52 protein-coding genes and 1 tRNA gene (1 of these 53 only partly in view) are annotated in these 57,046 nt (G+C 58.4%); 16 read left to right on the forward strand and 37 right to left on the reverse strand.

All coding sequences use genetic code 11. The features are described from left to right. The first annotated feature begins 180 nt into the window (after positions 1 to 180). A complete protein-coding gene (locus RBB82_RS11820) occupies positions 181 to 660 on the forward strand; it encodes a hypothetical protein (RefSeq protein ID WP_433970647.1) in 480 nt (159 codons plus the stop codon). 18 nt (positions 661 to 678) lie between these two features. Here the strand turns inward: RBB82_RS11820 and amaB are convergent, their stop codons facing one another. The 4 genes from amaB to RBB82_RS11840 all read right to left on the reverse strand — a co-directional run bounded on the left by amaB (position 679) and on the right by RBB82_RS11840 (position 5,442). Then, complete coding sequence (gene amaB, locus RBB82_RS11825; protein WP_433970648.1) at positions 679 to 2,208, reverse strand: L-piperidine-6-carboxylate dehydrogenase; 1,530 nt, start codon at positions 2,206 to 2,208, stop codon at positions 679 to 681. 361 nt (positions 2,209 to 2,569) lie between these two features. Beyond that, a complete protein-coding gene (locus RBB82_RS11830; protein WP_433970650.1) occupies positions 2,570 to 3,712 on the reverse strand; it encodes a hypothetical protein in 1,143 nt (380 codons plus the stop codon). 77 nt (positions 3,713 to 3,789) lie between these two features. Further along, entirely contained in the window at positions 3,790 to 4,695 is a 906-nt protein-coding gene (locus tag RBB82_RS11835; RefSeq protein WP_433970651.1) for an intradiol ring-cleavage dioxygenase, read from the reverse strand. Positions 4,696 to 4,794: 99 nt separating this feature from the next. Continuing rightward, on the reverse strand, positions 4,795 to 5,442 hold the full coding sequence (locus RBB82_RS11840; RefSeq protein ID WP_433970652.1) for a hypothetical protein: 648 nt from the start codon (positions 5,440 to 5,442) through the stop codon (positions 4,795 to 4,797). Positions 5,443 to 5,738: 296 nt separating this feature from the next. Here RBB82_RS11840 and RBB82_RS11845 point away from each other — a divergent pair, with 296 nt between their 5' ends. Next, positions 5,739 to 6,221 (forward strand): hypothetical protein, encoded by a 483-nt coding sequence (locus RBB82_RS11845; protein WP_433970653.1) that lies wholly within the window; start codon positions 5,739 to 5,741, stop codon positions 6,219 to 6,221. On the opposite strand, the gene RBB82_RS11850 is transcribed toward RBB82_RS11845, so the two are convergent. From RBB82_RS11850 to RBB82_RS11910, 13 genes are all read right to left on the reverse strand, one after another. Continuing rightward, the gene (locus RBB82_RS11850) at positions 6,207 to 9,152 is read right to left on the reverse strand and encodes an FAD-binding and (Fe-S)-binding domain-containing protein (RefSeq protein WP_433970655.1); all 2,946 of its coding nucleotides are present in this window, start codon (positions 9,150 to 9,152) and stop codon (positions 6,207 to 6,209) included. The genes RBB82_RS11845 and RBB82_RS11850 overlap by 15 nt on opposite strands. A 282-nt stretch (positions 9,153 to 9,434) precedes the next feature. Then, positions 9,435 to 10,463: a DUF1338 domain-containing protein gene (locus tag RBB82_RS11855; RefSeq protein ID WP_433970656.1), complete on the reverse strand. Its 1,029-nt coding sequence runs from the start codon at positions 10,461 to 10,463 to the stop codon at positions 9,435 to 9,437. 95 nt (positions 10,464 to 10,558) lie between these two features. After that, a complete protein-coding gene (locus tag RBB82_RS11860) occupies positions 10,559 to 11,383 on the reverse strand; it encodes a DUF3891 family protein (RefSeq protein WP_433970658.1) in 825 nt (274 codons plus the stop codon). Positions 11,384 to 11,477: 94 nt separating this feature from the next. Then, a complete protein-coding gene (locus tag RBB82_RS11865; RefSeq protein WP_433970660.1) occupies positions 11,478 to 12,269 on the reverse strand; it encodes an ABC transporter permease in 792 nt (263 codons plus the stop codon). Positions 12,270 to 12,375: 106 nt separating this feature from the next. Continuing rightward, the gene (locus RBB82_RS11870) at positions 12,376 to 13,170 is read right to left on the reverse strand and encodes an ABC transporter ATP-binding protein (RefSeq protein WP_433970661.1); all 795 of its coding nucleotides are present in this window, start codon (positions 13,168 to 13,170) and stop codon (positions 12,376 to 12,378) included. Then, on the reverse strand, positions 13,167 to 14,879 hold the full coding sequence (locus RBB82_RS11875; protein ID WP_433970663.1) for a CocE/NonD family hydrolase: 1,713 nt from the start codon (positions 14,877 to 14,879) through the stop codon (positions 13,167 to 13,169). The genes RBB82_RS11870 and RBB82_RS11875 overlap by 4 nt, the downstream gene beginning before the upstream one ends. A 101-nt stretch (positions 14,880 to 14,980) precedes the next feature. Continuing rightward, the gene (locus tag RBB82_RS11880; protein ID WP_433970664.1) at positions 14,981 to 15,775 is read right to left on the reverse strand and encodes a creatininase family protein; all 795 of its coding nucleotides are present in this window, start codon (positions 15,773 to 15,775) and stop codon (positions 14,981 to 14,983) included. A gap of 278 nt (positions 15,776 to 16,053) precedes the next feature. Beyond that, positions 16,054 to 17,415 (reverse strand): FAD-binding oxidoreductase, encoded by a 1,362-nt coding sequence (locus RBB82_RS11885; protein WP_433970665.1) that lies wholly within the window; start codon positions 17,413 to 17,415, stop codon positions 16,054 to 16,056. Then, entirely contained in the window at positions 17,412 to 17,984 is a 573-nt protein-coding gene (locus tag RBB82_RS11890; RefSeq protein ID WP_433970666.1) for a nucleoside deaminase, read from the reverse strand. The genes RBB82_RS11885 and RBB82_RS11890 overlap by 4 nt, the downstream gene beginning before the upstream one ends. A 41-nt stretch (positions 17,985 to 18,025) precedes the next feature. Continuing rightward, entirely contained in the window at positions 18,026 to 19,003 is a 978-nt protein-coding gene (locus RBB82_RS11895) for an ABC transporter substrate-binding protein (protein WP_433970667.1), read from the reverse strand. A 52-nt stretch (positions 19,004 to 19,055) separates the two neighbouring features. Then, positions 19,056 to 20,366: an amidase gene (locus RBB82_RS11900; RefSeq protein ID WP_433970668.1), complete on the reverse strand. Its 1,311-nt coding sequence runs from the start codon at positions 20,364 to 20,366 to the stop codon at positions 19,056 to 19,058. A gap of 77 nt (positions 20,367 to 20,443) precedes the next feature. After that, positions 20,444 to 20,947, reverse strand: coding sequence for a DUF2165 family protein (locus RBB82_RS11905; protein WP_433970669.1), 504 nt, complete (start codon positions 20,945 to 20,947; stop codon positions 20,444 to 20,446). Beyond that, positions 20,947 to 21,828 (reverse strand): hypothetical protein, encoded by an 882-nt coding sequence (locus RBB82_RS11910; RefSeq protein ID WP_433970670.1) that lies wholly within the window; start codon positions 21,826 to 21,828, stop codon positions 20,947 to 20,949. The genes RBB82_RS11905 and RBB82_RS11910 overlap by 1 nt, the downstream gene beginning before the upstream one ends. A 99-nt stretch (positions 21,829 to 21,927) precedes the next feature. Between RBB82_RS11910 and RBB82_RS11915 the strand changes: the two genes are divergently transcribed. Genes RBB82_RS11915 through hpxZ form a run of 3 tightly spaced genes read left to right on the forward strand, consistent with a single transcriptional unit; the run spans position 21,928 to position 23,736 of the window. Next, positions 21,928 to 22,383 (forward strand): RidA family protein, encoded by a 456-nt coding sequence (locus tag RBB82_RS11915; RefSeq protein WP_433970672.1) that lies wholly within the window; start codon positions 21,928 to 21,930, stop codon positions 22,381 to 22,383. Positions 22,384 to 22,385: 2 nt separating this feature from the next. Further along, a complete protein-coding gene (locus RBB82_RS11920) occupies positions 22,386 to 23,324 on the forward strand; it encodes an acetamidase/formamidase family protein (protein ID WP_433970673.1) in 939 nt (312 codons plus the stop codon). A gap of 13 nt (positions 23,325 to 23,337) precedes the next feature. After that, positions 23,338 to 23,736 (forward strand): oxalurate catabolism protein HpxZ, encoded by a 399-nt coding sequence (hpxZ, locus tag RBB82_RS11925; RefSeq protein ID WP_433970675.1) that lies wholly within the window; start codon positions 23,338 to 23,340, stop codon positions 23,734 to 23,736. A gap of 16 nt (positions 23,737 to 23,752) precedes the next feature. On the opposite strand, the gene treS is transcribed toward hpxZ, so the two are convergent. From treS to RBB82_RS11945, 4 genes are all read right to left on the reverse strand, one after another. Then, a complete protein-coding gene (gene treS / locus RBB82_RS11930) occupies positions 23,753 to 27,067 on the reverse strand; it encodes a maltose alpha-D-glucosyltransferase (RefSeq protein WP_433970676.1) in 3,315 nt (1,104 codons plus the stop codon). 26 nt (positions 27,068 to 27,093) lie between these two features. Next, on the reverse strand, positions 27,094 to 29,106 hold the full coding sequence (locus RBB82_RS11935; protein WP_433970677.1) for an alpha-1,4-glucan--maltose-1-phosphate maltosyltransferase: 2,013 nt from the start codon (positions 29,104 to 29,106) through the stop codon (positions 27,094 to 27,096). Positions 29,107 to 29,260: 154 nt separating this feature from the next. Continuing rightward, positions 29,261 to 30,040 carry a beta-galactosidase gene (locus RBB82_RS11940; RefSeq protein ID WP_433970679.1) on the reverse strand — a complete coding sequence of 260 codons (780 nt, stop codon included), beginning with the start codon at positions 30,038 to 30,040 and terminating at the stop codon, positions 29,261 to 29,263. Then, positions 29,983 to 31,305: a beta-galactosidase gene (locus tag RBB82_RS11945; protein WP_433970680.1), complete on the reverse strand. Its 1,323-nt coding sequence runs from the start codon at positions 31,303 to 31,305 to the stop codon at positions 29,983 to 29,985. Before RBB82_RS11945 ends, RBB82_RS11940 begins: the two co-directional genes overlap by 58 nt. Before the next feature lie 250 nt (positions 31,306 to 31,555). On the opposite strand from RBB82_RS11945, the gene RBB82_RS11950 reads away from it, so the two are divergent. The 3 genes from RBB82_RS11950 to RBB82_RS11960 all read left to right on the forward strand — a co-directional run bounded on the left by RBB82_RS11950 (position 31,556) and on the right by RBB82_RS11960 (position 36,061). Continuing rightward, a complete protein-coding gene (locus RBB82_RS11950; protein ID WP_433970681.1) occupies positions 31,556 to 33,949 on the forward strand; it encodes a TIM-barrel domain-containing protein in 2,394 nt (797 codons plus the stop codon). Positions 33,950 to 33,962: 13 nt separating this feature from the next. After that, on the forward strand, positions 33,963 to 34,682 hold the full coding sequence (locus tag RBB82_RS11955; RefSeq protein ID WP_433970683.1) for an SDR family NAD(P)-dependent oxidoreductase: 720 nt from the start codon (positions 33,963 to 33,965) through the stop codon (positions 34,680 to 34,682). Between the two features lie 104 nt (positions 34,683 to 34,786). Continuing rightward, positions 34,787 to 36,061 (forward strand): ABC transporter permease, encoded by a 1,275-nt coding sequence (locus RBB82_RS11960; protein ID WP_433970685.1) that lies wholly within the window; start codon positions 34,787 to 34,789, stop codon positions 36,059 to 36,061. Between the two features lie 106 nt (positions 36,062 to 36,167). Here RBB82_RS11960 and rplI read toward each other — a convergent pair whose 3' ends face one another. The 9 genes from rplI to RBB82_RS12005 form a co-directional block, all read right to left on the reverse strand. Next, positions 36,168 to 36,641: a 50S ribosomal protein L9 gene (rplI, locus tag RBB82_RS11965; RefSeq protein ID WP_433970686.1), complete on the reverse strand. Its 474-nt coding sequence runs from the start codon at positions 36,639 to 36,641 to the stop codon at positions 36,168 to 36,170. A gap of 76 nt (positions 36,642 to 36,717) precedes the next feature. Beyond that, positions 36,718 to 37,068, reverse strand: coding sequence for a 30S ribosomal protein S18 (gene rpsR, locus RBB82_RS11970; protein ID WP_183973469.1), 351 nt, complete (start codon positions 37,066 to 37,068; stop codon positions 36,718 to 36,720). A gap of 165 nt (positions 37,069 to 37,233) precedes the next feature. Beyond that, positions 37,234 to 37,698, reverse strand: coding sequence for a 30S ribosomal protein S6 (rpsF, locus tag RBB82_RS11975; RefSeq protein WP_433970687.1), 465 nt, complete (start codon positions 37,696 to 37,698; stop codon positions 37,234 to 37,236). Positions 37,699 to 37,808: 110 nt separating this feature from the next. Next, on the reverse strand, positions 37,809 to 38,438 hold the full coding sequence (pth, locus tag RBB82_RS11980; RefSeq protein ID WP_433970689.1) for an aminoacyl-tRNA hydrolase: 630 nt from the start codon (positions 38,436 to 38,438) through the stop codon (positions 37,809 to 37,811). 68 nt (positions 38,439 to 38,506) lie between these two features. Then, complete coding sequence (locus RBB82_RS11985; RefSeq protein WP_433970690.1) at positions 38,507 to 39,202, reverse strand: 50S ribosomal protein L25; 696 nt, start codon at positions 39,200 to 39,202, stop codon at positions 38,507 to 38,509. A gap of 95 nt (positions 39,203 to 39,297) precedes the next feature. After that, positions 39,298 to 40,407: a ribose-phosphate diphosphokinase gene (locus RBB82_RS11990; RefSeq protein WP_433970691.1), complete on the reverse strand. Its 1,110-nt coding sequence runs from the start codon at positions 40,405 to 40,407 to the stop codon at positions 39,298 to 39,300. 253 nt (positions 40,408 to 40,660) lie between these two features. Further along, positions 40,661 to 40,734 (reverse strand) — tRNA-Gln (locus RBB82_RS11995). Between the two features lie 44 nt (positions 40,735 to 40,778). After that, a complete protein-coding gene (locus tag RBB82_RS12000) occupies positions 40,779 to 41,966 on the reverse strand; it encodes a 4-(cytidine 5'-diphospho)-2-C-methyl-D-erythritol kinase (RefSeq protein ID WP_433970692.1) in 1,188 nt (395 codons plus the stop codon). A gap of 48 nt (positions 41,967 to 42,014) precedes the next feature. Then, positions 42,015 to 42,719, reverse strand: coding sequence for an endonuclease/exonuclease/phosphatase family protein (locus tag RBB82_RS12005; RefSeq protein ID WP_433970694.1), 705 nt, complete (start codon positions 42,717 to 42,719; stop codon positions 42,015 to 42,017). Between the two features lie 191 nt (positions 42,720 to 42,910). On the opposite strand from RBB82_RS12005, the gene ggt reads away from it, so the two are divergent. After that, the gene (ggt, locus tag RBB82_RS12010; protein ID WP_433970695.1) at positions 42,911 to 44,683 is read left to right on the forward strand and encodes a gamma-glutamyltransferase; all 1,773 of its coding nucleotides are present in this window, start codon (positions 42,911 to 42,913) and stop codon (positions 44,681 to 44,683) included. 18 nt (positions 44,684 to 44,701) lie between these two features. On the opposite strand, the gene RBB82_RS12015 is transcribed toward ggt, so the two are convergent. After that, positions 44,702 to 45,046 (reverse strand): EthD domain-containing protein, encoded by a 345-nt coding sequence (locus RBB82_RS12015; protein ID WP_433970696.1) that lies wholly within the window; start codon positions 45,044 to 45,046, stop codon positions 44,702 to 44,704. A gap of 118 nt (positions 45,047 to 45,164) precedes the next feature. Further along, entirely contained in the window at positions 45,165 to 46,277 is a 1,113-nt protein-coding gene (locus RBB82_RS12020) for a Gfo/Idh/MocA family protein (RefSeq protein ID WP_433970698.1), read from the reverse strand. A gap of 232 nt (positions 46,278 to 46,509) precedes the next feature. Here RBB82_RS12020 and RBB82_RS12025 point away from each other — a divergent pair, with 232 nt between their 5' ends. Further along, a complete protein-coding gene (locus RBB82_RS12025; protein WP_433970700.1) occupies positions 46,510 to 46,860 on the forward strand; it encodes a hypothetical protein in 351 nt (116 codons plus the stop codon). 42 nt (positions 46,861 to 46,902) lie between these two features. Next, positions 46,903 to 47,625, forward strand: a complete 723-nt coding sequence (locus tag RBB82_RS12030; RefSeq protein WP_433970701.1) for a DUF72 domain-containing protein — start codon at positions 46,903 to 46,905, stop codon at positions 47,623 to 47,625. An 18-nt stretch (positions 47,626 to 47,643) separates the two neighbouring features. On the opposite strand, the gene RBB82_RS12035 is transcribed toward RBB82_RS12030, so the two are convergent. Next, positions 47,644 to 48,474 (reverse strand): SGNH/GDSL hydrolase family protein, encoded by an 831-nt coding sequence (locus RBB82_RS12035; protein WP_433970702.1) that lies wholly within the window; start codon positions 48,472 to 48,474, stop codon positions 47,644 to 47,646. 94 nt (positions 48,475 to 48,568) lie between these two features. Between RBB82_RS12035 and RBB82_RS12040 the strand changes: the two genes are divergently transcribed. From RBB82_RS12040 to RBB82_RS12050, 3 genes are all read left to right on the forward strand, one after another. Continuing rightward, positions 48,569 to 49,441 (forward strand): sugar phosphate isomerase/epimerase family protein, encoded by an 873-nt coding sequence (locus tag RBB82_RS12040; RefSeq protein ID WP_433970703.1) that lies wholly within the window; start codon positions 48,569 to 48,571, stop codon positions 49,439 to 49,441. Between the two features lie 414 nt (positions 49,442 to 49,855). Continuing rightward, positions 49,856 to 50,674 carry a hypothetical protein gene (locus tag RBB82_RS12045; protein ID WP_433970704.1) on the forward strand — a complete coding sequence of 273 codons (819 nt, stop codon included), beginning with the start codon at positions 49,856 to 49,858 and terminating at the stop codon, positions 50,672 to 50,674. A gap of 160 nt (positions 50,675 to 50,834) precedes the next feature. Beyond that, on the forward strand, positions 50,835 to 52,346 hold the full coding sequence (locus RBB82_RS12050; protein WP_433970705.1) for an asparagine--tRNA ligase: 1,512 nt from the start codon (positions 50,835 to 50,837) through the stop codon (positions 52,344 to 52,346). Between the two features lie 29 nt (positions 52,347 to 52,375). Here the strand turns inward: RBB82_RS12050 and RBB82_RS12055 are convergent, their stop codons facing one another. From RBB82_RS12055 to RBB82_RS12065, 3 genes are all read right to left on the reverse strand, one after another. Continuing rightward, entirely contained in the window at positions 52,376 to 53,233 is an 858-nt protein-coding gene (locus RBB82_RS12055; protein WP_433970706.1) for a hypothetical protein, read from the reverse strand. Positions 53,234 to 53,441: 208 nt separating this feature from the next. Beyond that, positions 53,442 to 53,807: a type II toxin-antitoxin system VapC family toxin gene (locus tag RBB82_RS12060; protein WP_433970708.1), complete on the reverse strand. Its 366-nt coding sequence runs from the start codon at positions 53,805 to 53,807 to the stop codon at positions 53,442 to 53,444. Beyond that, a complete protein-coding gene (locus tag RBB82_RS12065) occupies positions 53,804 to 54,022 on the reverse strand; it encodes a CopG family transcriptional regulator (RefSeq protein ID WP_433970710.1) in 219 nt (72 codons plus the stop codon). Before RBB82_RS12065 ends, RBB82_RS12060 begins: the two co-directional genes overlap by 4 nt. A 221-nt stretch (positions 54,023 to 54,243) precedes the next feature. On the opposite strand from RBB82_RS12065, the gene RBB82_RS12070 reads away from it, so the two are divergent. After that, a complete protein-coding gene (locus RBB82_RS12070; RefSeq protein WP_433970712.1) occupies positions 54,244 to 55,086 on the forward strand; it encodes an SDR family oxidoreductase in 843 nt (280 codons plus the stop codon). 30 nt (positions 55,087 to 55,116) lie between these two features. On the opposite strand, the gene RBB82_RS12075 is transcribed toward RBB82_RS12070, so the two are convergent. Beyond that, positions 55,117 to 55,854, reverse strand: a complete 738-nt coding sequence (locus tag RBB82_RS12075) for a hypothetical protein (protein ID WP_433970714.1) — start codon at positions 55,852 to 55,854, stop codon at positions 55,117 to 55,119. 205 nt (positions 55,855 to 56,059) lie between these two features. On the opposite strand from RBB82_RS12075, the gene RBB82_RS12080 reads away from it, so the two are divergent. Beyond that, positions 56,060 to 57,046: the 5' portion of a hypothetical protein gene (locus RBB82_RS12080; protein ID WP_433970716.1), read on the forward strand. Its footprint extends 435 nt past the window's final position; 987 of the gene's 1,422 nt are visible here — the first part of the coding sequence; its start codon is at positions 56,060 to 56,062; its stop codon lies beyond the right edge, outside the window.

The following is a 57,046-nucleotide window of genomic DNA, read 5'->3' on the forward strand; positions in this document are numbered from 1 at the left end:
TGTGGTTGGAGCGGCGGATGTTCTCTTGAAATTCACGCCGCTCCAATTGACAGGGCACGTTGCTCTCGGTAGCCTCGAAGTCCGGCGGCGATTGGTGGGCCAATCTCTCTGCTGTCCGAATCCCAAGAGCCCTTGTCGGCGGCGCACGTGATGCGGATGAGGCGGAAGGCTGGACTTTCTATGAGCACACGAGCAGATTTCAGCGTTGATGAGTGGGACCTTCTGCGTTCCTCGCCGTTTATGGCCAGCATTCTGGTGGTGGCGGCCAGTCCCAGCGGTCCTGTTGGACTGGTTCAGGAGTCAACTGCGGCGGGCAAGATGATCCTGCAGGCGGCTGGATCGGCGCAGACTCCGCTGCTGAAGGATCTCGCGGGAGATCTGACGCAGAAGATGTCGATTCCTAAGCCGCCGGCCGGTGCTACGCCCGGACAGGTGCAGGGAGCTGCAACCGAGATCCTGAAGCGGACATCGGATCTGCTTGCGCAGAAGGCGACGCCTGAAGAGGCGACCGAGGTGAAGCAGTGGCTCGCGGGCGTTGCAAAAGCGACCGCTGAAGCCACAAAAGAGGGCGGCTTCCTTGGCTTCGGTGGCACTCTGGTCTCGGATGAAGAGAAGGCCGCGCTGGCTACGGTGAACTCTACTCTGGGGCTTGCAGCGTAGTCAGCGGGCTGTTCTCGATCAGTCGATGTCGAAGCTGACGCCTTGGGCGAGCGGCAGGTCGGTACCGTAGTTGATGGTGTTGGTGGCGCGGCGCATGTACTGCTTCCATGCGTCGGAGCCGGACTCGCGTCCGCCGCCGGTCTCTTTTTCGCCGCCGAATGCTCCGCCGATCTCTGCGCCGGAGGTGCCGATGTTGACGTTGGCGATGCCGCAGTCTGAACCGATGGCGGAGAGGAAGAGTTCAGCTTCGCGGAGGTTCATGGTGAAGATGGATGAGGAGAGACCCTGGGGGACGTCGTTGTGGAGGCGCAGGGCGTCGTTGAGGTCGGTGTACTTCATGACGTAGAGGATGGGGGCGAAGGTCTCGCGCTTGACTACATCAGGTTGGGGGTCAGCCTGGTTGGAGATTTCGACCAGAGCGGGACGAACGTAGAAGGCTTCGGGGTTTTGCTGATTGGTGACGCGATCGCCTCCGGTGATGGTGGCGCCATTGCTGCGAGCTTCGTTGAGGGAGTGCTGCATGGCGTTGAAGGAGCGCTCGTCGATGAGCGGGCCAACGAGGGTGCTGCCTTCGCGTGGGTCGCCGATGACGACGGAGCCGTAGACCTTTTTGAGTTGGGCGACGAGCTTGTCGTAGACGTCAGTGTGGACGATGAGGCGGCGGAGGGTGGTGCAGCGCTGACCTGCTGTGCCCATGGCCGAGAAGGCGATGGCGCGGAGGGTGAGGTCGAGGTCGGCGGTGGGGGTGACGATGGCGGCGTTGTTTCCGCCGAGTTCGAGGATGGCTTTGGCGAAGCGCGCGGCGAGTTTAGGTGCGACGGCGCGGCCCATGGCGGTCGATCCGGTGGCGGAGACCAGAGGGATGATGGGGGATTCGACGAGCTGCTGGCCGACGGTGGCGTCGCCAATGAGGAGGGTTGCGAGGCCTGCGGGGATGGTTCCGAATTTGGCTTCGAACTTCTTTGCGGCGCGGTCGAAGATGGCTTGTGTGGCGAGCGCGGTGAGGGGAGTTTTTTCGCTGGGCTTCCAGACGACGGAGTCGCCGCAGACGAGGGCGAGGGCGGCGTTCCAGCTCCAGACGGCGACGGGGAAGTTGAAGGCGGAGATGACGCCGACGACGCCGAGGGAGTGCCATGTCTCCATCATGCGGTGCTTGGAGCGCTCGGATGGGACGGTGAGGCCGGCGAGCTGGCGGGAGAGGCCCGCTGCGAAGGTGCAGATGTCGATCATCTCCTGGACTTCGCCGTAGCCCTCGGAGAGGAGCTTGCCGGTCTCGATGGTGACGAGGCGGCCGAGGGAGTCGATCTCGGCGCGGAGCTCTTCGCCGAGGAGACGGACGAGTTCGCCGCGCTTGGGGGCGGGGACGTTGCGCCATTCGAGGTAGGCGGTGTGGGCCTGGGCGATGGCTTTGCGGGCGTCTTCGGCGGTGATGGTGGAGATCTGCGCGATCACTTCGCCGGTGATGGGGGTGCGGACGGTGAGGTTGCCGGTGGTGGTGGACACGCCGAGATGGGCGAGGATGTCTGCGACTTCTTGTTTGATCGTCATGATTTGTCTGGATTGTTCTCGAGGCTAAGCGTAGATGGTTGATGTAACGGGTGGCAAGTCAGCGGCAGGGGGCCACCCCCCCGGGGTTGGTATTCGTAAGATTCACTGAATCAACGACTTAGATAGTGACCCCTCCTGCAAATATGTCCAATCAAAGGGGTTACAAGTAAATATGTCCAACCAAAGGAGTTACGGTTCGCAATAAAAAAAGCCCCAGTCTGGTGGGGGCTTTTTTCTTGATCTACTAACAGTATAGCGGTTGGAGGGTAACTGATACGCCACGCGAATGTGCAGGACTGGCGCGGGTTTTCGCTGTTTGGGGGCTTGACAACCGTTTGGCCGGCTCAATGGCTCATGAAAATCACGGCTTTGGCAGCAGCACCTTCCGACTACCGAACTCTGGCGCTCGCGACGGGTCTGCTTGAATGGTCTTCCTGCTTTCTTTTTCGTCCTCACTCGCAATCGGAACAGTGATTCCCGTGGCCGTGATATAGAGATTGCTCTTCTTCTTGTAAGACACCGCGATTATGTGGACACCTGGCTTTTCGTTTGGCACACGCGGGTACTCGAGGATGTAGCGCTCCCGCAACATCTGCGTGAACTCCTTGAGTCGGAGAATGGTAGTGTGCTCGTTGGCTTGCAACTCAATTCCACCGCTGTTCACGCATATCTGTTTGAACTTGTCCTCGGGGCTATCGAAGGATATTTTGGTCGTCGACATTAGACCGAAGACAGTCTCGGAGCGGATCTGTGCATGGAACATGACGTCTTTCCAGAGGGTCTTGCTGCCGTCGTCTACGCCATCGGTGATGGCCAGGAGTATGCGTCTGCCTGGTTGCTGGTCAAGGTCTTCGAGCACCTCTAACATAGAGTCCCATAACGGCAGGCTGGCCCTGCAATATGGCCGAGGGACCTTGTTCTCTTTCTTCAGCTTTTCGTTTTGTGTTTGACGAATCTGCCATGGCGCCATGGCTCTCTTAACCACGTCGGCGAGCGCCGCCGGATTTGCCCCGGTGTCGTAGGTCGTGCGGATCAGGGTGCAATCCATGGCGTAGACCGAGACGCGATCCTGGGGATGGAGGAAATCGGGCGGGAGCGAAGCGAGGGCTCTAATGAGCGACGGCAGCAGTTCGTTGTAGGGTTTGCTTGCGTCGATGAGGATTGCCAGGGAGATTGGATCATCGCCCTCCTGGCGGACGTAGGTTGGGCGAAACAGTGGCCCGGAGTCAAGGCTGATGCGAAATCCCGATGGGTCGAGCGGCTTCATTCGCTCGTAGTCACTCCTGAGGACGAGGACGGAGACCTGCTTGAGGTTGGTGTAGACGTGGAGGGTGGGAGTTTCAGGCGCTGGAGATTGCGTCGGTGGGGTTGTTTCGGTTTGCGATTGCGCGTTGGAGGCGATCACAGCGAGCGCGAACAGGAGAGCGATAGCGGCGAATCTGTGTTGGCGGGAAGCTGATGGCTCGTATCTCTTCGGGACCGTCTGCCGCAGTCTCTTGTCCATGGTCAATCAGACCTCGGTGTCACGACTCTACAGCGGAGATTTTATTCGAACAGAGGAGGTTTGGTTTTTCGGCAAGATCAGGATTGCGGTGGGGGCAGCATTCGTGGACCACTGCCGGGGCCTACGGGAGATGGGCTTGCCGTGGGATCGGCTGCGGCGATTATCTCTGCGCGTAGACCTTTGGTGAACTGGCCTGACTGCAGCGGCTGGAGCTTTGCGGTCTGGAGTTGGCCGTTTTGATCGCCGAAGACGTGGTCTTCGGTCTGGGTGGTGCGGTGGATTTTGTGGTTTGCGTAGGGCTCGTGCTGCATGAGCTGCGTCGCGATCTCTTCGGGGAAGAAGATCTGTCCGGTGTGGGAGGTGTGGCCTGCGGCGTAGGTCTTGTTCGCTTCGTGGCCGTCGAGACGGACTTTGAAGTGGATGTGATTGGTGCGGCCCATGTAGAAGCCGGGGAAGATGGTGCGGAAGTTGACGGAGCCGTCTGGCGCGGTGATTTGAATGCCGCGGAGGAAGGTGAGTTTGTCGGTGGGGTGGTTTCGCGGCGGCGGGCCGAAGCCCTCGGGTGGGCCGGGATGATTGTGCGGGTGTTGTGGATCGAATCCGTTTGGTGGTCCGCCTTGTGAGCCGGGTGGCGGGCCTCCGGGGCCCATTGGGTTCTGTGCGGTGTAGCCGGAGTAGAGGCCGAGGGCGTCGCAGTGCCAGATATCGACGGCGACGTTGGGGAGCGGCTTGCAGGTTCGCGCGTCGAGGACCGCGATCCGCAACTCGAGTGGGATGCCTTGCCGGTCTTCGACGATGTTGGAGCGGAGGAGCTCGTCGGCGACGTAGTAGGGACCGACCTCCTGCTCGGGTGTGAGCTTGCAGACGTCGGAGTTTGCGAAGAGGCCGAGGGCGAAGGCTGCTCGCTGTAGCTCGATTGTTGTCGCGAGGGCGAGGGTGCTGGTGAGGAATCTGCGGCGGGTGAATGCGGCTGGATTTTTCATGTCCCTCGTGTGAGCAGATGCAAGGCTCACACGTGTAGACGCGGTTTTTGGAGATGCGACGACATGGAGGCTGACATTTGTGAGGGTTCCAATGCCGCGCTAGCTGGGATGGGCGTCGAGGAATTTTTTGTAGTCGCGGTTGAGGGAGTTCATGAGCGAGTCGACGAGAGTGAGCTGGCCCTGAAGGACTTCGATCTTCTGCTTGATGTCGTTGGCCTGGCCCTCGGTGGGGTCGGGGTCGTCGTTGGCCATGTTGATGAAGGGTGCGAGGCTGATGATGGCGTCGCGTGCGGCCTGATGTTCGGCGTCGTTAAGTTCAGTTTGGGTGCTGTAGATGTCGGAGTACTCCTCGGCCTGGGGATAGGACATGTAGGAGAGAGCCGTGGTGGACTGCGCGGTCTTCCAGCTCACGTCGTCGAAGGTTCGGATGCCGAAGCTGATGTTCATGTTGCTGTGATCGGGGGCTTTGTGATTTTTGATGATGTATTTGAGGACTTCGACATCGTGCTTGAGTTCATCCTGATTCTTGTGCAGAGCAGCGAGGGTGTCGGGCAAGCCCTTGGCGTTGCTTTCGATCTCTGCGTGAAGGCTGGCTTCGGCTTCGTGGACGAGGTGGCGATGGTGCTGCCACTCGACGAGACCTTCGAGGCTGAGGGCGATGAGGAGGCCGATGGTGATGGTGAGGAGGTGAAGCAGGAAGTCGCGCCAGCCATGGATGGGTTCATGGGGAGGGTGTACATCGATCACGGTGGGGACCTCGTCTGCTGGATTCACTGGGGATTAGGGTAGCAAACGTCGGGGTCGGATGCATGTTTCGTGTTTAGATACTGGCTCGTCCCGGAAGATCTTTTACAGGGGACGAGTTCACGCCGTAGCGCGGTGGTGCTTCGGGGATTAGTTGAGAACAGAACTCTTATTTTGAGTGTGGTTTTGGAGTGATTCTCTTTGATTTATTTGATTTGTAACCAAAAATGTGATATAATACTAAAGATCATTCTTTCGCGGGCCCGACAGGGTGACCCACTCAAATTCAAGGAGCCAAGATGAACAACTTTGACGAAGAAGTAGAGATCTTCCTGAACCAGTTTGAGGTTAATGCCAACGTTGGCGACGCGGAAGAGGCTGTGAAGCAGTTTGCGGATGTTTTTGTGGCGGCTGATCCTGGCGGCGCAAGAGCTGTGCCGTCTTCAATGCTGATGATGGCGATTCCTCAGCGGAAGAAGCTGTTTGAGAGCGTGGGAAGGAGCGTGACTAAGCTGGCATCGGTGGAACAGATCGCGTTGGATGATCGTTACGTTTTGCTGAGGACGGAGTGGCTGGTGAAGTTTGATCGAGAGCTCGAGCAAGGAGTTGGGCGCTGTGAAGAACTTTCGTTGCGTTCAACGTTTTTGGTGCATCGGTCGGCCGATGGACTGAAGATCGTTTTGTATTTGAGCCACCAGGATCTGATGTCGGTTTTGCGTGAGAAGGGAGTTCTGCCGGACGAGGCTTCGTCGGGCAGGTTGAGTCCGCTAGTCGGCGGATGATTTGGCGAGGACTTCCGCTAGGTGCATGGGTTTGGCGGTGGTGTTCTGGGTGATCTGTTCGGCGCAGCTGAAGCCGTCGGTGACGAGGATGGTGTTTGCGGCTTTGTTGCGGACGGCGGGGAGGAGGACGCGCTCGCCTAACTTTTGCGAGAGGGCGTATTTGTCTTTTTCGAAGCCGAAGGGACCAGCCATGCCGCAGCAGCCGGAGTCGAGGAGTTCGACTTCTGCTCCGGTTAGGCGGAGGAGGGCCAGCTCGTCCTGCATGCCCATGGTGGCGCGGTGATGGCAGTGGCCGTGGACGAGGATCTTTTCGTTGAGTTGCGGGGGCTTGTAGTTTGGGGCGTGTTTGACGAGGAACTCGCTGAGGAGGAAGGTCTGGTCGCGGAGCTTTTGCGCGCGTGGGTCGTGGGGGAGGAGGTTGGTGAGTTCGTCGCGGAAGACGGATGCGCAGGAGGGTTCGAGGACGACGATGGGTGTGCCAGCATGGAGTTGTGCGGTGAGGGCGTCGAGAGTTTTGAGGAGGTAGTCTTTGGCGGTGGAGAGCATGCCGAAGTCGTAGAGGGGGCGGCCGCAGCAGAGATGCTGCGTGGGGAGGGTGACGCGGAAGCCTGCGGTGGTGAGGACCTGATGGGCGGCGCGCATGGCGGAGGGGTGGAAGTAGTTGTTGAAGGTGTCGGCCCAGAGGAAGACCTCGGGGGCCGAGGGCGGCAGGGGGATGCGACGATCGCGGCGGCGGCGGGGATCGCGGGCGAGGCGGCGGTCGGGGGTGAAGGGTTGGGAGAAGCGGGGGAAGGTGCGGTGCGGGTGGATGTGGAGAATCTTCTTGATGAGTGTGCGGAGGATGGGGGCGTTGTTGATGGTGTTGACGAGACGCGGGGCGTGGGAGGCGATGCGGGCGAAGATGTCGATGCGGCCAAAGGCGTAGTGAGAGAGGGGGCGCGATTCGCCGTCGTAGTGGTGGGCGAGGAACTCGGCTTTGTAGGTGGCCATGTCAACGGAGACGGGACACTCGGACTTGCAGGCTTTGCAGGCGAGGCAGAGGTCGAGGGACTCTTTGACCTGCTTGTTCTTCCATTGGTCGGGGAGGACCTCGCCTTGCATTAACTCCCAGAGCAGATGGGCGCGGCCGCGGGTGGAGTGGAGCTCTTCGCCGGTGGCCATGAAGCTGGGGCACATGGTGCCTGCATCGGTTTTGCGGCAGGCTCCGACGCCTACGCAGCGGAGGTTGGCGTCGGCGAAGCTGCCGTTGTTCTCGGCGAAGGCGAAGTGAGTTTTGGGTTGCCAGGGGCGGTAGTCGGCGCCGAGTCGGAGGTCTTCGTGGGGCTCATGCGCGTCGATGAGCTTGTTGGGGTTCATGCGGTTGGTGGGGTCGAAGGTGTGCTTGAAGGTGCGGAAGGCTTGCATCAACTCTTCGCCGAACATCTTGGGGAGGAGCGCGCCGCGAGCCTGGCCGTCGCCGTGTTCGCCGGAGAGGGAGCCGCCGTGGGCGAGGGCGATGTCGGCGGCGCGGTCCATGAACTGACGGAACTTGAGGATGCCTTCGGGAGTTTCGAGGTCGAAGTTGTGGCGCATGTGGACACAGCCTTGGCCGAAGTGTCCGTACATTGCGCTGCGGTAGTTGAACTCCTTCATGAGCGCGGCGATCTGGCGGAGGTAGCTGCCGAGTTGGGTGGGATCGACGGCGGCGTCTTCCCATCCCTCCCAACCGGTGCCGACACCGGGGATGAAGGCGGTGGCGCCGAGGCCGGACTCGCGGATGTGCCAGACGCGTTTGGCTTCGGCGGAGGTGTAGATGCGGGCGGAGGGCTCGGGGCTGAGGGTTTTGAGATAGGCGGCGAGGGCGCGGGCTTTGGCGTTTGCTTCGGCCTGTGTTGGGCCGCCGAACTCGACGATGAGAAAGCCGTCGCCGGGTGGGAGGAGCGCGAGGTCTTCGACAGATTTCTGTTTGCGGCGGAGCGCGTTGAGAAGGTAGCCGTCCATGCCTTCGAGGCCGATGGGTTTGTACTGGAGGATTTGGGTGACGTGGTCGGCGGCGATGAAGATGTCAGAGAAGCCAACGCCGATGAGGGTGCGGCAGGGTGGGGATTCGACGAGTTGGAGGGTGGCGCCGAGGATGATGGCGCAGGTGCCTTCGCTGCCTACTAAGGCGCGGGCGAGGTTGAAGTTGTTTTCGGGGAGGAGTTCGTCGAGGTTGAAGCCGGAGACGCGTCGGGGGATGTTGGGGAATTTTTCGCGGACCTTTGCGGCGTAGGTGTCGCGGATGTTTTTGAGGGTGGCGTAGATCTCGCCGGTGCGACCGCCTGCGGCGATGTGGGCGGCGATTTCTGCTTCGGTAGTGGGGCCTACGGTGAGGCGGGTGCCGTCGTAGAGGAGGAGGTCGAGGGTGAGGATGTTGTCGACGGTTTTGCCGCCCATAAGAGCGTGGACGCCGCAGGAGTTGTTGCCGATCATGCCGCCGATAGTGCAGCGGCTGTGGGTTGCGGGGTCGGGTGCGAAGGTGAGGTTGAATTTTTCTGCTTCGTCGCGGACGCGGTCGAGGACGATGCCGGGCTGGACTTTCACTGTGCGATTGACGGCGTCGATTGCGTCCATACCATTCATGTATTTGGAGAAGTCGAGGATGACGGCGAAGTTGCAGCCCTGGCCGGCGAGTGAGGTGCCGGCACCGCGGGTGAGGATGGGCGCGTTGAAGCGGCGGCAGAGAGCTACGGTGTTGATGACGTCCTCTTCATCGCGCGGGATGACGACGCCGATGGGGACGTGGCGGTAGTTGGAGGCGTCGGTGGCGTAGAGGGCCTTGGAGGCGGGGTCGAAGCGGACTTCGCCGCGGATCTGCTCGCTGAGGAGCTGGCAGAGCTCGTCGGAGGCGGGGAAGGTGTCGACGGCGCGGGCGTGGGAGCTCGGCAGCACGACGAAGGGGGAGGTGGACATACCACACTATACGGCTGGGAGTGGTGCGTTTGTTGGTGGGGGATATGAAGACTTAACAAGGAAGGGGAAAGATGGTGTCCTGCCGGACGGGCCCACTACGCGTGGGGCGGTCACTTCGTGACTTGTGTACCTTGTCTCGCTGAAACTCGGTCCTCCCGTTGGTCGGCATATTCTGATTCCGACCAACGGGAGGATTGTTGCAGATTATCCTGTCACGTCCCGGTATACGCGTCACGAAGTGACCGCCCTCCGCGCAGGAGGCCCGTCCGGCAGGACATGGCTTCAGGCTTTGCCGGTGGCGGTCATCTTGAAGATGGCCTGGGCGTTGGAGCTGTCGAAGCTTAGGTCGAGTTTTTTGCCCTCTTCTTCGGGGAGCGGGAGGCGGGTGATGAACTCGTAGAAGGAGCCGTTGACCTCTTTTGAGACGAGTGCGCCGTCGGGGGTGTGGAACTTGCGCTGGACTTTGGCGGCGAGGAATGCGGTCTGCCGGACGCGGCCGGACTGCGAGGTCTCGACGGCTGCTTTCATGGGTTGGCCGAGAGCTTTTTGTTCTTCGGCTAGCTGGTCGACGTCGGGGACGCGGTCGGTGGCGTGGTTGAAGGCATTGCCCTCGGTGGAGATCCAGGCCATCTCGGGGGATTCGGCGAGGAGGATCTCGTAGTCGGTGAGGGCCGGCTCCACGTGCTGGCGCTCGAAGACAGAGGCTAGGACGGGGAGGAGTTTTACGGACTCGTCTACGGAGAGGGAGTGGGTGGAGTCGAGCTTGCTGAGGAGTGCGTTGGCTTCGGGGGTGATGGGGTCCTTTGAGGTTGCGGTGACGCGGCGGACGGCGGCCTGGAACTCGGGGGTAAAGCGCTCGGGGTGAAGCTCGCTGAGGAAGAACTGGGCGATCTCTTCGGGGTAGTCGGCCTGGGCATGGGAGCGGCCGGTCATCTTAAGGCGTTCGAGGGGGTAGACGCCGTTGAGGGTGTAGCCGAGTGGGCGAAGGATGCGGGTGATGGCCTCCTGGCCGGCGGGAAGGCCGCCCATGCCCTGGAGGGCGACGGTGCGGACGGCGCCGTGGTCGTGGAGGATCTGGCGGCCCTTGCTGAGGGTGTAGTCGGCGTAGGTTTTGGCGGTGGGGACGCGGACGAGCAGGTCTTCGAAGAGGAGCATGTTGAGGGCTTGCGCGAGGACGGCGCGGGAGACCTGCGGGCCGGGTTCTGCGGCGATCTCGGGATGGATGACGAGGAGCTTAAAGAGGTGTTCGGTGCGGTCGGCGCCGATGATCTGGGTGAGTGTTTCGCGTAGGACGCTGGTGCCTGTGCTCATTGTTGATTCCCCATAACTGCCGGAGGGGTGTGTCCGGCCCTAACATCATCGTCAATGGGAGGGGCGTCTGTAAAGCAGGGCTTAGGGCCTCGGGTTCAGGAGTGGATGGTTACGGTTAGGTGTTCGATTGGGGCTTTGGCGAATTGGTTCTGGAGATCGGCGGAGGTGGCGAAGGTTTTGCCGGTGATGTGGCGGGCGGGGAAGGTTAGGGTCAGGCTTGATTCTGCGAAGGGGTAGGGGGCGAGGCGGAAGGTTCGGTTGCCCTGTGGCTCGACCTGGATCTCGCTTTGGGTGCCGTCGTTTTTGCGCATGGGGTGGAGGAGGGTGGCGGGAGCGGCGTAGTCGACGCAGGTGAGGAGGGAGAGGTTGTCGGTGGCCTGGAGGAGGCGGAAGTTGTCTGTGATTTGGGTTGTGATGGCTTCGTTTGGGATGTTGGGGTCGGCGTTGATATGGATTGTGGTGCGGAGGGTTTCTTGCAGGGTTTGCTGGCGAGCGAGGAAGTCGTCGAGGAGCGGTAGTTGCGATGGGGCGATGGTGGAGCGATCGGCGCGGGCGGTGAGGAGGTTGTAGGTGTGCATGGAGACGAGGAGCGCGGCGTAGGCGTCTTTCGCGGCGATCTGTGTGACGGCGCGCTCGCGGACGGCGAGATAGTCGGCGAGGTCGATCTCTTCGAAGGCGGCGTATTTACCGACGAGCTCCGATGAGAAGGCGGAGGGTTTGCCTTGTTTTGTGATGGCGGGGGCGGCGTCGGGGATGGCCCAGCCGTCGTCGTGGACGTGAATGCCGAGTAGGACGTTGGTGCGTGGCTCGGGCGGTGCAAAGACGGCGTTGCCCCAGTGGGTGGCGAAGGCTCCGGCTAGATTGGCGTGGTCGGGGTGGGTTACGAGCCACCAGCCGGTTTCTGTTTCCAGACGCAGCATGTTGGGCCTTTCTGTCTGTGCTCTAATTTATTTTGTTATATGTAACTTGTTCTGATCGTTTATATTGCTTGAATAATTTGTAACTATTTTTGGATCAATCTTGCCCTATGACTCTTGCGGATTCATGCCAGTTGTGCAGGAAGTACCACTCCAAAAACATTACGGTGAAGAAGAAAGCGAAGCCGAGGACCGTGGCTGCCAGGACGAGGGCGAATAAGTAGTCGGTTTCTAGTTGTGCGTTGGCGTACTGGATGGCGTAGCCGATGCCGCCGACGCCGACGCGGGAAGAGCCAGCGAAGAGCTCTCCTGTGATGGCTCCGATGACCGCGATGCCGCTGGCGATGCGGATCCCAGTAAAGAGCGACGGCATAGCGTGAGGGAGACGGAGTTTGAGAAGGAGTTGAGCGCGGGAGGCGTTGTGCATGAGGAAGAGGTCGACCATGTTGCGGTCGACGCTGATGAGGCCCTGCGTGGCGTTGGCGATGATGGGGGCGAGGCAGATGATGAACGCGATGAGAGTGACCGAGCCGAGGCCGGGGCCCATCCAGAGGAGGATCATGGGGGCGATGGCGACGATGGGGACGGTTTGGAGGAGGATGGTGTAGGGGTAGAACATGCGGCGGATCCAGGGGGATTGCGCGAATATAAGTGCGATGATCAGGCCGATGATGAGTGCGGCTAGAAGGCCTCCAGCCGCTGCCGCTGCGGTGATTCCTAATGATGTGATGAGCGACGGGAATCGGGTAATGACGGCGTGGGTGACGCGGGTGGGCGATGGGAGCAGGTAGGGTGGCAGGGCGAAGATCCAGATGATGGACTGCCAGAGGAGAAGAAGGCATCCGAAGATTGCAGCGGCCGAGAGGAGGGTTAACCCTAACTTATTCATTTGCTGGGATCTTCTTTTTTGTTGGTTGAGAGGCTTTGTCCTGCCGGACGGGCCTCCTACGCGGAGGGCGGTCACTTCGTGACTTGTGTACCTTTTGGCGCGATGATTAGTTCGCTGCATGGGTCACTCCTCTCAATGCTCGGGAGACGGCGACGATGGTGCGATCAAAGGCTTCGCTGCGGCGGGTGGCTTCGTCGCGCGGGAAGGGTAGATCGATGGGGATGTCGTGTGCAATGCGGCCGGGTGTGGGAGCGAGGATGAGGATGCGAGTGGAGAGGAAGACGGCCTCGGCGACGGAGTGCGTGACGAAGAGGGCGGTCCAGTTCTGCTCTTCGCGCAGGCGGAGGAGCTCCTCGTTGATGCGGTCACGGGTCATCTCGTCGAGGGCGGCGAAAGGCTCGTCGAGAAGGAGGAGCTGGGGGCGCGTGGCGAGGGCGCGGGCAATGGAGACGCGCATCTTCATGCCGCCGGAGAGCTGGCGGGGGAAGGAGTCGGCGACGTGTGAGAGACCGACGAGGGTGAGGACGGCATCGACTTTGGCGTTGCGGGTCTCGCGAGCCATTCCGTCGAGTTCGAGGCCGAGGACGACGTTTTGCCGGACGGTGCGCCATGGAAGGAGGGTCGCGTCCTGAAAGATGAAGGAGATGACTTCGCGTGCTTTCTGCGGAGTCATGCCGTGGATGGTGATGTCGCCGGTAGTGACGGGGCTGAGGCCGGCGACCATCTTGAGGAGGGTGGATTTGCCGCAGCCGGAGGGGCCGATGATGCTGACGAACTCGCGGCGTTGAACCTGGGTGGTGATGGATTCGAGGACGGTTACGGTCGCTGCTTTGGAGGCATTGTAGCGCTTGGTGGCGCGGTCGAAGGCGATGGCGGGGACGATGAGGGGTGGTGTCGTCATTGGGCTCCCGCTTCTTCGATGACTGGAAGATGGAGGGCCGAGGGTCGCGCGGGATCGTGGTGGAGGATGTGGGTTGAGCGCTGCCAGTCCCATGAGGTGGCTTGCGATGGTGGAATCGCGGTGCCGGGGTTGCGGTCGTAGAGGGGGTAGGCGTTGCCGGCGATCTCGATGCGGAGGGACTCGCCGGAAGCGAAGACCCAGGAGGTGGGTTCGAGATCGAAGTGCCATTCGTGTGGAGTGTCTGGAGAGTAGGTGGTTGCGAAGAGGTGTGTGCTGCGGGCGGTGCCGATGCAGATGAAGTCGGCGTCGCCGTTGGGGCGGAGGCAGACGAGTTTTACGACGAGGTCGGCGAATGGTGCCGAAGTGGTGGCGTTGAGGGTGACTGTTGGGGTGCCGAAGATGTGAAGTGGTGCGGTGAATGGCGCGGTGGTGTAGGTGAGGAGGTTGTTGCCGAGTTCGATGGCGGCTTGATTGTGGCAGCCACTGGCAGAGGTGATGCCTCCGGGGGCGATGACGGGGACTTCGGGTTCGACGACGAAGATGTCTGGTGGTTCGTTTGTTTGCGGCGATGCGGAGGTGAGGGTGCCGTCGCCTTTGCTGGAGTTGGCGCGGCCTTCGCTGTGGAGGTAGAGGGTGTGGTTGTTGGTGGGCCACGTGGCGGCGGTGTGCCACTCGTTTTCATTGAGCGCGAAGTAGCGGATGCGCGGCTCGGCGGAAAATTCGCCGGAGTCTTTGAGCCAGTGATTGAACCAGCGGAGATGGAGGCTGTCGGTGTCGAGATTTGCTGCGGGGCCGAAGTTTTGTGTGCCGATGCGGTTGCCCCAGGGGATGTGAATCCACGGGCCGGCGAGAAGATATTGATTGTCTCTCGCGTGCTGCGAACCGGAGTAGTTACATATTTCGCGGAAGGCGGCGATGCTCCCTTGCAGGTAAGTGTCGTACCAGCCGGATATGTGGAGGGCTGGGATGTTTATGTGTTCGACTTGTTGGCTGATGTCCATCTGGGACCAGTATTCGCCGGATTGATCGTGATGGAGCCAGTCGGTGACGTAGGTTGGTAGGCCCTCTGCGTTGATGGCGGGGTGAGTCGCGGTGGGAGTGTGGAGGATCTGTGAAGAGAGACTCGACCATGCGCGTTCGAGGGTGTCGCTTGCTTCGCGGAGTTGGAGGCGGCGGGCATCCTGCTTGAGCATCTGGAGGCCCCAGCCTAGTGAAGAGGCGAGGCGAAGGACGCCGTTGTTGTAGAACCAGCCGTGGTAGAGGTCATGTGCGGTTTGCGCGGGTGCGATGCAGAGCAGGCCTTTGGGTTGGGCGGCGGCGGCGAGCCATTGGGTCATGCCCTGGTAGGAGAAGCCGTACATGCCGATCTTGCCGTTCGATTCGGGGAGGGTGCGGAGCCAGGCGATGGTCTCGGCGCCGTCCTGCTGCTCGTTGCGGAAGGGGTAGAAGTCGCCGGTGGAGTCGCCGCGTCCGCGTACGTCCTGGATGACTACGTTGTAGCCGTGACGTGCGAACCAGACGGGGTGAGCGTAGACGACGGTGGAGGCGATGTCGCGGCCGTAGGGCTGGCGCATCAGGAGGGTGGGGTGGGGGCCGGGTGTGGCTGGATGGTAGTGGTCGGAGTAGAGGATCGTGCCATCGGATAGCGTGCAGGGGACAGCGCGTTGGAGTTGGATGCCTTGGCCGCAGTCGATGAGGGGTTTGGTCATTAGGCTAATGTTGTCCTGCCGGACGGGCCCACTGCGCGTGGAGCGGCCACTTCGTGGCGTGTATACCTTGGTGTGGAGCGACGACCATCTTCACCTCTTGGCTAAAGCTTATGGTGGTTTTCGTACTGGAGCATGGCTTCGAGGGCCGCAGCAATTTTGGTGGTGGCTTCTTCGATCCACAACTCTCCTTTTTCTGGAGTAGACGCGGTGGGGTCGCCCATGACGCCGCTGGGAGCGATGTCGCGAGTGAGCCAGGCGAAGGTGGCGGAGGCGTTTTCCGGCAGCAGAAGCTCGGGCTGTTCGATGTTGGCGATGTAGTTGGTGGTGTAGGCGGTCGTGTTGACGAGCGATGGCGCGGAGGCGAGGAGGAGAGATGTTTCGATTTCGCCAGCGTGGAAGCCGTATGTTTTTTCTTGTTTGCTGACACCGGTAAAGGGTGCGCCGGCAGAGCCGTAGAGACAGAAGACGCGGAGGTTGAACTCGGCGCGGAGATCGCGAGCCATTACATCGACGAGAGAGGAGTTGCCGCCGTGGGTGTTGTAGAGGACGAGTTTTTTGAAGCCTGCCGACGCAATGCTGGAGCCGAGATCGCGGATGACGGCCATGAAGGTCGAGGCGGAGACGGATAGGGTGCCGGGAAAGCCTATGTGCTCGTTGCTTTTGCCGTAGCAGACGGGAGGGAGCGCGTAGACCGGGGCGTCGTTCGGGAGTTTTTCGAGGGATTTGCCGAGGAGGAGATTGTTGATGAGAGTGTCGGTGGCGAGGGGCAAGTGGTGGCCGTGCTGTTCGATGGCGGCGGTGGGCAGGACGAGCAGGGTGCGATCTTTGGGCAGAGCTTCGACCTGCTTCCAGTTGAGATAGGCGAAGTTGCGCGAGGCTGGGATCCAGGTTTGCATGTACGTCCTTATGGCTTAGGAGCGGTTGGCGATGGAGGACAACGGATGAAGAGAATTTCCTTTACTTGTTGCGAAATAGAGAAACGGACAATGACAACAGCAGATTCCTTCGCTGCGCTACGGAATGACAACAAAAAAGCGGATGCGGAATGACACAAAAAAGGGGATGCGGAATGACAACAAAAAAGCGGATGCGGAATGACAACAAAAAGCGATGCGGAATGACAAATAAAGAGAGACTGCGGAATAACAAGCCAAAGCAATGACAACGATTTCTCCTAGACGGATGTGGCCGTGGGTTTGAAGGTGACCATCTTGCCGGGGTTGAGGAGGCCGCGTGGGTCGTACTTTTGTTTGGTGAGGAGTTGCACGTTGTCTTCGCGGTAGCGTCCGCCGCCTTCGACGTTGTTGACGTGTGGATTGGCGACGGTGACACCGATGGAGCGGCAGAGGTCGATGATCTCGTTCAGTCGCTGCTCGGTGGTGAAGCGGATGAGAGGGATGGAGCCGGGAATGACTGTGCCGGTGCCGCTCTTCATGAACTCAATGTGGAAGAGGATCTCGTCGCCGAAGTGTTGCTTGAGTGTGGCGAACTGCGTGCGGGCGTCGGTGGGGCTGAAACCGCACTGCAGATAGGTGAATGCGGCATCCTGCTTGATGGCCCAGAGGGTGGTGTGGTTCCAGGTGTAGTCGGAGAGTAGCGGTGTGGTGCGAAGGCCGATGTAGTCGGCGGCCAATGTGATTTCGCCACCGGCGGTCTTTGCTTCGGCTTCGAGTTCGCCGAGTTGCGTTGCCGCGACCATGAAGAAGATGAGGGATTTGTTAGGCCGTGTGATGTTGATGATTGGTGCGAAGCAGGAGGGGATGGGCCACTCGAAGGTGGTGACGAGGCGCTTGATCCAGTAGGGATCGTAGGCGACCTGCTCGGAAAAGGTGAAGGCCTGATCGAAGGTGTCGAAGGCGATGGAGCACTGCGCCCAGTTGACGGCGGGAGTTAGAGCGAGCCAGATCTTTGTGATGATTCCGTTGGTGCCCCAGGCGTGGAGGACGTCGTGTACGGCTTGGCTTTCGTGAAGCACGATGCGCGGCTTGGCTTCCATGGTGACGACCTCGATGGCGCGAACGGTTTCGAAGTCGCGCAGGCCGCCGTGGGAGATAGAGCCGATGCCGCCGGAGCCTCCTCCGAGGAAGCCGCCGACAGAGGCTTTGACGATGGTGCTGGGGTAGCAACGGAGTTCGAAGCCTTGTTCGCGAGCGGTGGCTTCGAGTGTGCCGAGGCGGACGTTTGGTTGGCAGATGGCGACGCCTTCGGGGGTGATAGCTTCGATGCGATCCATGTTGACGAGGTCGAGGATGACGCCGCCGTGAAGCGGGACGGCCTGGCCGTAGTTGCCGGTGCCGGCGCCGCGAGTGGTGACGGGGATGTTGCGCTCGTAACAACAGGCGAGGATACGTTGTATCTCTTCGACGTTGATGGGTTGCAGGGCGAGTTCGGCGGTCTTGTCGTCGAGCTGCTTTTTGAGGATGGGAGAGTACCAGTAGAAGTCGCGGGAGAGACGCTGCACGATCTGCGCGTTGGTGATGGCGCGGGCGGGGTCGGCGAGGCAGGCGGTGAGGGCGGCGATGTCGGAGGCGGTCATGAGATGCGGCTGCTCCTTTTACGCTTGGGTGTGGTGCGGGTGCCGCTGGCGCGCGTGCTCCAGGTGGCGAAGGCCTTCAACATATTTGGGTGAGTGAAGAGAGCGTAACACTCTGCGCGGAGGAATGGGCCTTCGACAGCGCAGATCATGTCGCTGCGGCGGGCTACTTCCTTGGCGGGGATCTGGATCTGGCGGCAGTGGCGGTTTGCGTCGGCGATGGTGGCGCCGTAGACGACGCGGTCGAGACCAGCCCAGAGAGCGTTGGCCATGCACATGGGGCATGGCTCGCAGGTGCTGTACATCGTGTAGCCGGCGAGCGAGATGGTCTTGAGTTTTTTTGTGGCTTTGCGGACGGTGCGAAGTTCGGCATGAGAGCTTGGGTCGCTCTCGGGGCCAACGGCGTTGCGGCCACGCATCAACACCTCTCCCGTGGCAGTGTGGACGATGAGCGCGCCGAAGGGAACAGGCGCTGCTGTCTCCAGACTGAGCGCAGTAAAGCGGATGAGACCCTCCATGAATCGGCGGTCTATCTCCTTCTGCTGCGGGCTGGAGAGATTTTTGGGGGCCATGTTGAACGCTAACACGGCGGCGCGACTGTTTCTACAAAGATTTATGGGTGTGCGGCATCGTCGACGAATTGTGTGGTGTAGGCGGCCTTTGGATCGATGGGATTCGTGATGACTTTGAGGTCAACGAGTTGCTGGTACATCGTGCTCCAGCGGTCGGTGGTGAAGTGGCCGAACTGGCTGGGGTCGGGTCCGGTGATGAAGTGCTGATCGCGTAGAGTTTGCGTGCTGAATTGCATCTGATCGGGGCTCATGGCCGGGTTGAGTTTGCTGATCTCGGTGTTGGCGGTGGTGGAATCGCTGAGATAGTCGCGCCAGCCGCGGAGGGAGGCTCGGACAAACTTTGCGACGAGTTCGGGGTGCTCGTGTAGGAAGGATGTTGCAGTGAAGACGACGCGGTAGGGTTGATAGCCCGTGTCGCTGATGAGCATGGTTTTGATTTCGGCTCCGCTCTTGCGAGCGAAGTAGGGCTCGGAGGTGACGAAACACTGTTGGATGTAGTTGGGGTCCTGGAGAAAGTTGGCGACGCTGTAGGTGGCGGGGATCTCGCGAAGGTTGGTGAGGTTGTAGCGCTTGAGTAGGTACTGAAACCAGATGGAGCCGGGTTTGACGGCGATGGTGTGCCCATTGAGATCAGCGAAAGACTGCACAGGCGAGTCTTTGTGCAGCATGATGGCTTGCGGGTCCTGTTGCATGGTGGCCATAACGGCAACGACGGGTAGGCCACGTGAGACAGCGACGAGAACCTGATCGGATGAGCCCATGGCGAACTGTGCTGCGCCACCAGAGACTTGGTTTTCTGCGGATACGAAGGGGCCACCGGGTATGATGCGGACGTCGAGGCCCTCGTCTTTGTAGTAGCCCTTGAGGAGGGCGTCGTAGAAGCCGCCGTGTTCGGGCTGGGGATACCAGTCGGTCTGGAATGTGATGACGATGGGGCCAGTGGCTGCTCGCTTGCAGGCGGTGAGCGAGCAGAGGGTTGCGATCAGAAAGAGGGCGGCTAAGCTCGTTCGGGGTCGCATGGGTATTGTCTCCGGTGTTTTTCAGCAAGGTAGCATCTGCTGTTTCGTCGGGCTATGAGGTAGCGGTTGTGAGCGTGGCAGCGAAGGCAAGTAAAGATGCGTCCTGCATTGGTGCGGCGATGAGTTGCATGCCGGTGCCGAAGGCAGCGCCGGTGTGCTCGCCCGGGAGCGTGACGGCTGGCAGGCCAGTAAGGCTGATGGGTGTTGTGTAGCGCAGGATGGTTGGGCGGATCCTGGATTGGTCGTGGCCTGCGTGTAGTTTGCTGACCGGGGCGCAGGGCAGGAGGAGAAGGTCGACCTGTTGGAAGATCAACGACATTTGAGAGCGGAAGACTGCGAGGCGTTTGTGGAAGGCATCGAATTGATCTGCTGTGATGGACGCTCCCCAGGCGAGACGCTCGGCGATGGCTGGTTCGAAGTGCTGATAGTGGCCGCGATGGATCGCTGCCGCTTCGCTGGCCTGGATGTGGGAAAAGATCTCCAGGCTGTCAGCCCAGAAGGTGGTGTCGATTGGGGTGAGTATGGCGCCGTGACGCACAAGCTGCTGCTGCCATGCGGAGTAGGCTTCGAGGACTTCGGGCTCGGCATCGTGGAGGAACTCTTCGCCGACGCAGCCGATGCGTGGATTGGATGGCGCGGATGAGGCGGCGATGTCGAAGATGGCGTTTGCGAGGGCTGGGCCGTCGCGAAGGTCGCGGAAGAGTAGACCGAGCGTGTCGAACGAAGGTGCGAGGTGAGCGCCGCCGGCCCATCGTTCTTCGCCGTGGCTGACACCGTGTGAGGAGCGGTAGCCTGCGAGTCCGCAGAGGGCAGCGGGGACGCGGACGGAGCCGCCCGTGTCAGTGCCGATGGCGGCGAGGGCTGAGCCCTCCTGCACGCTGGCTGCAGCACCGCTGGAGGAGCCTCCGGTGAGCAGAGTTGGATCGCGGGGTTGGAGGGAGTCGCCGTAGTCGACGCTCTCGCCGGTGATGCCGTAGGCGAGTTGGTGGAGGTGAGTTTTGCCTGGGATGATGGCACCTACATCTAGCAGACGCTGTGCTACCCATGAGTTAGTTGTAGCGACTGGGTTGAACTCGGCGTAGAAGCGTGAGCCGCAGGTGGTGATGGTGCCTGCTACATCGAAGCAGTCCTTGATGGAGATGGTAGTTCCATACAAGGCGGGACGGGCGTTGGCGTCGGGATAGAGAGATGGAAGCTGCTCGGCGCGTTGAAGCGACTCGGCTGTTTGGAGAGCGATGTAGGTGTTGTAAGAGGCGCTGCTGTTTGCTTTGGCGGCGGCCAGTGTTGCGATGGTGTCGATGTAGGTGTTGGAGGAGGCGAGCGCGTGTCGGAGGGAGGCGAGAGGAGACAGGTCATTTGTCATGGCGTTGGTCTACCTTATGCGCGAAAAAGCTATTGATGCGGGAGATCGTGGTGAGTGGGTCTCTGCATTTTACTGAGTTACTCGATTGTAGGGGCGATTGGCTCAGGCATGGTGAGGTAGAGAAGTACGATGCCAAGGACGACAAACATTCTGAAAGCGGCGTCCTGGCCGTTCCATGTTTTGGACTGCCACATGAGGAACCATTCGCCGCCGACGCAGAGGAACGCTATGAACCACATCAGCATTCCCAACGTAAGTGCAACGATGCCTAGTGTTTTGGCGCGGAAAAAGATTCCTTGTGTGAGGCGAATGGAGCGCAGCATCGCGACGCCGGACCACCAGCAGAGGACCGCCGTCACGGTCTCCCAAAGGATGATGGAGATATAGAAGAGTGTATGTATGACGGGCTGATTGATCGCTCTCCATGTGCCGTGGTTGCCGGGAAAGGTGGAGTCCATCTGCAGGATGTGGCGGACGAACTGGTAGTTGGAGTTGTAGTCCGTTGTGTTGTTGAAGACGACGAGCGAATAGAAGAAGGCGACGGCAAGGATCAGGAGAGATTTTGATAGCCGTGCGGCCATTAGTGGACTCCAGGAGCAAATGTCTGGAAGTAAGCCTGGAGGGCTTCGACAGTTGGCTTGTCGAACTCGGGATTGGCGGGCATCGCGGATTTAGGGTCGACCGATTTAGGATTGCGGATGTAGCGCTCGAAGGCTGAAGGTGACGTAGCTGCATATGTGCCGAGCGTCCGCCAGGATCTATTTGCTTTCGTGCCACCGTAGCTTCCCATGTTGTGGCAGCGGTAACAGTGCTGCTGCGCGATACGAAAGCCTTCGGTGACGAGGGGGATGGCCGCAGCGTCTCCGTGCGGCGCGATAGCGTGAAAGACAGGTTGCGAAGAACCGAAGTCGAGGCGAACCACCATCGCGGGGATCTTAGGGATCTCCTGATAGGAGAGAACACTAAAGGATGGCCTGAAGGCCTCATAGGTGATGAAGTACCTTCCGGGGTCGCTGGTGTGGGTTTGAGCGACCCAGGTCTTGACGGGTTTACCGTCGATCTTCAGTGCGAGGATTGGCCGGTGGGACTGAATGTACTCGCGAGTAAAGTCGGAGCGGTAGCCATCGGCGCAATGCGCCGTAACAAGATCAGAGTTGGAAGCGATACCCAGAGAGTTTTCGAGGACGTCGAGATAAACGCCTGTGATGACGATCTTTTCGTGCGCAAGTTCGCGGAAGTTGTCGTCGCCAGTCACTGGAACCGTGATTTGGGGAAGTGTCAGGAGATGCTCGTATGAGATGTAGCGGACTGCATTGCGAGCAGCATTCACGGTAGTGCCGGTAATTTCGAGATCCGAAGGAGCACCGCGGGTTGTCTGGAGAAGATGAGCGGTCGAAGGCGAGTCGGCGGCCGGTATGGTGAGACACGCACCGACGACCGCGATCAGCTTCAAGGGAGACATGCCCCAGATTATCGCGGATTTGCACTTCGCTGAAGTAAAGATTTGCTCTTCGCTGAAGTAAAAAGGATCGTTTTCACATCATGTAGTAGAGTACGGCCAATGAATGTAGAAAAAGCAATTCTGGATGCCGGGTATCAGTTGCCCTCGCCGCCTGCTGCGGGCGGCAACTATGTGCCAGCAAAGACGGTGGGAAAACTGGTGTATCTCTCCGGGGTTATTTCGTCGGATTCAAACGGCGTCATTACTGGCAGAGCCGGCGATGGGCGCGGAATAGAGGAGGGCTACGCCGCAGCGCAGGCTTGTGTTTTGTCGCACCTCGCTGTGCTGCGACAGCATCTGGGCTCGCTTGATGCGGTGAAGAGCATCGTGAGCGTAAATGGCTACGTGAATGCCGTCCCGGACTTTGCGGACTCGCCGAAGGTCATCAATGGTGCATCAGATTTATTGGTCAAGGTGTTTGGCGAAGCAGGGAAACATGTGCGTGCGGCGATCGGCGTAAGTGCCCTGCCGCGCAACGCTTTGGTCGAGCTGCAGATGGTTGTGGAGATCGAATAGACGTGGCCGAGCACAGTCTGAGCGCCGAACCGACGCACTCGCGGTGGAACCGTGAGTTGAAGCCTCGCCTGTGGATCGAATCCGGCGATGTGGTTCATCTAGAATGTCTGGACGCGAGCGGTGGGCAGGTCAGGCCCGGTGCGACGGTCGAGGAGTTTCTTGCGATCGATCGCGAACGAATCCATGCGTTGACAGGCCCGATCGGCCTGGTAGGAGCGGAGCCAGGCGATGTGCTTGAGGTGGGTGTGCTTGATGTGCAACACAAGGGATGGGGCTGGACGAGCGTAATAAGTGGACTCGGATTCCTCGACGAGCGATTTACGACGCCATATCTTTTTCATTGGCAGCTCGAGGAGAAGATTACGCAAACACTGGCGCCTGCTGTGGTTCCGCTTCGGCCGTTCTGTGGTGTGATGGGAGTTGCGCCGGCCGAGCCGGCTGAGTTTCGTACGCGTCCTCCGGGGAATTTCGGCGGAAATATGGATGTACGTGATCTGGTGGCGGGATCCACGCTCTATTTACCTGTGTTGAATCAAAGTGCTCTTTTTTCTGCGGGAGACGCGCATGCGGCACAGGGCGATGGTGAAGTCTGCATCAACGGCATCGAGTGCCCGGCCGATGTGTCGCTTCGATTCAAGCTTCACAAGCAACGACAGCTTGGAGGGCCGTTGGTCGAGGCTGCGAATACTACGACATATTCAGGTTCAAACGGCGCGTGGATCGTCGTTGAATCGGGGACGGACACGATGGCCGCGGCGAGAGCGGCAACCTCTCGCATGATTGATCTGCTCGTGGCTGAGTGGGGCTTTTCTCCTGTCCATGCTTATATTTTATGCAGCGTCGCGATGGACCTTCGCTTGGCGCAGGTGGTGAATCGTCCAATGATTACTGTCGCTGCATCGATCTCGAAGAGGGTTTTGCCACAGCGTACTTTGTTTTAGAGAACGAGAGATTGTGAGTCAGCCAATAGTGTTAATTGACGATGCAAAGACCATCGGTGAACTTCAGGAGCTCTATCCTCTTTACGAGAGGGCTCTGGTCAACAACGACGTTGATACGTTGACGAAGATGTTTTGGGCTGCACCGCAGGTCATGCGCTTCGGTGTCTCTGAAAACCTCTATGGGATCGAAGAACTGGAAGCGTTTCGCAAGGGTCGTTCTGCTGTTGGGCTCGCGAGGGTGGTGAAGCGGCTAGACATTGTTGCGTTTGGTGAGGATGTTGGGAGCATCACGCTTGAGTTTGAGCGGAATGGGGTCGATGGCAAGATCATCCGTGGCCGGCAGAGCCAGATGTGGATTCGGATGCCAGAGGGTTGGCGCATTGTTGCAGCGCATGTTTCGTTGCTGGCTTAGATGATGCACTCGGTGACTAGTGGCGAAGCGCGAGAATGCCCGCGAGTGGGATGCGAACCCACGTCGGTCGATTGTCGAGTTCGTAGAGTAGTTCGTACAACGATTTCTCCAGCAGATATGCGTTGAGCAGGAGTTGTGCCTGAGCCGCTCGTGGTATCAGATCGGGATTCGCCACGTGAACTGTGTGTTGATAGGTGCGGAGGAACTCCGTCGATACAGCGTTCTGCCAGAGGCTGGCCCAAGGCTCGAGATTTTTGGCGTCGTCCGGGCGTCGTTGTGCGAAGGCATTGTGGGCTGCGTAGGCAGCATAACTGAACGAGCGCAGCATTCCGGCGACATCTTTCAGTGGAGACTGCTTAGCTCGGCGCGCAGCAAGACTTCGAGCGGGCTCTCCTTCGAAGTCGAGGATGACGTAGTCGCCGTGCGAACGAAGTACCTGGCCTAGATGGTAGTCGCCGTGGATGCGAATGCGCTGGCCGGCTTCGGCAGGTGTAGCGGAGGCGATTGCGCGCGCGCGCGCAAAGAGTTGAATGCGTCGACTTAATAAGAGCGCAGCGTTGTCGGCTGTGGTTTCGGTCAGTTGAGACATGCCGCGCTTCAGTGCTTCGAGTGTGAGATTTAGTTGGGCGTCGATGCGGTCGGCCTCGGCGACGAGATCGGCGGTGGTGAAGCACTCGGCCATGAAAGCAGCGTTCTGAGTAGGTGTTGCAAGGGCGAGATGCATCTCGGCGGTGCGACGGCCAAGCATGGATGCGGCGTCGAGGGACAGGCCAGCGTGCTCTCGAGCGAGGGCCGGAGGTGGCTCGTCTGTGAGAAGACTGGGCTCGGAGCCCAGGTCTTGTGGAGCGGGCAGCGTGGCGACGCTGTCGTAGTAGTGGGAGAGTTCGTCGAGAGTCCACTGCCAGCCGTCGCCTTCGTTTTCGACCAGGCTTTGAAGCATGGCAACTGTTGTCGGCTCCCCGTTTTTCGAGCGGAGTGTGATCTCACCAAGGAAAGGAGGGATGCGTGGGAAGTGCGCTGTCTCGGTCAGGAATCGGCCGATCTCAGTGTCGGGGTTTTCGCCCGGTTGCAGGCGCCGGAAGATCTTCATAATGAGCTTGGCGTCATACAGGATGGAGGTGTTGGACTGTTCGGCCGACCCTGTGCGGGCGGGCAGCGGACCGGTGCCACGAGCTTTCGTAAAGGCGCTGCTTCGGTGGCCGACGACAACCCCATTGCGTGTGTTAATTTCACCGCCGGTTTCGATGAGATGGAGAATCGCCTGACGTGCATCTTCGCTCGCAATCGCATCGTGCAGGATTGCCGGACCGTCACTGGTCGTGACAGTGGCTACGATGCTGGCTGGGTCGGAGGCGCGGATTGTCTCTGCAGCCTCGCCGGTGGTGATGGTGAGGCCAAGCTGATAGACGTCGGTGGCGTCGTCGTTATACGTCAGCTGAAGAAAGACAACGACTGCGTTCAGCTCGGGGAGAAGCGCGGAGTCATTTACAGCAATCGTTTTGATCGTTCTGGATTTCGCACCAAACCAACGTTGGCGAGGCAGATAGGCGATGAGTAGTTGCTGAAGCAGCGGCAGACCTTCGCCCGTGAGAATGCCTTCGATGCCGTGGCTGAACAGACTTACGATGGGTTCGTCTACGGGGACCTCAACTGGCTCCGGTGCTGCAGGTGCGGGTTGAAGCTCAAGCCAAAGGAATGAGTATGGCGCAAGTGTGAGCGGATATGGCTGTGCGGTAATGGTGGGAAATGTGACGTAGCCCAACATCTCAACGGGTATCATGCCGGCGAACTTGGAGAGGTCGAGGGAGACGGGCTGCGAAAAGCGCGAGAGGTTCGCTACACAGAGGACGGTCTCGCAGTTGCCATTTTCTTCATACTGGCGAACGTAGGCCAGGACCTTTCTGTTTTCAGGATTGAGGAACTCCTGCGTGCCGCGGCCGAAGACGTGGAAGAGCTTGCGCAGCGCGATCATGTTGCGGGTCCAGTGCAGCAGCGAGGATTGATCGGACTGCTGCGCTTCAACGTTGATGGACTGATAGCCCCAGATTGGATCAGTGATGACTGGGAAGTAGAGGCGGGCTGGAACGGAGGTAGAAAAACCAGCGTTGCGGTCAGAGTTCCACTGCATGGGCGTGCGGACGCCGTTGCGATCGCCGAGGTAGATATTGTCGCCCATGCCGATCTCGTCGCCGTAGTACATGATGGGCGTGCCGGGAAAGCTGAGCAGCAATGAATTCAGCAGCTCGATGCGACGTCGGTTGTTGTCTACCAGTGGCGCGAGACGGCGGCGAATGCCAACGTTGATGCGCATGCGCGGGTCGGCCGAGTAGGCGAGATACATGTAATCGCGTTCATCGTCGGTGACCATCTCGAGTGTTAGCTCGTCGTGGTTGCGCAGGAAGAGGCCCCATTGGCAGTTATCAGGGATTGCGGGGGTTTGCGCCATGATGTCGGTGATGGGGAGACGATCTTCCTGACGGAGCGCCATGTAGATGCGCGGCATCAGGGGGAAGTGAAAGGCCATGTGGCACTCGTCGCCGTCACCGAAGTAGGGTCGGACGTCTGCGGGCCACATGTTGGCCTCGGCGAGTACCAGGCGGTTTTCGTATTCGGCGTCGATGACGGCGCGAATCTCTTTTATTTTGACGTGGGTTTCGGGCACGTTCTCGCAGTTGGTGCCGTCACGCTCGATGAGATAAGGAATGGCATCGAGCCGGAGAGCGTCGACGCCCATGTCTAGCCAGAATCGCATCGCCGTAAGAACTTCTTCCATGACGCGAGGGTGGTCGAAGTTCAGGTCGGGCTGATGGGAGAAGAAGCGGTGCCAGTAGTACTGCTGCGCGACATCATCCCAGGTCCAGTTGGACTTTTCGGTATCGGTGAAGATGATGCGGACACCTTCGAAGAGCTTGTCGGTATCGCTCCAGACGTACATGTCGCGCTCGGGAGAGCCCTTGGGAGCGAGGCGTGCAGCCTTGAACCATGGATGTTGATCGCTGGTGTGGTTGATGACTAACTCGATCATCACCTGCATGCCGCGCAGGTGAGCGGCGTCTAAGAATTGCTTGAAGTCGTCGAGCGTCCCGTAACTTGGGTTGACGTCGACGTAGTTGGCGATGTCGTAGCCATCATCGCGAAGCGGAGACGGGAAGAACGGAAGCAGCCAGAGACAAGTGACGCCGAGATCCTGAAGATAGTCGAGCTTCGACATCAGGCCGGGGAAGTCGCCGATGCCATCCGCATTGGAATCCATAAAGGCGCGGACATGGATCTCGTAGATGATCGCGTCCTTGTACCAAAGTGGATCGGTGGTGCTGCTGACTTTTTTCACTCGTCGTCCTCGTGCTGGTTGCTCGTCTATGGTGTGGTCGGTGTCGAATCGGGTGCAGCCTCAGCCTTTGGCAGTTGAAGCAAGCGGAAGACGTGCGCGGGCATTATGTCAGGACGCAGCGCAACGTAGTTGCTGCGATCATGCCATTGATAGCGCACGCCGGTAAGGAGGTCTTCTATTTCGAAGTTTTCATTGTGCGGAATGGCTAGCCGCTTCAAGTCGAGATCGATCCAGCCGGCCTGCTCCTGAGCAGGATCGAGATTGACGGCAACGAGAATCCGATTGGCTCCACTGGATTTGCTGTAACAGATGATGTTGGAGTTATCGACGTGGTGGAAGTGAAGTGAACCGTCGCTTTGGAGAGCAGCGTTGTCGCGACGGATCTGATTTACCTTCGTAATCAGAGAGGCTAGGCTGGTACTTGCAGCGCGGTCCCATTGGCGGATCTCGTACTTCTCGCTGTTGAGGTACTCTTCACTCCCTGGCTTGGCTGGGAGATTTTCGCCGAGTTCGTAAGCGGGGCCGTACATGCCGTAGTTCGCACCCAGCGTTGCTGCGAGGATGAGACGTTGCATAAATGCAGGCCGCCCACCGTTTTGAAGAGCGGCGTGGAGAATGTCTGGTGTATTTGGCCAGAGATTGGGGCGGAAGAAATCGGTGATTGGCGGTTTGGTGATCTCCTCAAAATATTGCTCCAGCTCGTCCTTCGTGTTGCGCCAGGTGAAGTAGGTATAGGACTGGGTGAAGCCAGCCTTCGCCAACGAATACATGACGTGCGGGCGAGTGAACGCCTCCGCAAGAAAGATGACATCGGGATATTTTTTGCGAATCTCGCCGATGCACCACTCCCAGAAAGGAAGGGCCTTCGTATGTGGGTTGTCGACGCGGAAGATACGAACGTCGCGACGAATCCAGTAGATGAAGACATCGCGCAGTGCTTCCCACAGGCCACGCCAGTCAGTTGATTCGAAGTTGAGTGGGTAGATGTCCTGGTACTTTTTTGGTGGATTTTCGGCGTATTGGATGGACCCGTCCGGGCGAATGTTAAACCACTCGGGATGCTCGGCAACCCAGGGGTGATCCGGCGAACATTGAAACGCTATGTCGAGTGCCAGCTCCATGCGGTGCTCGCGAGCCGCGGCAACGAGGGCATCAAAGTCGCGCAGGGTGCCGAGTTCAGGGAGGATCGCTTTATGGCCGCCCTCCTTTGCGCCTATAGCCCAGGGGCTGCCTGGGTCGTCTTTGGTGCTGACGACATTATTGTTACGACCCTTGCGAAATGCGGTGCCGATGGGATGGATCGGAGGCATGTAGAGCACATCGAAGCCCATCGCCGCGATGCTTGGCAGAAGTGCCTTCACATCGGCGAAAGTTCCATGACGCCCAGGATCGGGAGAGGTGGATCGGGGAAAAAGTTCATACCAGGTCGAATAACGGGCGCGCTCACGATCGACCCACAGATGCAACTCACGCGAGTACCGGACGGTGAGAAGAGGATCTGGATATTGTGCAGCGACTTCGATGATTTCGTCGCTCAGCGGATATTCGTAAGGCGTGGCTTTACTCTTGGCCAGCTTTTCCAGCTTGGCTGCCGTCTCTCCGAGAAGTTTGCTGTCGGACCCTGAAGCCCGCTGTGCAATCTGCTCCAGTAGCAGCGCGCCAGAGCGTAATGCAAGCGCAACGTCCTGTGAGCCCGCCACGGGCTGGGCGTCTATTCGTTTCTGTAGATCAGAGCTCCACGTATCGAAGTGATCGACCCATCCTTCGATCGTGAAGAGCCAGTCGCCGAGTTCATCTGCCGTGAAAGTTGCCGACCAAAGATCGTTGGTGAGCGGAACAAGCGGTGCGGAACGCCATTCGGTCTTGCTCGAATGCCGATACAGCAGACGGCCAGAGACGTGATCGTGTCCATCTCCGAAAAGTGCTGCAGTTACGGTCACAACATCGTCGAGGGTTCGTTTTGCTGGATAGCGACCGCCGTCCACTTGAGGGGAGACCTCTTCTATAACGACTCGCTTCCGGCCTTCGATTGGTTTCATACTCACTCAGATCTTTCTACTCAACTTTTTTCGTACTTATAGTACCCCTGTCGTGTTGCAGAGGCATTTGTCCAGATTACGTGAGGTGCCTCTAAAGAAGATGCAGGTTGAGCCGCATACGTTGCTGTGGCCGGAAGTGCTAGCAAGAGGCCGTTTAGCGAAGGACTGCAACCCCGTATTGGTCGAGGGTGACGGTTGAAACTGTACCTCCCGCCAGCACGTCAACCATTGCCTGGGGAAGGGTAATCGTGCGCGGCTCAGCTCCGTAGTTTGTCAGAATGAGCACGCGTTTGCCCTCCCCTGATCGGATGGATACGTCGATGTCACTTGGAAGATCGGGCATGATCGCCTGGAGGCCTGCTTCGGCCATCATCCACTGTGCGGCAGCCTTCATGGTTGCTTCGTCGAGTGCAGCACCGATGTAGGTAATGCTGCCTTTGCCTACCTTGCGCGTCACAGCAGCGGGTTGGCCGTCCAGCCATCCGTTACTTTTTCCGTAACGCATCAGGACCTGCGTCTCGGGCAATTTGATGCCGATCTGCTCTGCCCAGATCTTGTCCTGGCCGTTGCCCCAGGTTCCCTCCAGTGGCACGGTGGTATCGAGTGCATACCACTGCTCCACTCGTGCACCGAGTAGATCCGCCAAAGGGCCGGGCTGACGTTGCGGAGACAGGCTGTTGTCTTCGTCTTTCATGCCGCTCCTTTGTCCGAGAACCAGGTGTCCGCCGCCGCGGACGTAGGCTTCCAGGTTTGCCGCAGCTGCAGGGGTGAGCACGTTCAGCGCAGGTGCGACGACAAGTTTGTAGCTCCCGAGAGGAGCAGTGTCCGAGACGACATCGACAGAGCGCGCCAGAGAACGCAGCGGCCCGTAGAAACTCAGCAGCGAGTTAAGGGGTCGAATGCTTTGTTGTGTCGCTGCCAATTGATCGCCCATCGACTGTTGTAGTCCTGAAGCACAGCGACCTGCGATTCGACGGTGGTCCCAGCCAGTACCGGAGCGGCTTTTTCAAACTCTGCTCCTAATTGCTTGACTTCGTCGTAGAGCGGCACTGGTGATCCGTCTGCGCCAACAAGTACGCCATGATACTGTTCCTGCCCATTGAGCGCGCTTCGCCACTGCCAATACTCGACTGCTTCCGCACCGTGGCCAACGTCATGCCACGCCATCGCGCGAACTTCTCCCTTGTTCAACGCGTTGTTGTCAGGACTCCAGTTCACAGACCCGGGCTGCGTCTCCATTACCCAGAAGTTTTTGCGAAGGAAGCCACGAGTGAGATCGTGTGCAGCCCCATTGTGAACGATGTCTAACTGACCAGTGCCGACGTAGTCGTCCCACGAAGCAAAGTCGAGATCCTGCGAGACAGTGTAGTGATCATAGGCGTCGAACCACCCCATCATGTTCGTGGTGATGGTCTGTCTCTTGTCGGCGTGGGCACGTATCGCGTCAAGCTGGTTCTTTTGATAGCTCCGCCACGTATCGGAGACGAACTGCTTCCAGTTCAACAACAGCCCGGGGTTTCCCTCGGCTTCTTCGATGGGAATCTGCCGCCAATCCTGATACGTCTCGCTCCAGTATGAGGTCGTCCATCTTGTGTTCAGGTTGTCCAGGGTCTTGTACTTCGCGTGAAGCCAGTCCTGGAACTGCGTTCGCGTCGCCTCTCCATAGCTTTCTTCGCCGTACTCATTGTCGATCTGCCAGCCGATCACATTCGGATCGTGCCCAAATCGCTCCGCCATCCTGGAAGCAATCGTGCGAGCGAGTTCGCGGTACTTTGGGTCGGACCAGTCGAACTGCTGGCGGTTGCCGTGTGCATCTTTCCGACCGTTCTCCATCGTGCGAACCGTTTGCGGATACTTTGTCGTGAGCCAGGCCGGTGGCGCGGCTGATGGAGTGCCAATCACAACTGCAATGTGGTGCTTCTCCGCAGCTCGAACGGCGTGCTCGAGCCAGTCAAGCTGATAGTTCCCCTCGCTCGGCTCGAGCGTACTCCAGGCAAACTCTCCTACGCGAACAAAGTTGATGTGCGCTGCTTCCATGAGTTGTAAGTCGGCATCCCAACGCGATTCTGGCCACTGTTCCGGATACCATGCCGCTCCAAGGAGCAAGGCGGGTTTGCGTGGAGCGGGCGGCAGAGCCGATTGTGCAAAGACGAAAGGGCAGAGCAGAAAAGCGATAGCTGGAAGAATACGTCGCAGCATGGAAACTCCTAAAGATTATCCAAACAGAACGTAGTAAACACTAACAAATCTTTTGGTCCGTCGTACTTGCACGGCCGAGGGTTGATGCAATCGAGACGACCTAAGCGTCAATTTCGATTTTCGTACTCTGGTAACCTAACGACTCTGGGAAAGATGTCGGGTAGGACCACGGGACCGCCAAACTACTCTTGAAGGATCATGATCGGGCAACATCTGAACCGATTGGCGCACGGAAGCAGGGCAGAGGTTTATGAAAGTATTGACCGTTGATCTCAGCAAGATAGTTGCACCAACCTTTCTTCTTGCAGCGTTGTCGACGAACGTCACTATGGTGTGCGCGCAGCAACTCAATCTGAGCCGCAGCGGTGCAACCGTTCTTGTCGAAGCTTACGCTCCAAATATCGTTAGGGTAAGCCTGAGCCTGCATCGCGACGACGCATTGGCCGGGCCGGGCTTCGGAATATCGGCGAAGGTAGCTGCGCAGGGTTGGACCGCTGAAACCACACCAAGCGGAGATGCGATGCAATCCTCCCGCATGGTGGTGACAGTTGCGCCTGAAAGTGGAAGACACGCTCCCACGGGGACACGGGCGGACATTGCGAAGTTCTTCAATGGATCAACGCCCGGAGTCGGCATTAAGATCAGGACTCCCGACGGAACCACTTTGCTGGAGATGAACGGATGGCAGATGTCTGTGCCGAACCACAAGGATGGTAACGCTGATATCTTGTACGATCGCAGGCCAACGGATGCGCCATTCTTTCAGGTGGGAGCTACCTTTGTCTCGCCAAAGGATGAGCACTATTACGGACTTGGGCAGAATCAGGAGGGGTATCTCGATCGCCGTGGGCATGCAGTGCGATGTGCTCACGACTACAACGCCCCCGCGGGCCAAAGTGTATGTGTGCCATTTGTAGTTACGAATAAAGGATATGGGATCGTCTGGGACAACCCGTCGGCAACGACTGTGGCGTTTGGCTTCAACGATGTGACGCGGTGGACCTCCGATGTGGGGCAGCGAGTTTCGTTTTTTGTCATAGCGGGAAAGAGTTATGACGAAATCTACTCAGGCTACCGGTTGCTTACTGGAGATACGCCGATGCTGCCGAAGTCAGCCTATGGGTATATCCAATGCAAGCAGCGGTATATCAGCCAGGACGAATTGATGGCTGTTGCAAAGGGCTATCGCGATCGGCATCTGCCCATCGACGATCTCGTCATCGACTGGTTCCACTACACGAAGATGGGCGAGATGGACATGGACCCGGCGAAGTGGCCGGATCCGACGGCGATGAACAAGGAACTGCATGCGATGAACTTCCACACAATGATCAGTGTGTGGCCACGTTTCGTTCCTGAAGACCGGTACTACGCGACTATCTTGAAGAATGACTGGTTCGAGAAGCTCGCGGATGGAACGCCAACGAACGGTCTGCCGTACGACCGTGCCGGATCGGATATCGATACCACCAATCCCGACGCGGCGCAGTGGTACTGGAACATCGTGAAAGAAAACTATGTCGCCAAAGGCTTTGATGCATTCTGGGCAGATGAGACGGAGCCTGATCTGCCACCGAATGGCAGCTACTGGCACATAGGTCCGGGGACTCAGTTCTTCAATGTCTTTCCGTTGTTCCATACAGCGGCGTTTTATAACGGCTTCCGAAGAGACCTTCCGTCGAGAGCGCTCATTCTTGCTCGCGACTCGTATCTGGGTGCGCAGCACAACGGCACGATCTTCTGGTCGTCGGATATCAATGGCAACTGGGATACGTTGAAGCGGCAGGTGCCGACCGGGATCAACTTTGTAGCCTCCGGAATGCCTTACTGGAGCACAGACATCGGTGGGTGGCAGTATCTGCCTCAGTCGCACAAGCCTGACAAGGCGCCCCTGCTTGACCCCTCCGATGCGAGAGCGAACGTCGGAAACAATGACGACTATCCGGAGCTCTACGTTCGATGGTTTGAGTATGGCGCGTTTCAGCCGAACTTCCGTAGCCACGGCAGCCGTCCGCAGAACGAGGTCTGGTCGTACGGCAAGCAGGCTGAGCCGATTCTCGAGAAGTATCTGCGGCTACGTTATCAGCTGATGCCGTACCTCTACTCGCTGGCTCACACCACCCATGAGACCGGAGCGCCGTTTATGCGCGGGCTATTCATGGACTTTGGATCTGACCCCAATGTTGCGAATATTGGCGATGAATATATGTTCGGCCCGTCGATTCTGGTCGCTCCAGTGACGGAGCAGGGAGTGACTTCGAGGAGCGTTTATCTGCCCTCGGGTACGGACTGGTACAACTACTGGACGAATGAGCGCGTACATGGTGGCCAGACGGTTACAGTTGCCGCACCCATCGATACGCTTCCTCTGTTCGTTCGGGCTGGGGCAATTCTTCCGCTCGGCGAGCCAGTGGAGAGCACGAATGACACACAGCGAATTGCCAGGCTGCGAGTCTATCCCGGGGCCGATGGCGACTTTGACATCTATGCGGACGACGGCACAACTTACAACTACGAAAATGGCCAGTCGGAGCTTACAAAGCTACATTGGGGGAACGCATCGAGGAAGCTGGACCGTTCGGGCGCAAAGCTGAGCGTAGTCTCGGAGCAGGGTTTGATCGAGATAGTTGGTTCCAGGCAGTAACTGAGGAGAACGTATGAAGATTAGCTTTGATGGCAAGATCGTGATCGTCGCTGGCGGGACAGGTGGACTGGGGAGATCGGTTAGCCTCGCGTTTCTCAGGGAGGGAGCCTCAGTCGCAGTGACTTACCGCCGCGAAGAAGAGCTCGCTGCTCTCAAGAGTGCCGCTGGTGAGAATGGTTCCGCGCTGTCCGGCTACAAGGTTGACGTCACGGATGAGAAGTCGACGGCAACGTTTGCCGAGGGACTAGTCAGCCAGCATGGCAAAGTGGATGCGCTGGTCAACACCGTCGGCGGCTATGCCGGTGGCATTCCGCTTTGGAAGACGGAAACGTCAGTACTCGAGCAGATGGTGTCGTTGAATCTGCGTTCAGGCTTCAATCTGTCGCGTGCTGTTCTGCCTGCGATGTTGAAACAAGCCCACGGATCGATCGTCAACGTCGCGGCAAAGGCTGCATTGGATCATGGGGCAGGTGCATCCGCCTATGCAGCGACAAAGGCTGCTGCGGTGGCGATGATGGATTCACTCGCTGCAGACGTCAAAGGGATGGGAGTTAGGGTCAACTCCATCCTTCCGAGCATCATAGATACGGCGGCGAATCGGCAGGCGATGCCGGATGCGAAGTTTACTGTGTGGCCAAAGCCGGAGGACATCGCGAAGGTGATCCTTTTCCTATGCAGTGACGAGTCCAGGGTCATTCACGGCGCAGCAATCCCTGTATACGGAGACAGTTAGTCGTCAGGCCGTGTCGTTGGGGCACACGAACTATAGGGGGCACAGAAGTTAACGAGAAACCATGCACCGCTGCGATACTGAAAGGTGTCTAATCGTTAAAGCTCATGGCGACCACGAATCTACCCAAACCGAGCTCCTTCGACCGTACGCTTGCCAGCGCGCGTTCGACGATGATGTTCAGTGAGGTCGTCAGGCTTGCGGTCGACAGCTTCCGCTCCAGCAAGACGAGATTCCTGCTTACGATGCTTGGTATGGTCATCGGCTCAACTTCTATCATTCTGGTGGCTACGCTGGGGTCCACAGGCAAGCAGTATGCGCTGGATCAGCTCACCAGCCTTGGCCCGAATAAGATTGAGCTGCAATACGCAGGCGGCACGATCTCTGGTCCAGACAACACCAGCACGCCGGACTACATGACCCTCGATGACATGCATGCGGTCCTCGAGCAGGTTCCCGACATCGTCGCCTCGTCCCCGATGCTGGAGTTTCACGACAACGTCAGCATCGGCAGCGGCATAACCAAGTCCACCATGCTCCTGGGCGTGTCTCCGCAGTATCGGATCGTACGCAATCTTGTCATCCTCGCTGGTCGCTTCTTCGACGATCAAGACGCAGTGGCGCACGAAAAGGTCGCCGTTATCGTTAAGCCGTTCGCGGAACAGCTCTATGGAAGCGTGAATGATGCCGTTGGTAAAACCGTCAGCGTCAAGGGCATTCCCTTCATCATCATCGGTGTCTTTCGGGAAAGCATCGATACCGAGGGGGAGTCTGAAATCAGCGACCATACTTTGCTCATACCTTATCCGGTCGCACGCTACTTTCAGGGAACCGCTGAGCTGAAAGAGATCTTTTTCACTATGCGTGAGCCTTCCATGGTGGTTCCTGCCAAGGACCGCATCCTCGCGATCATCCGATCGCGTCACTATGCGAGCTCGGTTTACAACGCGCAGACGCTCACCGATCTTCTCACCAAAATGGCACAGATCGCGGATATGCTCACCATCGTGCTGACTCTTGGCTCCGGTATAACCCTCATCGTCAGCGGCGTCGGCATCATGAACAGTATGCTTGCCAACGTGCAGTCGCGCCTCAAGGAGATTGGTATTCGTAAGGCGCTTGGCGCAACCAGTCGCGAGATTCGACTTCAGTTCCTCACGGAGGCAGTCTTCCTCTCGCTCAGCGGTGGGGTGATCGGCACACTTCTCGGCCTTGCGATTCCGTATACCCTGGGGCTACTGACGCCGTTCAAAATTCCAATCAACCCATGGGCGCCGGTGTTTGCGCTCGGAAGCTCCATGCTGGTCGGCATACTCTTCGGGACCATCCCCGCGAACCGCGCCGCACGGCTAGACCCCGTGCAGACCCTCAAGTACGAGTAACTCCATTTCTTCCCATCAAAAGAGCCCATTGCAAAAACAAAGCGCATCAGCCCCAAGCGAAAACTTCGCGGGACCGATGCGCTTTTGATTTTGTACTGCAGAAAACCTAAGCGGTTGCTGCTGCTTCGGCCTCTGGCTGGTCGCCCTTGACCGTCACCTTCACGTGGCTGGTAACTTCGCGGTGCAGCTTCACGGGAACGTGGTACTCGCCAATCGTCTTCAGCGGCTCCTCGAGAGAGATCTTGCGACGATCGATGGTGAAGCCCTTCGCTTCAAGCTGGTGAGCGATGTCGCCCGAAGTGACCGAGCCAAAAAGATGCTCATTCTCTCCGACCTTGCGCTCGAACACAAGCTCAACCGCGGAGAGCTGCGTGGCTAACTGCTCGGCTCCAACCTTCTCCTTGGCGGTCTTGCGAACGGCCGATGCCTTCATCTGCTCGATGACTGCCTTATTTGCGAGGGTCGCTTCGATTGCGAGCTTCTCCGGCAGCAGGTAGTTGCGCCCGTAACCGTCAGCGACCTTGACCACATCGCCGCGATGTCCGAGCTTGTTTACGTCTTCCTTCAGAATGACTTCCATTGCATATCTCCGATTTCGTCTCTGGCTTCAGGTGCCGCCAGTCTTGCGTATCCAGTAGTCCGCCGAAGCGGAGAAGTTAGAAGCGTGCAGCGAAGGCGAGCAGTGCGATGTTGCGCGACTGCTTGATTGCCAGGCTGAGCTTGCGCTGGTGGCGTGTGCAGACACCGGTCAAACGACGCGGAACGATCTTGCCACGCTCGGCGACAAAGCCCTGAAGCAGGCGAACGTCGCGATAGGAGATGGCGTCAATCTTCTCGGTGCAGAACTTGCAGACCTTCTTGCGGCGGAAGAACTTGCGGCCACCAGGACCACCGCCAGGTGCGCCGGCGGGACGTGGGGTGCGAGGACCCGCGCCAGGGCCAGAGTGCGACGGGCGGGGTGTTGGTGCGTGCTGCTCAGTGGATTGCGTGCTGGTTTCGTCAGCCATGATATTTCCCTCTCAGGTACGTTGTGCCTGCCTTCGCTCCAGACCCGCAATGGAGTCTCTGAACATTCGATCAAGTTAGATCGAGTGGAAGCGAATTCGGCGATCGTGATGCGTTGTGCGATGCGGTTTCAGCCTCATCGCAAAAAAATGATGCGAAGACAGAAGTTAGACAGCTGCGGAGACAGTCTCGGAGGCTGCGTCAGACGCAACAGGAGCAACTGGCTTCTTCTCTTCTTCGGTCTCGACTGCGGCAGCAGCCTGCACGGGAGCCGCGATCGGCTGCGCGCTGCGCTTCACCTTGGTGTCGCGGATGGCCTTAACCTTCGCGAGGCGCTTCTCTTCTTCGTCCATGCGAACGGTGATGAACTTGATCACCTGCTCGGAGACGCGGAGGCGACGCTCGATCTCAGTGATCAGCGAACCGGCTGCGGCAACGTTTAGCAGGATGTAGAAACCGTCATTGAACTTGCGAACGGTGTAGGCGAGCCGGCGGCGGCCCATCTTCTCGACGCTCTTCACTTCGCCGCCACCATTGGTGACGTTCGCGGAGAAGCCTTCAATCAGCTTGTCGAGTTCTGCTTCTTCAACGTCCGGGCGGACGATGAACATGATTTCGTAGGTACGATTCATTCGATTACTTCTTTCTGCGAAGTTCTGCTTCGCACCGTGCTGGCGTCTGTTCTGCCAACCCGGTTTGGAATTTCGACTACGTCTAAGTAGCAACCTTCGCTACTTCTTCTTTACCTCTCCTTCGGCGTATCCGATCCATTCTCCGGATCGTCTGGCCGACGGTTGAATCTGTTCATCGCGGCGCTGACCCCTTCGGTCAACATCGCCTCGACAGCAGCTTTCGCCCTGTCGAGTACTTCATCCAGCACCACAAGCTCCTGCTTGCGAAACTGCGACAGCAGATAATCCCTGCCGCCGGCTTTGATCTCTCTGCCATCCTCCAGTGCCGGTTTCCCAACACCGATGCGAACGCGCAACCACTCTTCCGTTCCAAGCGCACCGGAGATCGACTTCACTCCGTTGTGCCCGTTTGCTCTGCCATTCGCGCTGATGCGTAGCCTGCCCAGCGGAAATGCAAGCTCGTCATAGAGGACGATCAGATCCTCGGACGGAACTTCAATCTCCAGCTCCTGAACCAGCGCGGCTACGGAAAGCCCGCTCAGATTCATGAACGTCTCAGGTTTAGCCAGCAGAACTTCGTGCCCTGCAAGCCTTGCCTTCGCCGTCAGTGCACGTCCCCGACGATTGGAGAGGACCACGCCGCAATCGTCCGCGATGCGATCCACTGCGAGAAAGCCAGCGTTGTGCGGCGTGAACTGATACTCGATACCGGGGTTGCCGAGACCGACAATCAACTTCACGCTTTGTTTCCCTTTCCAGCAAACTCAGGCGGCCTGCAGATCTCGAAAGATTCGCAGGCCGCGTAAAACTACTTCTTCTTCGCGTCCTTGGCATCGGCAGCAGGAGCAGCAGCGGCCGCATCCGTCTTACCCTTCTTGGCAACCTCTGGCTCGGTCGGCGCAGCGACAACCGCGTCAACAGCAACGACCTCTTCCTTGATTGCGGTGACGTGAGCGACAGTCGCGTGCTCGTCGCCCAGGAACTTGATGCTGCCCGAGTGCGGCAGGTCGGAGACGTGGATCACTCCATGCAACTCGAGGCCAGAAACATCGACATCCAAGTGGCTCGGAATGTCTGTCGGCAAGCACTCGATCTCGACCTCACGCATAACGTGATCGAGAATTCCGCCCTGTGTCTTCACGCCGGCAGGAACGCCAACCAGCTGAATCGGCACCGATACGCGCATCATCTTGTCCATTGCAATGCGCTTCAGGTCGATGTGCAGCAACGTGCCCTTGATCGGCTCATTCTGCCAGTCAACAATCATGGCCTTCACAACAGCCGAGCCTTCAACGTTGAGGTCGAAGATCGTGTTGTGTCCCGAATCGGAGTGCAGAATCTTGGTGATCACGCGAGGGTCAACTGCAACCGCAACTGCGTCCTGGCCCGCACCGTAAACAACCGCGGGAATCTTACCGGCGACACGAACGCGACGAGCTGCATTCTTGTTGAACTTGCCCTCACGGGGCGTTGCGACGACTGCTTCAATATTGGATGTTGCCATGATGAATCTTCCTTTCGGGCACAGAGTTGAGCTCTGCTCCCTTTGTTCTTTGTGAAAGCTACCTGGGTTACCAGGCCGCCCTCAGCTATTGCGACCTAGTTGAACAGCGTACTGACGCTGGTCTCCATGTGAATACTCTCGATCGCGCGGCCAAGCAGACCAGCAATCGAAAGCACTTTAATCTTCTCCACCTTCAACGCGTCTTCGCGCAGAGGGATGGTATTCGTCACGATCAACTGCTCCAACCGTGATGCTGCGATACGCTCGACAGCTGGCCCCGAAAGTACCGGATGCGTCGCGCACGCATAAACTTTTCCTGCACCCTCAGCCAGCAGCGCATCCACCGTCTTCACCAGTGTTCCGGCGGTGTCAATGATGTCGTCGAGGATCAAGCACGTCCGGCCTTGTACATCGCCGATCACGTTCATCACCTCGGTGACATTGATGTCGGTCCGCCGCTTGTCGACGATGGCCAACGGTACATCCAGCTTCTTGGCGAAGAAGCGCGCGCGCTCCACGCCACCTGCATCCGGCGAAACAACCGTCAGATTGGGCAGGTCAAGCTCCCGGAAATAGCTCACCAGCACCGGGCTGGCAAACAGGTGATCCACCGGAATATTGAAGAACCCCTGAATCTGCGCTGCATGCAGATCGACGAGCAGAGCACGGTTTGCACCGGCGGTGGTCAGAAGATCGGCAACCAGCTTCGACGTAATGGCAACACGCGGACGGTCTTTTCTGTCCTGCCGGGCGTAGCCATAGTAGGGAACGACAACCGTGATTCGTCCGGCTGAGGCGCGCTTCAGCGCATCCATCATGATCAGCAGTTCGACAAGGTGCTGATCCACCGGGAAACACGTAGGCTGCACGAGAAATACATCCGCCCCGCGAACGTTCTCGAGCAGCTGAAAATGAACCTCGCCGTCGGAGAATCTCTGCAACCGGGTCTCGCCCAGCGGCACACCGACGAACTTGCAGATCTCTTCGGCCAAAGGCTTGTTGGAAGATCCGCAAAAAATCTTGACGCGCTTATCATCTGTCAGCCGTCCGGAGCGCTTTTTTTCCGGTGCTGGCGCCTCTGGCGCTCGCGTGACCTTCGCCTGTCCGTTCTGCGAAGGCGCTAGCGCAGGCTGAGAGCTCGTTTCTGTCTCTTCAGCCTGCTCTGAAATAGGGGAAAGAACCGCAGTCGTGTTTCGTTCGTTCACGTGAAACCCTCCAGGTTGGTTGACCTTGAATGTTCCTGCTGCACTGTCTTGCGTGGCCTTGTTGCGGCCCCGTTACTTCTTCTGAAATCCTCGTTGCGGACTACTCAAAAAAACTAAAAGACTTCGGTCCTTCAAAACTTCGTACTTCTTCGTCCGCCACGTTTGGGCGAACTCCAAATCGTCTTACTCCTGCGGCAAGTTGTTGCTGCCGCCTAAGATCCCTAAATTCCTGTCGCATCTGGCGTCGACTTGTTGGTTGGGCGACTAGGATTCGAACCTAGACAAAGTGCTCCAAAGGCACTTGACCTACCGTTAGTCGATCGCCCAGTACATCGCCGGATGCAGTTTGATTCTACTATCGACCGGCGAGGTCACTCCGCGAACATTCTTTCCCAGTACTCGGTTCGGGGCAAGGTCTCCGTCAGGAGAGCTTGGACCCCAGAGGACTGGACGCGCAGTTGAGCTGCTTTGGCATCCCGCTCGGACCGGTAAAGTCCAAACAGAGCAGAGCCAGAACCTGACAGAGCCGCATACAAAGCGGAACCGTCCAAATCACTACCCATCAATTGACGCTTGGTTATTCGCAAGGAGGGATACTGAGGAAAGACGACCTCTTCAAAATCATTTTGAAGACTATCGCTTCCAATCCCGGTGCGGACAAGCGCGAGAAGGGTATTCTCGGCCAGATCGTTCATCGCGTCAGCCTGACTTTCATCAGACAAGCCCCGTTTTTTCTCGGGATTAGGATCGCGAACGATACCGGAGGTGCCGGGCCTACCATCTCCTGTCCTGACCCCAACCGGGGCAGAGAGGGATGAGTAAGCAAGACTCAACTCCTGTAGCTTATCAACTTGGGGCAGGGAAGTCAATGTAATGGACCGCGTTATAGGCAATCCCTCGCCTAGCTCCCCTTCCGCTACATCATCTTTCTTCGGCGGAATAGCGTCAGTTAGCGCTTTCAAATGAACCGCTTCCGCCGCGCGTCGGGCATCCCACTCTTGGAAAGCCGCCGGAGTTGACACCCCTACAGACGGAACCGCTACCACGCACCAGGTCTTCGGCAGATCAGGCATCGGAACGACCTGCTCCCCCCGTCCCAGCCCCAAAACAGCCCCACCCAGCAGAAACAAAGGCACATCCGACCCAATCTCCGCAGCCAGCTTGATCCTCTCAACCCCCGGCAGCGCCACCCCCAGCTCCCGCTCCAACCCCAGCAGCGCCGCCACAGCATTTGCCGATCCCGCCCCCATCCCACCCTGCACCGGCAGCCGCTTTTCAATATGGATCGTGACCTCCGCCCTCACTCCCAGCCTAGCCAAAGCCCGTTCGACCATCCGCCAGGCCGTATTTCGCCCATCCCGTGGCACAAACGGATGATTCGTCGTCAACGTAATCTTCGTATCAGCCGCCGCACTGCTCCGGCGAGCAGTAACCGTCACCAGATCGTGCAGATCCAGCGTCTGATACAGCGTCGTCAGCCCATGAAACCCATCCGCCCGCACCGGCCCAATTGCCAGCCCAAGATTGATCTTCGAATACGAACGAACACGCGTAGCCATCGCTTACGATTCTACGCGCTCAGCAGCATCACTATTGACCGCGTCGTCCTAGGTAAAGACTTCCAAAGTCAATGGACAGTGGTCACTATGGCGGAGCCAGTCTGACTGTTCGCCGACCTCGATTTTCATCCGTTCGCGCCAGCTTTCGGGAGCGAAAATATAGTCAAAGTGAAACGACTTATCAAGCTTCTTCTGGAGATGAAACGTGGGCAGTTTCTCCTCGCCGTGCTTCTCTTTGCGAAGCTCATGATATGCGCTTATCGCACCATGCTTTTTTAGCTCGTCAACCATAGAAGAGTGGTTGCATACCCGCCGATTCTTGTCGAAGACGGCGTTGCTATTAAAATCTCCTGCGACGACGGTCGGGCCGCTCTTGAACCAATTAGGGTGCTCATTAAGGGCGCGATGAATCTGACCTACATAGCTCTCACGCCTGCAGCCTTTGACGTCGCATGCCCAGACGGCAATAAGCGTGAAGGTCTCTGGCCCTGTAACTTCGAATGGAACAACCCATTTAGGGCTAGCCTGATCTGGTTCGAGAAGTTGACGAATAGCCCAGTCGCGCCCATAGAAGACCCCCATTCCTATATTTGGATTATCTCCCACCCAATGACCGGCGTAACCATCGACCGCGAACATCTCCACTGACTTCTTCGAACACTCTTGTACAACAGCGATGTCGGGAGAATTTGAGAAGAGAAGGTGAGCTTTGCCGGTAAACCCTCTAGCACAATTCCAGGTGATAAGTTTCATCCGAAGATTGTAAGCGTCAACGAATTTCCAATCGACAAGCCCCTAATTGAATTGATTTCATCAGGGCCTAGCCTTAGGCGGCAAAACTCCAACCATCCCTTTGGCCAAGGCTTCAATTTGTCTAACGACTCTCCACCTTCCAACCAGATATCCTGTCTTCATCGTTCCACCACTCACCTTGGAGCTACTGAATGCCCTGCGGAAACCGCGTCCTTGCAACCACTGTCTCACTCGCTCTCTCCGCATCTTCGCTCGCAGCTCAGGCTCCCTCCACATCCGACCAACCCACCCGCACGAAACACGCCATGGTCGTCACCATCCATCACGACGCCACCGACGCCGGCGTTGAGATCCTCAAGCAGGGCGGCAACGCCGTCGATGCAGCCGTAGCGGTCGGCTTTGCCCTCGCAGTCGTCTACCCCGCAGCGGGCAACATCGGCGGCGGCGGCTTCATGCTCATTCGCGACAAGCACGGCAAAACTCACTTCCTCGACTACCGCGAAAAAGCCCCCGCCGCCGCCAGCCGCGACATGTACCTTGACGCGCAGGGCAACGTAATCCCGGACATGTCTCTCGTGGGTTACAAGGCGAGCGGCGTCCCCGGCTCCGTCGCCGGCCTCGCCTACGCGCAGAAGCACTACGGCAAACTCACCCTCGCGCAGGACATGGCGCCCGCAATCAAGCTCGCCACCGTCGGCTACACCCTCTCGATAGAAGAAGCCCGCGCACTGCACAGCAAAAACCTCAGCGGCTTCCCCGTCTCTGCCAAAATCTTTCAACGCGACGGAAACTTCTACCGCGAGGGCGACACCTTCAAACAGCCCGAACTAGCCGCGACTCTCAACCGCATCTCCAAAGACCCAGACGAGTTCTACAAAGGTGCGATGGCCCACCAGATCGCCGATTTCGAAAAGACTGGCGGCGGCCTCATCACCGCCGAAGACCTCGCCGCCTATCAGGTCAAAGAGCGCGTCCCCATCCGCGGCAAGTATCACGGCTTCGACGTCATCACCGCCCCGCCACCCTCCTCCGGCGGCATAATCCTCGTCGAGATCCTCAACATCCTCTCCACCTACGATCTTCCAAAACTAGGCCCCGACCGCAGTGCCGCTCAGGTCCACATCATCGCCGAGGCCTTCCGTCGCGCCTACAAAGATCGCGGAGACTACCTCGGCGACCCCGACTTCAACACCCTCCCGATCAAACAGATGACGAACCTGAAGTACGCCGCAGCATGGCGCAGCTCCATCGACCCATCGAAGCCCACCCCAAGCAAAGACCTCGTCCGTCCCGCTGGCTTCATGCCTCCACCGCCCCAATCCACACCGGTCACAGAGCCCACCCAAACCACCCACTACTCCATCGTCGACGCTGACGGCACCGCCGTCTCCACCACCACTACCCTCAACGGCGGCTTCGGCTCCGGAGTCACCGTCCAAGGCCTAGGCTTCCTCATGAACAACGAGATGGACGACTTCACCTCAAAGGTCGGCGTACCCAACGTCTACGGCCTCATCCAGAGCTCCGCCAACTCCATCGGCCCCGGTAAGCGCCCACTCTCCGCGATGACGCCAACCATCCTCACCACACCCAGCCACTGGTACAAACCCGGCAAGCTCGCCTACGTTCTGGGCACACCCGGCGGCTCCACCATCATTACCACCGTAGCGAACAACATCATCAGCACCATCGACAACGGCCTCAACATCCAGCAGGCCGCCGACGCACCACGCTTCCACCACCAATACCTGCCCGACCGCATCGACCTCGAAAAGAAGTTCTCGCCCGACGTAGCCGAGCAGCTCGCCGCGATGGGTTACACCATCAACCGCCTCGCCGTCGCCGACGAGCACAACCCCGGCACCTGGGGCGACAGCGAACTCATCGCCATCGCCCCCAAAACCCACGAGCTGCTGGGCGGACACGACAACCGCCGCGCCTATGGCAAAGCCGCCGGCTACTGAGCCACTTCGCATTCACGTTCACGGGATGATGCTATGTTCCTCCGAAAAGAAGTACTCGCATTTTTTCGGATCGGTAAATCGCTCTTCATCCGGCCTGATGACATTCAAGTAGGACGGCGAATTGCCGAACGCATTGAAGCCATCGATATCCTCGAACCAAAGCTCGACAAGTCCATCTGTGTCGCCCAGATTCGGTCCAACGGGTTTATCACCGGTAATCCAGCATTGCACGTAACGCCGCACGTAGCGCTTTACGTCGGGTTGGCTGGCAAAGAGCGGCGCGTGTACGTTCTTCCAGTGATCCACGTACTGCTCGTGAGTCATATCTGCTCTTCGCCTGCTAAGAATATGAACCTTCAACATGCCTGATTTCTCCTATGTGATCTGTTCCTTCAGCGTGAAATTTGTCCCCAAGCCTCGGAAGTCCACTTCAACTGAAACGGCGTGCTGGCTCGCGATCGAACCGCAAGATCAAGTCGATCTATCTCCAGTGCACCATCTCTGTCTTGCCGCTCTTAGATGCCAGGTTGATCTGATCGATAAATTTATGCATCCGCACTGCGTCGGCAAAGTCTGGCGCATCGTGCGTTCCGTTAAGGCGATCGTTGGAGTGCGCAGCATAGAGGTGCGCTAAATCCTGCACGCTAACATCCAGGGTTGTGGGAGGAATACGCCTATACTCTTCTGGAATTGGAAGCTGCTTCAATCCCCCCGCATCGCCCTGTGCGCCTTCGATCACGTTATTTTCCGTAGACCCGAATGATTTTGTATTCGTGATTTTGAGGTCGCCCTCCGTTCCGGTGATGTCGATCTGCAAACCTGAATTGTTGCGTTTGCCACCTTCGATCTGGATCGAGAAGAGAGCATCATTTTCGAGGCGGCCTATGGCGACAACGCCATCGGGTGTGTCGTTCGGAAAGGATTCTCCGGTTGCGGTCAGCGTCAACTCGGGAAACTGTGTCGCAACGATCGCGCCAACCGTTCTAGGTGCTCCCACCACGTGAAACAGCATGTCCAGAAAGTGACCGCCATAGATGGAGAGAACGTGAGAAAAATTTGCCGCTCCAAGCGACCATGCGAGAGCAGGCGGTCGCGTCGGACCGAAGTAATCCATGCTCACGTGCAGCCGGACGGACCGTATCTTCCCGACATACCCATTCGCCAGCAGATCGCGAAGAAAAAGTGCGCTGCTACCGAGCCGCCGCTGCAGTCCCACAACATGGCGAACACGTGCGGCCTCCGCCATCTTCAACAACGCCTCAGATTCGTGTGTGCTCGTCGTCAGCGGCCACTCGCAGTACACATCTTTTCCTGCTTCGATCGCCGCTCGAACAACTGCCGCGTGTTGCGGGGCGGGCGGAAGTACGACCACCAGATCAACCTCCGGGTGAGTCACAAGTTGCGCCACACTATCGAATGCATACCCTATATCAAAGGCCTTTGCTATCTCATCGGCTGTCGTTCGTTGCCGACTCGAAACGGCCACGATCTCATACTCTGGCAGCAATCGCAGGGCGGGGATATGGCCATATCGCGCCCAGTTCCCAACACCGACCAGGCCCACACGAACTCTCGTTTTACTTACGTTCGCCATAGCAGCCCCATGTCCTTGCCGTAATGTATTCTGCGCAGGCCATAAACGCATCAGAATATTCCTGCTTTTCCGTTAAATTCTCGAGTAGCGATTTGTCGGTCCGTCGCTGCCGATCTTCCCGCGTTGTAATCAGTGTTCCTATCTCAGTTGGCGAAGACACGGGCCAAACCTTAGAATCACCAGCTACTACAAACGCGATAAACTACTGCTCACACTCGGAGGGGGTCGGAGCATGCTGCTCGAACTCGCCAAACCCGTCGCTCTTCTCCTCTGCCTGCTCTCCCTCTTTGCAGTCTTTCACATTGCCTTCTTCACCCTCGAAGACCCGCAGCTTCTTCTCCAGCCGCACCAGGCCATCAACGACAGAATTATCGACTCGCTGCTTCTCCTCGCACTCTCCGCCGGAATCAGCCTCATCGGCGGTCTCATCTTCCGCGAGGCCGAGCCGCTTCCGCACCCATCCCTTTCAGCGACCCTCCCGCTGCAGATCTTCTACTGGGCAACCAGCATCATGGTGGTTCTCTTCTTCCTCGCGCGATTTCTCGAAACCCGCTACATCTTCAGCCCATCGATCCATTGGTAAGCAGGCCAGCCGCCAAAAGCCTCATCTGCATCGAACAGAAGCATGTCGTCTATCCGCATAGGCACTGCCGGCTGGAGCGTCCCGAAGCAGTACGCCAACGATCTTGCTCTGGACGGCACACATCTCGCTCGCTACTCGCACCTCTTCCACTGTTCCGAGATCAACTCTTCGTTCTACCGCTCCCACCGTCTCTCGACGTGGACGGATTGGAGCGCAACTGTCCCCGAGAACTTTCGCTTCTCTGTCAAAGCGCCGAAGGCAATCACCCACGAAGCAAAACTCGCCTGCACCTCAGATCAGCTGAAAGACTTCCTCAGTGAAGTGCGCTCCCTGGTCGAAAAACTAGGTCCGATCCTCTTTCAACTCCCGCCAAAATCAGCCTTCTCCCTCACCATCGCCAAAGCATTCCTCACCATGCTTCGCGATCTTTACCAAGGGCCAGCTGTCTTCGAACCACGCCATCCAACGTGGTTCACAGTTGAAGCAGATCATCTCCTGAAAGAGTTCAACATCGCCAGAGTAGTGGCCGACCCCGCGCGAATACCCGAAGCCGCCACTGCCGGTGGCTCGAGCGAACTCATCTACTGCCGTCTCCACGGCAGCCCGCGCATGTACTACTCCGCCTATCCGGAGACCTACCTGCAAGCCCTTGCCGCCACCATCAACCAGCAATCCGCAAAAGAGATCTGGTGCATCTTCGACAACACCGCCTCCGGTGCTGCGTTCGGCGATGCCTTAAGCCTTAAACGTCTCGTCGCGCATTAAATCTGTGTCGCTGCACATCTACTTGCCTAGCGTCTTATCGATCGCCGCCTGCGCCAGCGGCCCCATAATCGCGTAGCCCTGCGCGTTCGGATGCACGCCATCGAAGCTGATCCCCTCCTTCATTCCACCATCGGGCCCCACCATCGCCGAGTAATAGTCGAGATACGTCACCGAATGATTCACGCAATACCCCTGCAACCAGCTGTTGATCGTCTTGATCTTCGGAGCCGGCGCCAAACCCCTCTTCCACGGATAGTCAGCCGCCGGCGTAATTGAAGCCACAATCACCCGAATCCCATTCGCCTTCGCCAGGTCGATCATGGACCTAAAGTTATCCTCGGTCATCTCCGGCGTCATCGGCCCCGTATTTCCTGCAATATCGTTCGTCCCCGCCAGAATCACTACCACCGACGGATGCAGACTGATCACATCCTGACGAAACCGCACTACCATCTGCGGCGTCGTCTGTCCGCTGATCCCGCGATTCACATACGACCTCCCCGGAAAGAACTCCCCCGTCTCGGGCCGCCGTCCCCAACCGTCGGTAATCGAATCCCCATAAAACACCACTCGCTGCTCGCCCGCGCCGACCGGCCCCAGCGCCGCATTATCCGCCTTATACCTCGCCAACTGCGGCCAATCCGCCAGCTTAGCCTGCATCGTCGCAATCTGCTTCTCCACATCGACGGGAGCCGCTGCAGGTGTAGGAGCAGGAGCAGGAACTGAAGCGGGAGGCGGCACCGTACTACCCATCGTCCCAGACTGCGAATAAGCCACTCCGCCCGTCCAAATCATCCCAATCATTACCGTCACGCAACCCGAAAAGACCGCTCGCCCTAAACTCTTCATCCCATCTCCTCCATAGCGCTCCGATTCTAGCCGAACTCCCGGAAACCTTCGCCTCCTGACACCTTGCGACCTCTCTGCTGTACCTTAAGAGGTGATGCAACTCGGTATCTCCACTCACGTCTTCCTCCCTCAGCGCCTGCACCCCGGCCTGCTCGACGCCTTGCAAAAAAGCGGCGTCCAAACCATCGAGCTCTTCGCCGCCCGCCACCACTTCGACTACACCGACCGCGCCGCCGTCCGCGACATCGCCACCTGGTTCCGCAACACCGGCGTCGGAGCTACCCTCCACCAACCTCTCTACATCAGCGACCGCGCCGACGCCCAGTGGTCCCGCCACGTCGCCCCCAACCTCAACCTCATCGATCCCGAAAAGTCCCGCCGCATCTCCGCCATGGACGAGGTCAAGCGCGCCCTCGAGTCCGCCGAGCAGATCCCCATCACCGCCTGTACCCTCCACCTCGGTTACAAGGACGACGCCTGGAACCTCCGCGCCCTCGAGAACTCCCTCACCGCCATCGAGCACCTCAAGGCCTTCGCCCATCCCCTAGGCGTCCGCATCCTGTTAGAAAATCTCCAAAACGAGATCACCACGCCCGAACACCTCCTCGAAATCCTTAAAGTCGGCCACTTCGACCGAGTCGGTGTCACCCTCGACATCGGCCACGCGCATCTATCGGCACCCGAAAACAACAAAGGCATCGACGAAGCCTTCGAACTCCTGAAGCCCCGCATCGCCGAGCTCCACATCCACGACAACCTCGGCGCAAAGGACGACCACCTCTGGCCCGGCACCGCGGGAATCGACTGGCAGAACATAGCCCGCCATATCGCCACACTCCCAGCCAACACCCCCGGCATCCTGGAGATCGCCCACGAGCTGGAAGAGACAACCGAATCCGCCACCACAAAAGCCACGCAAGCCTTCGACCTCCTCAAGCGAACCACCGAACAACTGCAATCCTCATAAGAATTTTTCATCTTAAGCGCAGTCGGAGAATCTGCTGCGGTTGTTGCAGTTGCTGTTGTCTTCTCTAGGCCCACTCCAGAACTGTCATTTCGATCGATGCTGCTCACACTCTTTGCGAGCAGCGGAGTGGAGAAACCCACGGGTTGCCGTTTGTGTTGTCTTCCTTGCTTATCGTCCCCGCAGGGAACCTGCTTTTTCTGTGACCCATTCTCTTCGGCTTCGTCTAAAACGCCGCCTGCCAATCACATCCAAGCGTCGTCTGCGCGACCTCGTGCTTGTTTGACACTCCCGTAACGTAGGTATACGCTTTTCGCGAATGGGCCCCCCACAACCTGAAATATCCACCAGATTCCAACCCGGGAATCGCGGCTGGACAGGCCTTCTGGTCAATCGACGCAAGAAGGGAGAATCGATGTGAAATCGCACAATTTAATCAGAATCGCCGCGGCAGCCGCCGTGACGTTAGTCATTGTTCTTTTCGCAGGAACGTGGAGAAACTCACGTCCCGTTCAAGCGCAAAACAACTGGGAGCACGAGGAGTCCCTCGTCAGAATCGGATTCCAGATCGCTCCCGTCCCGCTCAACCTTCAAGGCAAGGATAGGGAGCTTGTGGGACTAGGCAGTTATCTCGTCAACGCAGCCGGGGACTGCAACGGTTGCCACAACGGCGGCGGTCCCCCAAACTTCAACTACGCCGCAGGCGGAAACCCTTACTTTGGGCAACCCGCTAAAGTCGATCCCACCACATACCTCGAAGGAGGCTCCGACTTCGGCCCAGCCGTTCCGCCAATCCCCGGTGTCTACCCACCCGCGGCCTACGGAGACTATGTCGGTCCCGACATCATCGCCCGCAATCTGACGCCGGACAAGACTGGCCGGCCCGAAGGCGGCCACACCCTCGCAGATTTCAAGAGGATCCTGAAGACCGGCATCGACTTCGACAAGCTCCACCCAACCTGCACCTCACCTGCTCCCGTGCCTACTCCGGCAAACTGCATTCCGCCTCCCGTCGATGGAGCTCTTCTCCAGGTCATGCCGTGGCCCACATTCCACAACATGACCGACCATCACATGGATGCCATCTACGAGTACCTGAGCGCCATCCCTTGTCTCGAGAGCTCTCCCGATCCCTCGAACGTCCTCCACAACGACTGCGGCACTCCAAAAACGGGCAAATCAATCACCCCTCCCGACGCGCGCCGCAAGAAAAAGGGAGGCAGCAACGGCTTCTAACTGTTTAAACCCCTTCAACGCAGGTGCTCCATTCATGCGGCCCTATCGCGTGAGTGGAGCACCCGCGCGGAGAGTTGCGACGGTTTTTCAACTCGACATGGTTCCTTGGCGGAGCAGATCCGACGTGAAAAAGATGGCGTACGAGTAAACTCATTAAGTCATGTCAGAACTCGCAGCTCCCACCGCCCCCCTCGCCACAATCGCCTCCCTCTCGCAGCACGAAGGCCAGATCATCACCCTCCGCGGCTGGCTCTACAACCTCCGCGCATCGGGCAAGCTGCTCTTCCCCATCTTCCGCGACGGCACCGGCACCATCCAGGGCATCGTCCCCAAAGCCGCCGTCTCCGAAGAGGTCTTCAACACGCTCAAAGAATTAACCCTCGAGTCCAGCCTCACCGTCACCGGCAAAGTCCGCGCCGACGCGAGGGCTCCCAGCGGCTACGAGCTGGACGTCGAAGACGTCACCGTCATTCAAAAAGTCCCCGTCGAAACCCCGTTCCCCATCCAGCTCAAAGAGGCCGGCGTCGACTTCCTCATGGAGCACCGCCACCTCTGGGTCCGCACCCCGCGCCAGTCTGCCATCCTCCGCGTCCGCGCCACCATCATGCGCGCAGCCTCAGAATATTTCGATAACAACGGCTTCATCCGCACCGATCCACCCATCCTCACTCCCAACGCCTGCGAAGGCACCTCCGAGCTCTTCGAGATGGACTACTTCGACGACGATAAGGCCTACCTCACCCAGTCCGGCCAGCTCTACATCGAAGCCACCGCCCTCGCACTCGGCAAGGTCTACAGCTTCGGCCCAACCTTCCGCGCCGAAAAATCGAAGACTCGCCGCCACCTCACCGAGTTCTGGATGATCGAACCCGAGGTCGCCTTCCTCGAGCTCGACGGCCTCATGAACCTCGCCGAAGGTTTCATCACCCACATCGTCACCCGCGTCCTCGAATCTCACCGCGCCGACCTCAAAGTCATCGGCAAAGACATCGCCAAGCTAGAAGCCGTCGTGGGCATCGTCCCGGACGCCGCCACCAATGACGCCGCCTCTCGCCCTGATGTTGAAGTTGAGAACGATTCGTCATCTCGACCGGAGCAACAGACGGCATCATCGTCTGTTGCGGAGCGGAGAGACCCCCGTATTTCGCTCGAAACGCCACAAATGTCGACGCCAGCAAACCGCTTCCCCCGCCTCTCCTACGACGAAGCCCACGCCATGCTCGAAAAAGCCTTCGCCGAAGGCAAGCTCGAAGCCCCCCACAAATACGGCGACGACTTCGGCAGCCCCGACGAGACCTACATCTCCAGCCAGTTCTCGAAGCCCGTCATGATCCACCGCTACCCCGCCGCTTTCAAGGCCTTCTACATGCAGCCCGACCCGCTCGACCCCACCAAGGCCCTCTGCGTCGACGTCCTCGCCCCCGAGGGCTACGGCGAAATCATCGGCGGCTCCCAGCGCATCGACAGCTACGACCTCCTCAAGTCCCGCATCGAAGAGCACAACCTCCCGCTCGACGCCTTCCAGTGGTACCTCGACCTGCGCAAATACGGCAGCGTCCCTCACGCCGGCTTCGGCATGGGCATCGAGCGCGCCGTAGCCTGGATCTGCGGCCTAGACCACGTCCGCGAAACCATCCCCTTCGCCCGCACCTTGAACCGAATCTATCCGTAGTCATGTCTCATCATTGATGAGGCGGGCTGCTATACCTTAATCAAGTGGCCGGACAAGAAATCGCTGTAGAGCTGAACTTGGACGGGAATATTCGCCGCCTTCGCTATTTCGATGAATCCACGATACTGATGAGTATCGTCGGTTAGGAATCTATCGCAATAGGGAAGATATGCGGCCATCATCTGATCGTTCCGGCCCGCTTTATAAGACTGCTTCTTATCCGCTCGCAAGCTACGGTCGTAGAGAGTTAACTCGAAGGCATAGACAAAGGCTCTAGCCGGCGGGCAAACGTCTAGAAAGTCTCTCAGAGTTTCCTCGCTTGGGGTTTCATTGAGAGGTTCACTTTGCGCTACTGAATCTGTACTTCCGAACGCGCCTTCGTATAGCAGTCGAGCAGTATTCCAGAATGAGCCCCCTGGCTTCCGACTCTCCTCTAACCATTCCGAAAACGAATCAAATCGACGCTCTGACTGCTTAAAGAGTAGTTCAAATTCATCCTGAAGTCTCCTGAGTTCAACTGCTTGCTCCGTTACAAGTTTTTCGTCATTCTCCAGAGTGTCTCGGAGAATTGTGTCTTCTACAAAGTCCGCCCGGACGTTCACCTTTGTCCAATCGTAATTTTTGCGATCTTTGTGAAAAGCCTTCACATGAAAATCGATGATCCAATGAGGCGGCATTAGACAAGCACCCGACCTGAGCAAACGACGACAAACCGATATCAGTTGGCTTCGTCTCTCTTCATTTCGAGTTGCGAAAGACTCCTCAAACGCCATCGTGGGAATATTTGAATAATACCCAGCAGTAATAGCAGAGAGAATGCTATCAGGACTCGGATCTCTCACGATCTGGTTGAACGCACTGTTATCAAAGCTCAGTATGGGCCGCATTTTCTGAATGCCCTATGCAGGGCAGGAGAAGAATAACCTGTGCCGCGCATTAGCGCTATCTCAAGCAGTCAATTCTTAACTCGGGTGACGGGACGCCCACATTTAGACAGGGTGGGTGGCCATACATTGAAACTCACCCATACCTCGGGTGCCCCATTCATGCAGTCTCATCGCATGAGTGGGCATTCGCGCGAAGTGCGAATCTTATTCAAACCTTGTAAGGCACCCTTACATCGCGCATCCCCGTCGGGAAATCCTTCACGTTACGAGTAACCAGCTCTCGCCCCGACACCTCGGCCGTCGCTAGAATAATCGCATCCGGCATCTTGATCTTCATCTCCCGCCGAACCACCGCAGCACGTTCAGCGACAGCGCCTGAGACCGGCAGGCACTCAAAGTTCAGCAGAAACGACCGTAGCACTGCCTCTTCCGCAGGCGAAGCCGCGCCCGTCATCACTTCGGTCCACGTAATCATGCTGATCGCGGGATGATTACTCCGCTTCAACTCGCGTGTGGCCTTGGCGACTCCGTTCAGATGATCGATCAAAATATTCGTATCGAATAACTCGCTCACCGCTCCCACTCACCCCGCAGCCGTTCCTGATACTTCACGCCATCCACAGCCTTCTTCTTCCACAGGCCGAATGAGTCCTCCAGTCCCGCCTTGTTCTGCTCCAGGTACCCGGTCACCGCCTGCCGGATCAACTCCGCCCGGGAAACCCGCCGCGCCTTACTCAACACAGTCAGCTGCTCCAACTCTTCTTCAGGCAAATCCACAAGCGTCCGCATCCCACACCTCAAGATGATATACAGCTACGATATCACTAATTGCACATGATAGGCTGCACGGAAAAGCGTCTCATAAGTATTGGTGCCGGCGTCGCATGAGCGGGTTACTTTTGTGTCGCACCATAAAATCCGCCAAATAGGTTAGGCTGAGGTGGCAATAAACACGAACAATCCCCACATACAAAAAGCGACTCGGGCCGCGAACTCACCAAGGAGAAAACATGGCCTCAGTTCTCATCACCGGCACCAGCAAGGGAATTGGCTTAGAAGCAGCGCTAGCCTTCGCAAGAGCCGGCCATCAAGTCTTCGCCACCATGCGCAATCCCACGCAGTCACCGGCCCTGGCAGAGGCCGCAGCCGCAGAAAAACTACCCATCCTCATCTCCAAAATGGATGTGGACTCCGACGCATCCGTCCACGACGCGATCGCGGCAATCCTAAAAGATCACGGACCCATCGACGTCCTCGTCAACAACGCAGGTGTAGAGGCTGTCGGCTCCGTAGAAGAGGTTCCGCTCTCCGCCTTTCGATCCGTCATGGAGACCAACTACTTCGGAGTGCTCCGCTGCACGCAAGCCGTACTTCCATCCATGCGCGAACGCCGCAGCGGCTGCATCATCAACATCAGTTCCGTCGCCGGTCGCATCTGCAACCCGCCACTCACCGCCTACTGCGCTTCAAAGTGGGCGCTCGAAGCTCTCAGCGAAGGCCTCGCCGGTGAGATGAAGACCTTCAACGTCCGTGTCGCCCTCGTCGAGCCTGGCATCATCGACACCGCAATGGCTCGCCGCATCGAACACCCCGAAGCCAAATCACCCTACGGCCAGAGCGCACGCTTCGCCGCCTTATTCGAGCACTCCCTGAAGACTCCCGTCCCCCCATCGCTCGTAGCCGACAAGATTCTCGAAGTCGCTGACAGCGGGACATGGCAACTCCGCCATCCCGTCGGCCCCGACGCACTCGGATTCATTCAATGGCGCACGGCAATGACCGACGAAGACTGGATCGACATGAACGCCGGAGACGACGCAACCTTCTTCGCCAAGTTAGGCGGATCAAGCTAGCAAAAGGTCATTGACCATCCGCTAATTAAATCAACGCTGAGCAACCTTCCGTGTGGTCTGCATCGCACAGGCCGCCGGAACATTCGTCATCTGCTTCGCAAACACCCGATAGCTAACCGTCCCCGACCGCAGCGTCGACCAATACCCCGACCCCGACAGCAGCGGCTTATGCTTCTCGATAATCTGGTGATCCAGAATCTTCACTCCGCACTCGAGATTGTTCTTCGGCTGCAGAATCGTCCTCGCCGGATCGTCCACCTTCAGCTTCTTATCTCGCTCCCAGTCGAAGTCGCAACCATACCGCTTCTGATCTTCGTACGTGAGCTGCAACAGTCCAGAAGTCCGCGCCTGACGCCCGGTTACTTCGTCTTTCACCACCATCTCTGGCTGCGAGTGCTTCGCCTGCACCGTCGGCTCCAGCCCAGCCTCCGCGCCTGCCAGTGCCTGAAAAAAGTAGGCCCAGAATGCACGTTTATCTTCCTCTGACATCCCATAGAACGCCGGACAGAATCGCTTCACATCATGAGGCACTTGCGCCGACAGCATCTCAGGCGGCAAAGCCAGCTCCACAATCTTGTCCCACTCCGGATCCCATGTTGGCCCACCTACCTCAGTCTTCTTCACGTCGATAGGAGTAGGCGGCGCAGGCTTCATCGCTGGTGCTGGAGCAGCAGTAGCCTGCGCTTCATGCTTGCCGCACCCCGCTGCGAGCGTCGGTGCAGCGAGACCAACTACAAGAGCTGCCGCAACTCTCCATGCTCGATCCACGCGCACCTCGATCCGCCAACAAATGTGATCCTTCTCACAGCGAGATGCACGCGCAGGCTACGCGGTTGTAAAAGACGCACTCCCGCTCTCATGCAAAAACCCATTCCTGTCTCCTCAAATATTCACTAACTAACCACCCTCCAACTCTTGCGCCTCTTCCAAACCCAAGCGTAGAGTGGCGGTGCCCAAAAGGAGGGCTCCCTAAATGCCATCTACAAGCATCACGCGTCGCAGCCTCTTCGGAATGGTCTCCACCGCCGCAGTGGCAGGCGCAATGCCATCACTCTTCGCGCCGCAGTCGGCACACGCGCAGCTCGCAAACGCTAACCCTCTCACCAACGCACAAGATCTCTTTACCTCCCTCGCCCGCGGCTTCTCCTTCCAGAACCTAATGATGGACGCCTACGCCTCCGGCTCCACTATCCGTCTCTCCCAGAGCTACAGCGACGCAGCTCTCCTTTCCACCGGCTTCACCTACGACAACGCCGTCGCCATCCACGCCTATCTCTCTCGCGGCCAGCAGGACGACCTCGCCCGCGCCAAAACCCTCGGCCTCGGCCTTCTCCACGCGCAGGCGACAAACTTCCCCGTAGCCGACGGTCGCTTCGCCCAGGCCTACTTCGTCAACGCGCCCGACTCGAGCGGCGCCTTCATCACCCCCGCAGCGTTTCCATTCTTCTTCTACGGCAGCTCCGTCGGCGATCAAGCCTGGGCCGGCATGGCCCTCGCCCAGCTCTATCGCCGCACCCGCGACAAGCAGTACCTCACCGGCGCGCTCTTAGTCGCAAACTGGATCGTCACCAACACCTACAACACCCAGGGCCCGGGCGGCTACTCCTACGGCGCCATCATCAACCAGTTCAATCAATCCCAGCCTTCGCCCAACGGCAAATCCACCGAGGGCAATCTCGACACCTACGCCTTCTTCACCATGCTCCACACTCTCACCGACGGCGGCTGCGCCAACAACGGCATGACCTGGACCGCTCTCGCTCAACACGCCATTCAATTCGTCTTCGCCATGTTCAACCCGAAGGGTCCGTTCTTTTACACTGGCACGCTGCCTGACCAGATCACCATCAATCCCTCACCCATCCCCGAAGACTGCCAGACCTGGTCCTACCTCGCGTTCCTCGACGCACGCTCTCGCGGCACCATCGACTGGGCGCTTGCAAATCTTCAAACCACCGAC

The organism is Tunturiibacter lichenicola, assembly GCF_051013355.1.
GTDB classification, from domain to species: Bacteria; Acidobacteriota; Terriglobia; order Terriglobales; family Acidobacteriaceae; genus Edaphobacter; species Edaphobacter lichenicola_F.

Coding starts and splice junctions, on each gene's coding strand:
- RBB82_RS11835 (WP_433970651.1), bottom strand. CDS start 4,695: ATGAAAAATCCAGCCGCATTCACCCGCCGCAGATTCCTCACCAGCACC.
- RBB82_RS11890 (WP_433970666.1), bottom strand. CDS start 17,984: ATGGCCCCCAAAAATCTCTCCAGCCCGCAGCAGAAGGAGATAGACCGC.
- RBB82_RS11860 (WP_433970658.1), bottom strand. CDS start 11,383: ATGCTGCGTCTGGAAACAGAAACCGGCTGGTGGCTCGTAACCCACCCC.
- RBB82_RS11850 (WP_433970655.1), bottom strand. CDS start 9,152: ATGTCCACCTCCCCCTTCGTCGTGCTGCCGAGCTCCCACGCCCGCGCC.
- amaB (WP_433970648.1), bottom strand. CDS start 2,208: ATGACGATCAAACAAGAAGTCGCAGACATCCTCGCCCATCTCGGCGTG.
- RBB82_RS12055 (WP_433970706.1), bottom strand. CDS start 53,233: ATGCGGCCCATACTGAGCTTTGATAACAGTGCGTTCAACCAGATCGTG.
- RBB82_RS11955 (WP_433970683.1), top strand. CDS start 33,963: ATGAAGATTAGCTTTGATGGCAAGATCGTGATCGTCGCTGGCGGGACA.
- RBB82_RS11945 (WP_433970680.1), bottom strand. CDS start 31,305: ATGCTGCGACGTATTCTTCCAGCTATCGCTTTTCTGCTCTGCCCTTTC.
- RBB82_RS11960 (WP_433970685.1), top strand. CDS start 34,787: ATGGCGACCACGAATCTACCCAAACCGAGCTCCTTCGACCGTACGCTT.
- RBB82_RS12035 (WP_433970702.1), bottom strand. CDS start 48,474: ATGAAGAGTTTAGGGCGAGCGGTCTTTTCGGGTTGCGTGACGGTAATG.
- RBB82_RS12065 (WP_433970710.1), bottom strand. CDS start 54,022: ATGCGGACGCTTGTGGATTTGCCTGAAGAAGAGTTGGAGCAGCTGACT.
- RBB82_RS11885 (WP_433970665.1), bottom strand. CDS start 17,415: ATGACCGCCTCCGACATCGCCGCCCTCACCGCCTGCCTCGCCGACCCC.
- RBB82_RS12040 (WP_433970703.1), top strand. CDS start 48,569: ATGCAACTCGGTATCTCCACTCACGTCTTCCTCCCTCAGCGCCTGCAC.
- RBB82_RS11875 (WP_433970663.1), bottom strand. CDS start 14,879: ATGACCAAACCCCTCATCGACTGCGGCCAAGGCATCCAACTCCAACGC.
- RBB82_RS11865 (WP_433970660.1), bottom strand. CDS start 12,269: ATGAATAAGTTAGGGTTAACCCTCCTCTCGGCCGCTGCAATCTTCGGA.
- RBB82_RS12030 (WP_433970701.1), top strand. CDS start 46,903: ATGTCGTCTATCCGCATAGGCACTGCCGGCTGGAGCGTCCCGAAGCAG.
- rpsF (WP_433970687.1), bottom strand. CDS start 37,698: ATGAATCGTACCTACGAAATCATGTTCATCGTCCGCCCGGACGTTGAA.
- RBB82_RS11845 (WP_433970653.1), top strand. CDS start 5,739: ATGAACAACTTTGACGAAGAAGTAGAGATCTTCCTGAACCAGTTTGAG.
- RBB82_RS11820 (WP_433970647.1), top strand. CDS start 181: ATGAGCACACGAGCAGATTTCAGCGTTGATGAGTGGGACCTTCTGCGT.
- RBB82_RS12050 (WP_433970705.1), top strand. CDS start 50,835: ATGTCAGAACTCGCAGCTCCCACCGCCCCCCTCGCCACAATCGCCTCC.
- RBB82_RS11880 (WP_433970664.1), bottom strand. CDS start 15,775: ATGCAAACCTGGATCCCAGCCTCGCGCAACTTCGCCTATCTCAACTGG.
- RBB82_RS11910 (WP_433970670.1), bottom strand. CDS start 21,828: ATGTCTCCCTTGAAGCTGATCGCGGTCGTCGGTGCGTGTCTCACCATA.
- RBB82_RS11950 (WP_433970681.1), top strand. CDS start 31,556: ATGAAAGTATTGACCGTTGATCTCAGCAAGATAGTTGCACCAACCTTT.
- RBB82_RS11830 (WP_433970650.1), bottom strand. CDS start 3,712: ATGGACAAGAGACTGCGGCAGACGGTCCCGAAGAGATACGAGCCATCA.
- RBB82_RS11900 (WP_433970668.1), bottom strand. CDS start 20,366: ATGACAAATGACCTGTCTCCTCTCGCCTCCCTCCGACACGCGCTCGCC.
- RBB82_RS11915 (WP_433970672.1), top strand. CDS start 21,928: ATGAATGTAGAAAAAGCAATTCTGGATGCCGGGTATCAGTTGCCCTCG.
- RBB82_RS11870 (WP_433970661.1), bottom strand. CDS start 13,170: ATGACGACACCACCCCTCATCGTCCCCGCCATCGCCTTCGACCGCGCC.
- RBB82_RS11855 (WP_433970656.1), bottom strand. CDS start 10,463: ATGAGCACAGGCACCAGCGTCCTACGCGAAACACTCACCCAGATCATC.
- RBB82_RS11940 (WP_433970679.1), bottom strand. CDS start 30,040: ATGGGCGATCAATTGGCAGCGACACAACAAAGCATTCGACCCCTTAAC.
- rpsR (WP_183973469.1), bottom strand. CDS start 37,068: ATGGCTGACGAAACCAGCACGCAATCCACTGAGCAGCACGCACCAACA.
- RBB82_RS12000 (WP_433970692.1), bottom strand. CDS start 41,966: ATGGCTACGCGTGTTCGTTCGTATTCGAAGATCAATCTTGGGCTGGCA.
- RBB82_RS12070 (WP_433970712.1), top strand. CDS start 54,244: ATGGCCTCAGTTCTCATCACCGGCACCAGCAAGGGAATTGGCTTAGAA.
- rplI (WP_433970686.1), bottom strand. CDS start 36,641: ATGGAAGTCATTCTGAAGGAAGACGTAAACAAGCTCGGACATCGCGGC.
- RBB82_RS11895 (WP_433970667.1), bottom strand. CDS start 19,003: ATGCGACCCCGAACGAGCTTAGCCGCCCTCTTTCTGATCGCAACCCTC.
- RBB82_RS12025 (WP_433970700.1), top strand. CDS start 46,510: ATGCTGCTCGAACTCGCCAAACCCGTCGCTCTTCTCCTCTGCCTGCTC.
- RBB82_RS11935 (WP_433970677.1), bottom strand. CDS start 29,106: ATGAAACCAATCGAAGGCCGGAAGCGAGTCGTTATAGAAGAGGTCTCC.
- RBB82_RS12015 (WP_433970696.1), bottom strand. CDS start 45,046: ATGTTGAAGGTTCATATTCTTAGCAGGCGAAGAGCAGATATGACTCAC.
- ggt (WP_433970695.1), top strand. CDS start 42,911: ATGCCCTGCGGAAACCGCGTCCTTGCAACCACTGTCTCACTCGCTCTC.
- RBB82_RS11985 (WP_433970690.1), bottom strand. CDS start 39,202: ATGGCAACATCCAATATTGAAGCAGTCGTCGCAACGCCCCGTGAGGGC.
- RBB82_RS12020 (WP_433970698.1), bottom strand. CDS start 46,277: ATGGCGAACGTAAGTAAAACGAGAGTTCGTGTGGGCCTGGTCGGTGTT.
- RBB82_RS11905 (WP_433970669.1), bottom strand. CDS start 20,947: ATGGCCGCACGGCTATCAAAATCTCTCCTGATCCTTGCCGTCGCCTTC.
- RBB82_RS12005 (WP_433970694.1), bottom strand. CDS start 42,719: ATGAAACTTATCACCTGGAATTGTGCTAGAGGGTTTACCGGCAAAGCT.